Origin of the sequence: Streptomyces xanthochromogenes (assembly GCF_014650455.1) — a bacterium.
Lineage (GTDB): Bacteria > Actinomycetota > Actinomycetes > Streptomycetales > Streptomycetaceae > Streptomyces > Streptomyces xanthochromogenes.
On the sequence record NZ_BMUZ01000001.1, the window covers coordinates 1 to 57671 of the forward strand.

Here is a 57671-nt window from a genome sequence, read left to right on the forward strand (position 1 = left end):
GCGTTCACCGACGCCGAACGCGCCTGCCACGACAAAATCACCGCCCTCGTCAACGGCAGCAAACTGACCGTCGACGACGGCACCCACAAACCCGGCATGTACGGATTCTCCGCCGACGCCCTCCAGCACGCCGAAGAAACCCCCTGGGGCGGCCACGCCCAACGCGAATACACCGGCCTGCGCTGGCTGTGGGAACAGACCAAATCATTCGTCTGGGACGGATTCATCGTCGACGGGATCTGGGGCACCGTCAAAGGCCTCGGCACCCTCGTCGGCACCGACGGCTGGGACAAAGCCGGCCAGGCCTGGACCGGCCTCGCCAAACTCGCCACCGGCCTCGCCATCACCGCCACCCCCCTCGGCGGCATGTTCTGGACCGTCCCCGACAAACAACTCCCCTCCTGGCTCCGCGACTCCCGCACCGCCATGAAAGAAACCGGCAAAGCACTCGTCGCCTGGGACGAATGGGGCAAAAACCCCGCCCGCGCCGCCGGCGGCGTCACCTTCAACGTCCTCACCACCGTCTTCACCGGCGGCGCCGGCAGCGCCGCCAAGGGCGGAGCCGTCGCCAAGGTCCTCTCCGTCACCGGCAAGGTCGCCAAAGTCGTCGACCCCATGACCTACATCGCCAAAGCCGGAAAATTCGGCGTCATCAAAGTCGGCGACCTCTTCGGCAACCTCAAAAACATCACCAACGGCCGCTACGCCGACGTCCTCGCCCACGGCGGCACCTTCAACATCGACGGCACCTACGCCAAAAACGCCGACCTCCCCGTCGTCAAAGGCAACTACATCGAATGGCCCGGCGGCAGCCGCCTCAACCTCGACGACGGCACCGTCATCAAACCCGACGGCACCACCTCCGCAGCCAAAGTCGAACTCAGCGCCGACGACATCGCCCACCTCAAAAACACCCTCCCCCACATCGACACACCCACCCCCGCAGCCATCAAGGAACCGGCGCTGGTCGGTGCAGGAGACCGCGCGGGCCACGTCGGGGACCACCCGGCGACCCCGGGCACCCACACCCCCGGCGGCACCGCCGGCCACACTCCCGGCGGCACCGCGCACGACCTCGGTCCCAAGGCCGCCCACGAGACCCCGGGCGGTCCGCACAACTCCGGATCGACCCCGGGCACCAACGTGCCGACCCCGCACAGCGACCTCCCCACGGGCGGTCACGGCGGCGGCACGCACCCGGGTGGGACCGGGCCCGCCGGTGGCACCGGGGGCGGCGGCGATGCCGGGGGGACCCCCGGCGGCGGTCACCACCTTCCGGAGGGGCCGGGCGAGCCGCGGGGCAATCTGCCCGACGGTTCCTGGGAGGGCCCGCAGGGACTGCACCTGGACCCGCACGCCAACGCGGCGGCCGACCAGTTCATGCACCGGGCCGAGGGTGCCGAGCCGGGCATCACCGACGCGGTGCGGTCCGCGGCCGATCGTGTGGACCACGGCAAGCTCAACGGTCTGGAGTACCGCCTGAAGGGCGAGGACTCCCTCAAGCGCAAGATCGCGACGGCACTGCTCGACGACCCGATGCTGCGTCCCGAGGACGCCCTCGCGAACGTGAAGGACTCGCTGCGCTACACCGTCGAGCTGCCCGCCAAGGACTACGCGCACGGGGTGCAGCAGGCGGTCGACGACTTCCGCGGCCGCGGCTTCGAGAACGTCACGTTCAAGAACACCTGGGACAGCGCCGGCTACAAGGGCATCAACTCGACCTGGCGGGACCCGGTTTCGGGGCAGGTCTTCGAGGTGCAGTTCCACACCCCGGAGAGCTTCACGGCCAAGATGGACGGCCATGTGCTCTACGAGAAGGAGCGGCTGCCCGGCATCTCCCACGACGAGCTCGCGGCGATCCGGGCCGAGCAGAGCGATCTGTTCGGCAAGGTTCCGGTGCCGCACGGGGCCGGGGACCTGCACATCGATCTGGGGCACGAGCCGCACGGTTCGCCGCTGCCGGAGACCCCGCACGTGGATCACGGCCAGCACGGGAACGCCTCCGTGCACGGCAATGGACCGCCGGCCGAACTCACGCCGGCCGAGCGCGCGACGAGCGATTCGCATCTCCAGGCGCTGGAGAAGAAGTACGCCGACGATTTCGACGTACTGAAGCAGGACCCCGATCACAAGGGGAAGATCAAGCCGTCCGAGATGGACGAGGCGCGGATCGCACTCGACATGCGCGAGAGCGGGAAGGTGCCCTCCGACATTCAGCGGCCGCCGGGTGCGAATCAGGGAGACCTGTACTCGCCGGGCACCGGGGAGTTCTACGACATCAAGGGCGTACACTCCGACTGGCCTCCCCTCAATGACGTTCGCGACAAGTCCCTGCCTTTCAAGGGCGCGTACGATCCCGCGAACAACGGGAAATGGGTGAAAAAGCTGGAGGACCAGATCGTGAAGCGGAAGCGCGTGGTCATTTTGGACATGCGCAATGCCGATCAGGCCGCCATTGACGACGTCAGGGCAATTGTCGAGGACCATGGGTGGAGTGATCGGGTTGTCTGGTATCCGTGACGAAGGCGGGCGGCGGGTCGTCCGCGCCCTGCCGAAGGACGCGGAGGCGGCGGCCGCGCTCCGCGAGTGGGCCGGGCTGCCCGACGCGCTGCTCGGTGTGCCGGGGCTCGATCTGAGCGCCGCTGATCTGTCCGGCGCCGATCTCGGCGGCGGCATGCTGGCCGAGACCGTGCTCCGGGACGCCGTGCTCGTGGGCACCGATTTCTACCGGGCCCACCTGGAGGGCGCGGTGCTCGACGGCGCCGACCTGACGGGGGCCGGCCTGGTGAAGGCCGTCCTGGACGACGCGTCCCTGCGACGCACGAAGCTGGACGGCGCGGACCTGGGCAGCGCGGAGCTGTCGGACACCGATGCCCGGCAGGCCTCGCTGCGCGGCGCCGGGCTCCACGGCGCGGCGCTGCTCGGCACGCTGTTCCAGGGCGCGGACCTCACCGGGGCCTCGCTCAAGGAGACGTCGTTCGGCGCGGTGGTCGACGAACACACCGTCGTCCAGGGTCTGTCGGGCTCGGTGTACGGGCCGATGACCGTGGAGAGCGACGGCCGGCGCGACGAAGTCGGCGGCCGGGCGATGGAGTTGTGGCTGAACGGCCGGGGCGCCGATGTACGTGTGATCGACCCGGACGCCCGGGGCATCACGTACTACGCGAAGATCGGCGACGGCTATCCGCGCAGCAGCCCGCGCGGTGTGGTCCGGCGGCGCTTCCTCGACGGGGTCTCCTACGACGAGGCGTTCACCCGCAACCTCCGATGGGAGGCGACCGAGTACCTGCGGCTCTACGAACTGGGTCACAACGAGGTCGACCACGTGGAGATCACCGAGGCGGAGGCGGACGCCTTTGTCGCGGCCGTCACCGCGAAGCTCGGCGAACAGCCGTGACGGCCGTCGACGCCGGTGCGGTCCGCGCCGGCGTCGCCGCCGGGACGAATGAGCAGCAGCCGAAGGAGATCGTTCGCGCATGACCGCCGCGCAGGACTACGACAGCCAATTGCTGGAGTCGGTTTCGGTACGCCGTCGGCGGCTTCGCGATGCCTTGTTGTTCGGCGGGCAGCGCGGGCGGCGGTCGGTCGACGAGCGGCTCGGGAAACTGTTCGCCGGAATTGTGATTGCGGCGGTGCTCTGCGCGGGCTGCGTGGGCTGGTCGTTCATTTCCCACAAACTCATCGGCAAGAGTCCGTACGGGACTTCGGTCCAGCCGACGTCAATGCCCTCTTCGTCGGCCTCTTCGCCCGCTTCTTCATCCACTTCTTCGCCCGCCGTGAAGTCTTCGGCCCGATGATAGGTTCGCGCACGTGATAGCTACGGGATCGGTGAGCCGTACGGCGTTGAGCCGGGTCACTCTGGTCGGTGAACAGCGTCGGGTCGATCTCGTTCTGCCGTCCGACGAACCCATTGGGCTGTTGTTGCCCGAAATCATGCGGTTGCTCGGGGACGCTCCGGGGAGCCGGCCGATGCTGCGGCATCTGACGACGGCCGACGGATCGGTGCTCACGCAGGACTCGTCGCTGGCCTCGGCGGGCGTGCCCGACGGTGCGGTGCTGCGGCTCGTGCGGGTCGAGGACGCGCCTTCGGCACCCGTCGTGCACGACGTCACCGACGAGGCGGCGGACGATCTCGACGTACGCGCCTGGCGCTGGCGGCCGTCCTCCCGGCGCGCGGTCGCGGGTCTCGCCACCGTCGGCTGGGCACTCGCCGCCGGGGCGCTCGCGCGCGAGGAGTTCGCGCTGTCCGCGGTCGGTACGGTGCTGCTCGCCGTGGCCGGGGTCTGCGCCGTCGCCGGGGCGGTGCTCGGCCGGATCGGGCAGCGCGGTCCCGCGACCACCCTGATCGTCACGGCCGGGGCACTCGGTGTGCACGGGGCGTGGACGCTGGCCGACGCCTACGGCTGGCCGGGCGGGGCCCGGCTCGGCACGGTCGGCGCCGCACTCGCGGTGGCCCTGCTGCTGCTCGGCCTCTTCTCGCCGCTCGGCCGCGGCGGGCTCATCGGGGCCGGGGCGGTCGTCGGGGGCGGAATCTGCTGGGAAGCCGTGATCGCGCTGCAGTCCGGCGCCGGTACCGCGGTCGGGCAGGCGCGGGCCGGGGCGATCGTGGTGGTCGTGGCGGCGCTGGTGCTCGGGGTGCTGCCGCGTCTCGCGCTGATGGCGTCCGGGCTCTCCGGCCTGGACGACCGGCGCTCCGGCGGGGCGTCCGTCAGCCGCTACCAGGTGTCCACCGCACTCGCGGCCACCCACCGCGGGCTCGCCCTCGCGACGGTCGTCGTGGCCGGCTGCGCGGCGTTCGCCGGGACGCTGGTGCTGCGCACGCCGACCGTGTGGACGGTGCCGCTCGCGTCGGTCCTCGCCGTGGTGCTCGCCCTGCGCGCGCGGGCCTATCCGCTGGTCCCGGAGGTCGTCGGCCTGTTCGCGGCGGCGGCCGCGGTGGCCGGGCGGCTGGTCTGGGTGTGGTGGGAGCGCAACGGCACGGCCGGTCCGCTGGCCCTGCTCGTGGTGCTCGCGCTGGCCCCCGTCGCGGTGCTCGTGATCCAGCCCCCGGACCACGTACGGGTCCGGCTGCGGCGGTTCGGCGACGCGCTGGAATCGGTCGGCGTGATCGCACTGTTCCCGCTGGTGCTCGGGGTGTTCGGCGTGTACGGGCGACTGCTCGGCACGTTCGCGTAGGTACGCGTGAGTATGCGTAGAGGTCGGGATATGGCTGTGGGCGGCGAGGACTGGCAGCGCGATGTGCTGCGCGAGCTGGGCGGGAACGGCTCGGCGTCGGCCGCGCCCCCGGGCGCGGACCCGGGCGACGGCGCCGCGTCCGCGGGAGACCCCGTCCCACGGCCGGACGCGGGAGGCCCCCCGGCGCCCGACGCGCGGCCGTACCCGGGCGCCGCGGAAGGCACCTTCCGGATACGCCGGGCCGAGCCCGCCCGCGGCTCCGACCCCCGCGAGCCGGGAACTCCGCTGCCCCCGGCGGGTGTTGACGCCTCGGGGACGGACGGGGGCGGCCCCGGCCGCACCCCGCCCTCGCGACGGCCCGGCGCCTCCGGGCACCGCCCCGCGAACCCGCAGCCAGGTCCGGCCGTCCGGCGCCCCCAGTCCGCGGAGTCCGGCGCCGCCGGGCCCTACGCGCAGCCCCCGCACCTCGACGCGGCCGGGGCCCTCGACGCCATCGCGGCCGCGCGGGCCGCGGCCCAGCGCGACTCCGGCGCTCCGGACGAGGGGTCCGGTGCCCGGCCGGCCCGTTCGCCCGAGCCGGCGCCTCCGGCCGACTCGCGCCCCGCGACCCTTCCCCAACTCCGCGTCCCCGGCGGGCGCGACGCCGCCGTGCCGATGCCCACCCCCGAGTCCGTGCCCACCGTCGACCCCCGGCTCGCCGTGGCGCTCGGGAAGCCCGTGCACGGGGACTCGGTGACCAAGCGGGCCGGGCGGTCGGTGCGCAAGCTCGGCGCCTCCGCCGCGCAGGACGTCGCCGAGGAGACGCGGATCGGACGGGAGCTGCAGCAGCCCGTCACGACCGGGCGGCTCATCGCGGTCACCTCCATCCGGGGCGGGGTCGGCAAGACCACCGTCGCCGCGCTGCTCGCCCGCAGCTTCAACCACTACCGGCACGATCCCGTGCTCGCCCTGGAGGCGGACGGCGCGCTCGGCACCCTGCCGGTGCGGCTCGGCGCCGAGTCGGTGCGCTGGTCCTGCGCCGACCTCGCGCGGATCCTCACCCCGGCCATGCAGCTGACCGACGTCACCGGGTACCTCGTGCCGATCGCGGACGGCGGCTGGCTGCTGCCCGCGAGCCAGGGCCGTCTCGGCGCACCCCTGAGCATGCGCACGTACCGGACGGTGACGCTCGCGCTGCGGCGCTACTTCGCGGTGAGCGTGGTCGACTGCGAGACGCTGCCCGGCGAGGTGGCGCGTACCGCGATGGACACCGCGCACGCCCGGGTCGTGGTCGCCCCGATGACCGCGGAGGGCGTCGGCGGCACCCGTCTCGTCCTCGACTGGCTGGCGCAGCTCCCGCACTCGGCGCTCGCCACCACCGTGGTGGCGCTCACCGCCAACTCGCCCGATACGACACTGGACTTGAAGACCGCCACCGCGCATCTGCGGGAGGCGGGCGTCAGCGTGCTCCCGGTTCCTTACGACCGGCATCTGGCCCAGGGAGGCCCCATCCAGACCGCACTGCTCGGCCGGGCCACCCGGCGGGCCGCCGTCGCGCTGGCCGCCGAAGCGATGGAGCGGGCGGTGAGGGCGCGATGACGCTGCACCAGATCCACCGCCCCGCCCGCTCGACCCGGCCGACCGCCCCCGCCGCACCGCGCGCCGTCGAGCCGCCGCCGAACCTGCCCGAGGGCAAGACCGGCACGGCCGCGACCGCGCTGCTGCCCATGGCCGGAGTGATGAGTTCGGTCATCATGATGACGGTGATCCGCAACAGCCAGTTCGCGGGGCTCGGCGCCATCGTCCTGGTCGTGGCGCTGCTCGGCGCGGTCGCGCTGTTCCTGTCCCAGCGGGGCAAGGCGCAGCGCACCCGGCGCACCCAGCGCGAGCGGTATCTGGAGTACCTGGAGGAGCAGCGCGAGGAACTCGGCGCCGTGGAGCGGGAGTCGAGGCTGCGGGCCCGGCTCCTGAACCCGCCGCCCGAGGCCCTGTACGACGTGCTGCGGGACCTGGCGCGGCTGTGGGAGCGGCGACGGGGCGACGCGGACTTCCTGCGGGTGCGGGTGGGCACCGGCACCGTACCGACGCAGGACCTGTCGATCGGGCAGAACAGCGCCCAGGGCGTGCTCACTCCGCCGGACCCGTTCATGCTGAACGAGGCCCGGGCTCTGGTGGCGCGGTACTCCACGGCCACCGAGTCCCCTCTCACGGTGCCGCTCGACCGGGCGGCGGACGTGAGTGTGGTCGGCGACCGCGAGGGCGTACTGCGGGTGGCGCGGGCGCTGCTCGTGCAGGCGGCGGTCACGCACGCCCCCGACGATCTGGCGATCGCACTCGGCGTGCCGGGTGATCTGCTCGCCGACTGGGAGTGGGCGAAGTGGCTGCCGCACGTCCTGGACGCGCTGGAGAGCGACGGCCCGGTGGCCGCGCGCCGGATCGCGCCGAGCATGCCGCAGCTGGCCCGTCTGATGCGCTCGGACCTGCGCCGCCGCGCCTCGTACGCGGCGGAGGTGCGCCGGGGCCTGTCGGACCGGAACGCGCTGATGATGATCGACCGGCTGCTCGTGGTGAGCGACGAGTACGGCGCTCCGGCCGAGGAACTGCAAAGGCCCGACACGGCAGTCGGGCTCACCGACATGGGCGTGACGGTGCTGCACCTGCTGGAGCGGCAGGTGGACGAGCCGGATCACGTCAGCGTGCGGATCAGCGTGGACGGCGACAGCGTCACGGTCGAGGACCTGCGCGACCCGTCGAACCCGGCCCCGCCGGTGTCGTACGGCCTGTCCGACGAGGTGAGCCCGGCCGGCGCCGAGGGCCTCGCGCGGATGCTGGCGCCGCTGCGGCTGTCGGCGGAGTCGGTGGCCGACGGCACCCCGGTGACCGGGCCGGTGGACTTCCCGGCGCTGCTCGGCATCGACGACCCGGCGGACCTGGACATCGACCGGCTGTGGGCGCCGCGCGGCGAGCGGGCGTTCCTGCGGGTGCCGATCGGTCTCGACGACCGGCACCAGCCGGTGCTGCTCGACCTGAAGGAGTCGTCCGAGCTGGGCATGGGCCCGCACGGGCTGTGCGTGGGCGCGACCGGCTCCGGCAAGTCCGAACTCCTTCGCACCCTGGTGCTCGCCCTGGTCGCCGGGCACCCGCCGGAGGACCTGGCGCTGGTCCTGGTCGACTACAAGGGCGGCGCGACCTTCGCCCCGTTCGCCGAACTGCCGCACGTGGCCGGGGTGATCACCAACCTGGAGAACCAGGCCGGTCTCGTCGAGCGCGTGCACACCAGCCTGGCGGGCGAGGTGAAGCGGCGCCAGCAGGTCCTCAAGGACGCGGGCAACGTCGCCGACATCGGGCACTACGCCGCGCTGCGCGCCGAGCGGCCCGACCTCGAACCGCTGCCGCACCTCTTCGTGGTGATCGACGAGTTCGGTGAACTCCTCACCGCCAAGCCGGACTTCATCGACCTGTTCCTCTCGATCGGCCGGATCGGACGCTCCATCGGCGTCCATCTGCTCCTGTCCAGCCAGCGCATCGAGGGCGGCAAGCTCAAGGGCCTCGACACCTACCTCTCCTACCGGCTCGGCCTGCGGACGTTCTCGGCGGACGAGTCGCGCACGGTGCTCGACACCACGGACGCCTTCCACCTGCCGCCGCTGCCCGGCTTCGGGTATCTGAAGGTGGACACCTCCACGTACGAGCGCTTCAAGGCCGGGTACGTCTCGGGCGCCCACCGGGGCCCGGCCGTCCTGGAACAGCAGGACGACACCCCGCTCGCCTGGGCGTACGGGACCTTCAACTCCCCCGCGCAGGAGGCGAGTCCGGAGGAGTCCGAGCCGCGGATGCGCGAGCGGGAGACCGGGCCGACCGTCATGTCGGCGATGGTCGACCAGCTGCGCACGGCCGCCGCGCCGGTCCGCCGGATCTGGCTGCCGCCGCTGCCCGCGGCCATCAGCCTCGACGCGGCGGCGGGCCCGCTCCAGGTGTCCGAGCACGGTCTGCGGCTCAGCCACGCGCCGGGTCCGATGCGCGTGCCGCTCGGGGTGCTCGACGATCCGGGCCGGCAGTGGCAGGGCCCCTGGACCCTCGATCTGACGGTGGCCGGCGGGCACGTGGCCGTCATCGGCGGCCCGCAGTCCGGTAAGACGACCCTGCTCCGCACCCTCGCGCTCTCCCTCGCCCTGACCCACACTCCGGCCCAAGTCGCCCTGTACGGGCTCGACTTGGTGGGCGGCGGCCTCGCGGCGCTCGCGGGCCTTCCGCACGTCGGCGGGATCGCGGGGCGCGCGGACCACGAGCGGGCCGCGCGTACGGTCGCCGAGGTGCGGGCCATGCTGGCCGCCCGCGAGGAGCTGTTCCGCGAGCACGGCATCGACTCGGTGGACGAGCTGCGCAGCCTGCGCGCGCAGGGCCGGCTGCCCGAGCTCGGCTCGACCGACGTGGTGCTGCTCATCGACGGGTACGGGGCGCTGCGCGACGAGTTCGACGACCTGGACGACGCGGTGGCCGACCTGCTCAAGCGCGGCAGCGGCTACGGCATCCACATCGTGGCGGGCATGCTGCGCTGGAACGACGTACGGATCGCGACGCAGTCGATGTTCGGTACGCAGCTGGAGCTGCGGCTCAACGACCCGTCGGACTCGGCGATCGACCGCAAGCTGTCCGAGACGCTCGCCGTCGACACCCCGGGGCGGGTCCTCACCCACGGCAAGCTGTTCGCGCAGGCCGCGCTTCCGCGCACCGACTCGGTGGCCTCGGTCGCCGACCTCGGGCCCGCCTTGGAGGACGCGGCCCGCACCGTGCGGGCCACCTGGCACGGTGAACTCGCTTCTCCGGTACGGGTGTTGCCGACTCGGCTGCCCGCCCAGCGACTGCCGTCGCCGGTCGCCGAGCCGAGGCGCATCCCCATCGCGGTCGACCAGGACGCACTGAATCCCGTACTCCTCGACCTGTTCGAGCACGACCAGCATCTGCTGATCCTGGGCGACAACGAGTGCGGCAAGACCAATCTCCTCAAGCTCATCGCCCAGCAGTTCACCGCCCGCTACAGCGACGAGGAGCTGGTCTTCGCCGTCTTCGACCCGCGCCGCGGCCTTCGCGGAGTGGTGCCCGAGCCGTACCGCGGCGGCTACGCGCACAACGCGAAGATCAGCGCGGGGCTCGCCTCGGGCATCGCCACCGAGCTGGAGAAGCGGCTGCCGGACGAGAGCGTGGACCACGACGCGCTGCCGGACGGGCCCGCGTTCGAGGGGCCGCGGATCGTCGTCCTGGTCGACGACTACGACATCCTCACCACGGCCGGGCAGCAGCCGCTCACACCGTTCCTGCCGTACATCTCCTCCGCGCAGGACATCGGCCTGCACTTCGTGGTGGCCCGCCGCGTCGCGGGTTCCTCGCGCGCGCTGTACGAACCGTTCCTGACCACCCTGCGCGAGACGGGCACGGCCGCTCTCGTGATGACGGGCGACCGCACCGAGGGCCAGCTGTTCCCCGGTCTGTACGCGTCCGCGCAGCCGCCGGGCCGCGGCTATCTGGTGCGCCGCGGCCGCCGCCACCAGCTCGTCCAGACCGCCCTCGCCCACCAGGAAGAAGCCGAACTTTCGTGACCAAGGACGTCATCGCCCTCACCCCGAAGATGCCGGACACCTGGGCGCTGCTCGCCGGGCTCTACGCGGGCGGGCCCGGGCTCACCGTCGACACCGGCAACGACGGGGCGGTGGTACAGCTCTGCGCGGCGGACGGGCGCCCGCTGGTGTCCCTGGAAGCGCCGCTGCTCGTCCAGGTGCCCGGCGAGGCAGAGCGGCTCCTGGGGGGTCAAGTCCCGGTCCCCGAGGGCGCGTTCTGGTGGACGGAGGCACGGGCCTCCACGGCGGCGCCCGAGGCGGAACGGCTCGCCGGTTCGGTCGCGGGGCGGCTCACCACGCTGCTCGGCGGCATCGCGTGGCCGCCCGGCGCGGCGAGCACCGACGTGGTGCCGGTCGAGCAGGACGCGGAGGTCACGGCGCGGCCCGCGGCGGGCGGGGCGCACCCCACGGTGGACGTCCTGACCGAGTCGACCGCGGTGGTCATGTGCGACCGGCCGCTCATCCCGCTGAGCGCCTGGCTCTCGCACATCCTGCGCGCGGCCGTCGAGAGCCGCCGGGCGCTGCAGATCGTGACCCCGCCGGGGGTCCGGCTCAGCCTTCCGCTGCGCACGGCCCTGACGGGCGCGCCCAACCGCTGGGTGGTGAAGGACCCCGACTGCGGTTACTACGACGGGCTTTCCGGCGCGGTGCTGCGCTGGCAGGACGGTACGTTCGCGCCGGCCCTCGACGCGGAGGGCCGCGCGGTGGTGGCGGAGGCGTTCAGCACGTCCTCGCCCACCTCGGAGCGGCAGCTGATCGTCGCGTTCCGCACGGTGCACAACGCGGACGAGAACCTGGTGATCGGCCGCGCCCTGGAGGCCGCCTGGCAGGCGCTGACCGGCGCGGCTCCGGCGGGCTGGGGTACCGCCGAGCCCATCAACCTCCCTTGGTCCGCACGGCAGTTGACCGGCCTCGCCCGGGACCGCGCGCCCGAGCCGACGCATCTGCTCGCGGTGGGAGATCCGGCACGGCCCGCGCTCGCGGGGCTGCGGGTGACCCGGGTCGAGCGGGGTGTCGCCGTGGACGCCACGCTCACCCTCGGGTACGGGGCGTCCGAGGCACCCCCGCTGGACGCCATCGAGGCGCTGGCGGAGACCCTGGCCGACCGGCACGACCTCGCCCATCTGCTGGTCTCCCTGCGCCGTGGGCGCCGCGACCTGGCGGTGCCGGGCCACTTCGAGGCGCCGCCGATCCCGGTGTCGTACACGCTGGGTGCGGCGGGGGTGAGCGCGGCGGGCCCGGCGCACGCCTCACGCCCTCCCGTGGCCCTGCGGCCCACTCCCCTCGGCCCTGCGCTGCACTACGTGCTGGGGGACGGTACGGATGCGGGTGCCTGGGCGGTGCTCGAACGCGTGATGGCCCACATCGAGGCCGGCTCGGCCCCGGCCCCCTGACCTCTGCGGCGCGGTCCTCTGCTTCGGCCCCCTGGTCCTGCTGGTGTGGCCTGCCCCCAGGGGCGCGGGGGCTCGCGCTTCCGCATGTGGTTCGTCGACCGCGGCCCGCCGGGGGCCGTTCGCGCAGTTCCCCGCGCCCCTGTAGGCGGACCAGCACCGAACCCGTCCCGCATCCCGCATCCCGCACTCCAGCCTGCCCAGCCCCGGCCCCCCAGGGGCGCGAGGAACTGCGCGACCAACCCAGCACGGCCCGCGGACGAACATCCCCCTGCGGGGGATCACGCTTCCGCTTGCAGTCCGTCAACCGCGGCCCGCCGGGGGCCGTTCGCGCAGTTCCCCGCGCCCCTGTGGGCGGGCCGGCACCGAACCCGTCGCGCCCCCGCGGCGAAGCCGCGCCAAGACACAGCCCCGCGCCTCTGCAGGCGGACCCGCACCGGACCCGGCCCGCGGCGGAGCCGCGTAAAGACAGGGGGGCTCACTCGCGATGGCGGAGCAGCAGCATCGCCGCGTCGTCGTGCAAGGGCCCCTCCGTGTGGAGGATGAGGTCACGCCGCAGGGCCTCCAGCGCGGCCTCGGGGTCGGGGTCCTTCAGCAGTGGCGTGCGGGCTCCCAGGGGGTAGAAGGAGCCCTCGCGGTCGCGGGCCTCGGTGACGCCGTCGGTGTACAGGAGGAGCTGGTCGCCGGGGGCGAAGGCGACCTGGAAGGGCTGGGGGCCGTCGTCCGGGCCGAGGCCCAGGCCGAGCGGGAGCGCGTACTCGGCGGGTTCGGGGAAGGACACCGCCCCGTCGGCCCGTACCAACAGGGGCGGCGGATGCCCGTAGTTGAGGAACACGGCCCCGTTCGCGGGGTCGAGTTCCGCGATGATCGCGGTGACGAACTTCTCGCCCTGCAGGGTCCGCCCGGCCGCCCGCGCGATGCGCGCGCCCACGCCCTTGAGGTCGGGCTCGTCGTGCGCGGCCTCGCGGAACGCGCCGAGCACCACCGCCGCCGTCTCCACCGATTCGAGCCCCTTGCCCTGCACGTCCCCGATGATCACGCGCACCCCGCCGGGCGCCGCGACCACCTCGTACAGGTCCCCGCCGATCCTCGCCTCCGCGACCGCCGAGGTGTACGAGACGGCCGCGCGCAGATGCCCGGCGCTGCGCGGCACCGGGCGCAGCAGCACCCGTTGGGCGACCTCGGCGATGGAGCGCATGCCGGCGAGTTCGGCCTCGCGGCGCTGGCGCATCACGCTGCCGACGGCGGCCACCGCCGTGACGCCCGCGACGGCGGCGAGCGAAGCGAAGCCGCGGCGCTCCTCGAAGAGCTCGCTGTAGATGCCGAGCCCGACCCCGGCGACCAGCGCGATCAGGCCGACGACGACCGTGCGCCGCCAGCCGCCGACCAGGCCCGCGAAGGCGGGTCCGAGCGCGACGAGCGGCAGCAGTCCGACCGTGGGGCCCGCGATCACGTTGGCCACGACGACCAGCGCCATCACGGCATACGGCAGCAGCGGGAGCAGCACGGGGTCGGGACTCGACCTCGCTTCGGAACGGGTGCGGCCCTCGCCGGTTCTTCGCACCATGGCCGCACCCCTTTCACACCCTTGGGCAACCATTTCGCCACCCCGGGCCCGCCGCAACCCTTCCGTTACCGAATCGAGGCCGCGCGCCGGTGTGGAGCGGTCAGGCGCTGGCCCGCTTCCTGGGGGTCGTCTTCTTCGCAGCCGTCTTCTTCGCGGTCGTGGCCGTGGACTTCTTGGCGCCGGTGGACTTGGGGCTCGCCGCGGCCGACTTCTTGGCCGCGGTCTTGGCGGTGCCGGTCTTCGAGGCGGTGCTCTTCTTGCCCTGCGCGGCCTTCGTTCCGGTGGTCTTCTTCGCCGCGGCCGTCGACTTCGCGGCCGTCTTCGACGCCGTCTTCTTCGCGGGCGCCGACTTGCGGCCGCCGGACTTGCGCGAGCTGAGCTCGGTGACCTCGGCGACGTCCCCGTCCGCCGCCACGCCCGACTCCCCGCCCTCACCGCGCGAGGCCTTCGCGGCCTTCACGCTGTTCTCCAGCGCCGCCATCAGGTCGATGACCTTGCCTCCCTTGGCGGCGGGGGCCTCCGGGGCCGGGGCGACCGCGCCGTCCGCCTTCGCGGCGATGAGCTCCTCGACGGCGGTGCGGTAGTCGTCGTGGAGGGTCGCCATGTCCACCTCGCCGAGGGTGTCCATCAGGGCGTCCGCCAGATCGAGTTCGGCCTCGCGGACGCTCACGTCGGCCTCGGGGGCGGCTTCGTCGGAGGCGCGGATCTCGTCCGGCCAGAGCAGTCCGTGCATCGCGATCACGTCGTCGACCACCCGCAGCATGCCGAGCCGCTCCCGCCCGCGCAGCGCGAACTTGGCGATGGCCACCTTCTTGCTGCGCTTGAGGGCCTCGCGCAGCAGGGTGTACGGCTTGGCGGCGGGGACCCCGTTGGCGGAGAGGTAGTACGCGGCGTCCATCTGGAGCGGGTCGATCGTGTCGGCCGCCACGAACGCGACGATCTCGATCGTCTTGGCGGTGGGCAGCGGCAGCGAGGCCAGATCGGCGTCGGTGATCGGGATCATCGAGCCGTCGGCGTCCTCGTACGCCTTGCCGATCTCGTCCTGGCTCAGCTCTTCGCCGTCCAGCTCGCACACCTTGCGGTAGCGGACCCGGCCGCCGTCCGCGGTGTGGATCTGGCGGAACGAGATCGAGTGGTTCTCGGTGGCGTTCACGACCTTGATCGGAATGCTGACCAGGCCGAACGAGATCGCACCGTTCCAGATGGATCGCACGGTTTCTCCTCTTCGTCCCCGAGGAGTGCGTTTGCTGTGGTTCGTGGGACTCTCATCGTATGACGCCGATCACGGAGGTGGAGGGGCGGCGGATCGCCCTCTCGAATCTGGACAAGGTGCTCTATCCGGCCACCGGCACCACCAAGGGCGAGCTGCTGCACTACTGCGCCTCGGTCTCGGGCCCGCTCCTGGCCCATCTGGAGAACCGGCCGGTGTCGTTCCTGCGTTTCCCGGACGGTCCCGCGGGCCAGCGCTTCTTCACCAAGAATCCTCCGCCTGGCACCCCCGCCTGGGTGAAGACGGCCGAAGTGCCGCGCTCCGAGGACAAGGCGGCCCGCCAGGTGGTGGTGTCGGACCTCGCGACCCTGATGTGGGCGGCGAACCTGGTGGTCGAGTTCCACACCCCGCAGTGGCGGGCCGACGCCCCGGCGCTCGCCGACCGTCTCGTGCTCGACCTCGACCCGGGCGAGCCCGCGAGCGTCGTCGAATGCTGCGAGGTGGCCGGGTGGCTGCGCGACCGGCTCGCCGCGGACGGTCTGGAGGCGTACGCCAAGACCTCGGGCTCCAAGGGGCTGCACCTGCTCTCGGCCCTGGAACCGACCCCCTCCGATCAGGTCTCGGCGTACGCGAAGACGCTGGCCAAGGAGGCCGAGGCGGCCCTGCCGGGCCTGGTCACGCACAAGATGGCGAAGGCGCTGCGGCCCGGCAGGGTGTTCGTGGACTTCAGCCAGAACGCCGCCGCGAAGACCACGGCGACGCCCTACACCGTGCGCGCCAAGGAGCGTCCGACGGTGTCGGCGCCGGTGTCCTGGGCGGAGGTGGAGTCCTGTGCGGCCCCGGACGATCTGGTGTTCCTGATCGGCGACATCGGGCCCCGCCTGGACCGGGACGGCGATCTGCTGGCCCCGCTCCTCGATCCCGACGAGGCGGGCCGGCTGCCATGAGCGCGGACCGGGACCCGGGCCCGGCGGGAGTCGCCCTGCGACCCCCGGTCGACGTCATGCGCCCACGGCCCGCCGACGAGATCCCCACGCCCGGCAGCACGCCCGGGGGCCTGCAGTACTCGCTCAAGCTCGACGGATTCCGCGCCCTCGCCTTCGTCCTCGACGGCGGGAAGGTCTTCCTGCAGTCCCGCTCGCGGCGGGACCTCTCCCGGGAGTTCCCGGAGATCGCCGCGTATCTGCGCGGCCAGCTGCCGCCGGGCGTCGTGCTGGACGGCGAGCTGTGCGCCTATCGCGAGGGGCGGCTGAGCTTCACCGATCTGCTGCGCTCGCACGGCGACCGCGAGCGGGCGGGCGTCCCGGTGTCGTACATCGCGTTCGACATCCTCGCCGTTCCCGGCCGGGACGTACGGGCGCTGCCCCTGCGGGACCGCTGGGAGCTGCTGGGAACGGCGCTGCGGGACGTCGGCCCGCCCGTCCAGCGGGTGCTCGCCACACGGGACGAGGACACGGCACACGACTGGTTCCGCGACCTGCGGGCCGTGGGCGTCGAGGGCATCGTGGCCAAGGCCCTGGACTCGCCCTACCGGGCCGGAGGCACCCGGGCCTGGCGCAAGATCCGGCATTCCGACACCCGCGACGGCGCGCTCCTCGGCGTCTTCGGCCCGCCGCCGCGCCCCCGGGCGCTGCTCGTCCGGCTCCCCGACGAACGCACCGTACAGACCTCGCCCCGCCTGACCCCGCTGCAGGCCCGGCAGGTGGGCGAGCTGGTCCACGACCGCCTGGGCGCGCAGGAGGACCATCCCGACTTCGGACCCGTACGCATGCTCAAGGAGCCTCTCCTCGTGGAGCTGCGCGAGGCGGCCGGACGCCAGGAGGGCGCCCGTTTCGTCCGCGTGCGGTCGGAGGGGTGAGCGGCGGGTCAGCGCGGGCGGCGGGCGTTGAGCCGGGCGGCCCGGCCGGTGAGGTGGGCGCGTTCGGCGAGGTTCGGCGCCCGGTGGGCCGCCTCGGCGTACAGCCGTGCCGCGGTCGCCAGGTCGCCGGCGCGCTCGTGGAGGTAGGCGGCCACCGCGGTGTGGCGGGGCAGCGCGGGGTCCAGGGGCGCGAGCGCCGCGAGGCCCGCACGCGGCCCGTCGGCCTCGCCGACGGCGACCGCCCGGTTGAGCCGGACGACGGGGCTGTCGGTCAGGCGCACGAGCTCGTCGTACCACTCGACGATCTGCACCCAGTCGGTCTCGTCGGCGGTGAGCGCGTCGGCGTGCAGCGCCGCGACGGCGGCCTGCGCCTGGTACTCCCCCAACCGGTCCCGGGCGAGCGCCAGTTGGAGCACGTGCACCCCCTCGGCGATCGCCCGGGTGTCCCACTTCGTGCGGTCCTGCTCGGCGAGCGGCACCAGGCTGCCGTCGGGCGCGGTCCGGGCGGCGCGGCGGGCGTGGTGGAGCAGCATGAGCGCGAGCAGCCCCGCGACCTCGGGGTGGTCGATCGCGGCCGCGAGCTGCCGGGTGAGGCGGATGGCCTCGGCGGCCAGATCGACATCGCCGGAGTAGCCCTCGTTGAAGACCAGGTAGAGGACGCGCAGCACGGTGGCCACATCGCCGGCCCGGTCGAGACGCACCCCGGAGACCGTGCGCTTGGCCCGGCTGATGCGCTGCGCCATGGTGGCCTCGGGCACCAGATACGCCTGGGCGATCTGACGCGTCGTCAAGCCGCCGACCGCGCGCAGGGTGAGCGCGACGGCCGACGACGGCGTGAGGGACGGGTGCGCGCACAGGAAGTAGAGCTGGAGCGTGTCGTCCGTCGCGGACGCGGGCCCGGGCGCCGGCTCCACCTCGACGCGGTCCTCGCGCCGGCGCCGGGCGGCGTCCGACCGGGTGGCGTCGAGGAAGCGGCGCCAGGCGACGGTGATCAGCCATCCCTTCGGGTCGCGCGGCCGCTCGCCCGGCCAGACCCGGACCGCCTCGACCAGGGCGTCCTGCACCGCGTCCTCGGCCGCCGCGAAGTCCGCCCCGCGGCGCACGAGGGCGGCGAGCACGCCCGGCGTGAGGCTTCTCAGCAGGGCCTCGTCCACGGGGAAGCTCACTCCGTGACGGTGGGGTGCGCACCCAGGAACGGGCGCAGCTCCAGCCACTCGTGGATCGGCCTGCCACCGGCCCCGGGGGCGGCCGACAGCTCCCCGGCCAGCTCCACGGCACGCTCGTAGCTGTCGACGTCGATCACCATCCAGCCCGCGATGACGTCCTTGGTCTCGGCGAACGGCCCGTCGGTGACCGGCGGTCGGCCCTCGCCGTCGTAGCGGACAAACGTCCCCTCGGGCGCGAGGGCCTGGCTGTCGACGAACTCGCCGGTCTTCTCCAGGCGGGCCGCGAACTCGTTCATGTACCGCACGTGGGCCGAGATCTCCTCCGGCGTCCACTCGGCCATCGGCACGTCGTTCACCGAAGCCGGGGCGCCGCGGTAGTGCTTCAGGAGCAGGTACTTGGCCATGGTGGTTCTCCTCGGTACGGGTGCGGCCCATTCTGGCCGCGTTCGCTCCGGGGACGGAGCCGGCCACGGGTTCTCGACATCGCCGTCCGAAGTTTTTCCGGCTCCGGTGCGCTTTCCGGCTCCGGTGCGCGGCCGACGCGAGCCCGGCCCCGGTTTCCCGGCGCTCACACCCGCAGCCAGGTCCTGCGGTCCCGTGCCGTCCAGTAGAGGGACTCCACGTCGGCGGGCTTGAGCACGCCTCCCGCACGGGCGAGCTCCGGCAGGTCGCCGTCCGTCAGGACGCTGACGTCGGGGGCCGCACCCGGGGCGCCCTCGACCCGTTCCGCATCGACCAGGAGCAGCACCGCCCGCACCGCCGCCGCCAGGGCGAGCGAGGCGCGTTCGGCCTGGTGGCGGGCGTCGCGCAGGAGCGGCAGCGGGGTGGCCCTGCCCACGGTGACCAGCGGGTCGGCGATCCGCACCCGGTGCCGCCGGGTGTCGAGGGACCGCACGGCGAACACGCCCGCGGGCCCGAGGAGCAGGTGGTCGATCACGGCCGCGCCGGGCAGCGGCACCGAGTGCAGGACCCGCCAGCCCGCACCTTCGAGCCGCTCCAGCACGGCCCCGGCCCGCTGTTGTGCGGCGAGTTCCCGGCGGCGCGGGTCGGTCCACAGGCGGTGGGTGCCGGGATGCCGTTCGAGGTCGCCGAGCAGCGCCTCGCCGGGCCGGTTGGGCGCGAGGTCGTCGTCGGGGTGCAGGGAGAGCCGGACCAGGTCGGAGGGGGTCGGCACGGGCGGCGGCCCGACGGTCGGCGCCCCGACGACGTACGGGCGCAGCGCGGCGAGCACCTCGGCCCGGTGGTCGTCGAGCAGCAGCGAGACATGACCGCTGTCCCGGTCGTACCAGGCGACGGCACGCCCGTCCGGGAGGCTGACGTACAGTCGCGCCTGTCCGTTCCGGTGTACCGGTGTGACCCGTAGTCCTGCCATGCCCCATCACCCCACCACGGCCCATGGGAACAGCCCGACGGCCGTCGGGGCAATGACTCGTGTGGGCGTCATCACAACGCGATGGACGCAGGGCGGTCATGGCCACGACACTTACGCGCGACACGGAATCAGGAATTACGGGAGGGGAACCACTCAATGATCATTTTCGGCACCCGCGGCTATCTCTACCAGCTCGCGATGCTCACCCTGGTGTGCGGCCGCTGCGGCAATCCGTCCGCGCACGCGGTCCGCAAGTACGTCACGAAGTTCACGCTGTTCTTCGTGCCGCTGTTCCCGCTGTCGACGAAGTTCCGCACGCAGTGCACGTTCTGCGGCCTTGAGCAGCAGATCACGAAGGAGCAGGCCGAGGGTCTGCTCGCGCAGCCGGTCGCGCCGCAGCAGGCGTACGGGCAGCCGGCGCAGCCCGGCCAGATGCAGGGCCAGAACCCCTACCAGCAGTAGGCCGCCCGCGACCCGGGGTGGGTCGCCGATGCGGGCCCACACCGGCGCGAACGGGGTCGAGCCACCACCCGTAACCGCACCGCTCGGTGACCTACGGGGGGCTGTTACACGTGCTCCGCAAGGTCGCAATGGCGGCGCTTTAGCGTCGTATCCATGACCACGCCCACCCCGTCCCGCACCGCCCGCATCGCGGCCGCCTCCGCGCTCGCCCTCAGCATCGGCGGCGGCCTGCCGGCCTGCACCCCCGACCCGGTGGCCAAGGCCCCGGACGTACGGGTGCAGAACGCCGCCACCGCGCAGGCCAAGGCGGTCGTCGGCCCGCTGCGGGCCGCCGAGCCGACCCGGCTCGTGATCCCCTCCGCGAAGGTCGACGCGAGCCCGGTGCTGCGGCTCGGGGTGGACTCCGCCCAGGAGCTGGAGGTGCCTCCGGTCGACGAGGCCGAGCGGGCCGGCTGGTACACCGGCAGCGTCACGCCCGGTGAGAAGGGCGCTTCGGTGCTGGTCGCGCACTACGACACCGCGAACGGCCCGGCGCTGATGCGGAACGTGAAGAACATGAAGGTCGGGGACGCGATCGAGGTCGGCCGGGCGGACGGCTCGACCGCCGTCTTCAGGATCAGGGAGACCCAGCAGGTCGAGAAAAAGGACTTCCCCACGCATAAGGTTTATGGGAAGACCGATCGCCCCGAGCTCCGCCTCATCACCTGCGGCGGCCCCATCGTGGACGGTCACCGCTCGGCCAACATCATCTTCTATGCCGACCTGGTCAAGGCCGAATAAGGCACCGGGGCTCCGGCGAAGGCGCGGCGGAAGGTGAAATAGCCTGGGGTCCCGCACGACAGGGAGCACCTTGATCCGCCACCGCCGCACAGCCCTCCTGGCACCCCTGCTGACCGCAGTGGGTGCGTTGCTGCTGTCCGGCTGCGGCGGGGCGGGCCACCTGGAGAGTTCGGGGGCGACGCCGACGGCCATCGGGCCGATCCACCTGTGGCCGGACCTGCCGCCCGCGACCGCGACCCCCAACGACTACGGCCAGACCGACACCGAGCAGGTGCCCGGCATCAAGGTCCCCGGCGGCGACGTCCGCAAGCTGAACCCGGTCGCGGTGGTCCAGGCCGAGGTGAAGGCGCACCCCAACACCTACAGCGGCGCGGACGGGCTCTATGACGAAACGGTTCGCCAGCTGGGCGCCTGCAAGCAGAAGCCGGCCGGCTGTCCGGTGCTCAAGCCGTACTACCGGGACCTGACCGGGGACGGCAAGGGCGAGCTGATCCTGGGCATCCGGATGCCCGACCAGAACCTCGCGGTGCGCTGCTACATGCCGGCGAAGGACGGCGGTCTGATCCGCATCATGTCCACCGTCGACCAGATCATCAGCGTCGACCTGGCCGGCAGCGACGTGATCCTGCGGTCGGTGTCGGCGGGCATGCCCGGCTACGAGTACCGCACCGCGTGGTCCTGGGACGACCACCAGCAGGCGATGCTCCCCACCCGGGACGAGATCGTGCGCACCAAGCCGGGCGGCAAGCACCCCGCACCCACCGGCGGCGGCCCGCTCGCGCCGTCGCCGAAGAAGAAGCCGCCGACGGCGAGCCCGTCGGCCACCCCCACGGCGGACGCACCATGAAACTGCCCCGGAAGGCCCGGCTGCGCCTGCCCGCCTGGACCGCGACCCTCACCTGGAAGGCCGCGGTGTTCATCACCGTGATGTGCTGCGCCCTCGCCTCACTGCTCGGCGTCCTGGTGCACGTGTCGGTCACCCGGCAGACCGTGGGCGAGGCCCGCCACAAGGCGCTCGACCGGCTGACCGACGTCACCCGGATGTACGAGGCGGGCGAGCAACTGCCGCCCGGCGCCGCTCTCGACCCGCCCGAGCTGCCCGCCTCGCTGCACGCGCTCGCCGTATCCGGCAAACGCGGCACCCTGGTCGACGACGACCACGGACGGCCCACCATGTGGGCGGCGGGCCCCGCCGACGGCAAGGCGCTCGCCGCCGAGATCGACTACACCCAGAGCGCCCGCACCATCAACGGGCTCGACAAGGCCATCCTCGGCTCGTCCATCCTCGCCATCGGCGCGACCCTGCTCGTCGGCGTCTTCGCGGTCACCCGGATCACCCGGCGGCTGCACCAGACGGCGACGGTCGCCCGCCGGATCGAGGCGGGCGACCTGGACGCCCGGGTCAACGACCCCCGCACCAGCGATCCCTCGCGCCCCCAGGACGAGGTGGCCACGGTGGCCGGCGCCCTGGACACGATGGCCGGCACGCTCCAGGGCAAGCTGCTCAGCGAACAGCGCTTCACCGCGGACGTGGCGCACGAGCTGCGCACCCCGCTGACCGGTCTGCACGCGGCGGCCGAGCTGCTGCCCGAGGGGCGTCCGGCCGAGCTGGTGCGGGACCGGGTGCAGGCGATGCGTTCGCTGACCGAGGACCTCCTGGAGATATCCCGGCTCGACGCCGGGAGCGAGCGGGTCGACCTCGACCTCCAGGAGCTGGCGCCCGTGGTGGAACGGCTCGTGCGCGCCTCCGTCGCGTCGGGGACCGCCGAGGCGGACACCACCGTGACGGTGGTGCGGGACGCCTGCGTCGAGACCGACAAGCGGCGTCTGGAGCGGGTCCTCGGCAATCTGCTCGCCAACGCCCACAAGCACGGCAAGGCCCCCGTGGAGCTGACCGTGCACGGCCCGGTCGTCACCGTTCGCGACCACGGCACCGGCTATCCGGACTACCTCCTCGACCACGGGCCGCAGCGCTTCCGCACGGACGCCGGCAGCAAGGGCCACGGCCTCGGCCTGACCATCGCGGTGGGCCAGGCCGCCGTGATCGGCGCGGAGCTGAGCTTCCGCAACGCCCCGGACGGCGGCGCGGTGGCACGGCTCGAACTCCCCGAGTACGTCAGCTTCGAGGTGCCCGGCACCGACGACGTCGCGCACGGGGCGTGACGCCTCGTCACGCTTTGCGAGGCGGCAGGAGCGAATTTAGTGTGAGGCAGGCGAACTGAGGGTCGTTCACCCGCGGCCCCGCCCCGTTCCAGGAGGCACCATGTCCCTGCGTTCCCCTCTTGCCGCACTCGGCCTCTGCGTGGCCACCGGAGCCGTGGCCGTCCTCGCCACGGCGTCGCCCGCCGCCGCCGAGGAGTCCGCGCACAACGAGTACAAGGGCCGCGTCACCGCCAAGTCCGGGCTGATCCTGCGCGACCGGCCGACCCGCAGCAGCCGGATCGTCGGCAAGGCGCCGTACGGCTCCATCGTGCACATCTTCTGCAAGACCGGCGGCGACCGGGTGAACGGGAACGACCGCTGGTACCTGCTCACCGACGGCACCTGGGCGTGGGGTTCGGCCTACTACATCGACAACATCGGGGCCGTACCGCGCTGGTGCTGAACCGTCACGTCACCCCGACCCGGCGCACGCGAACCGGACGCGGGCGGGCGGCTCCGCCGAGCCCCCGTCACCCGGACGGGCCAGGCGGGCCGCGCCACCTAGGCCGCCCGCCCGCTCGGCGCCCCATGACATACACGGACATAAGGCCTCGGCTTGCTACGTTGCGTGCCATGACCGCACCGTCGGCGGCGGACGCCTCCCCGCCCGAGCTGGGCCTCCCCAAGCGGCGGGGCGTCGAACTCTCGCTGCTCATCGGTGCCGTCCTCGTCGTGGTGCTCGGCTATGTGAACGTCGGGCTCGCCCGCACCGGCACGATCCCGCACGACGCCACGCGGTACGGGGCCGGGCTCGGCCTGCTCGCCCTGCTCAGCCACCTCGTGGTCCGCTTCCGCGCGCCCTACGCCGACCCGCTGCTGCTGCCGATCGCGATGCTGCTCAACGGGCTCGGCCTGGTGCTGATCTACCGGCTCGACCTGGCGACCCCGGGCAGCCGGGCGGCGCCGGCCCAGCTGGTGTGGTCGACGCTCGGGGTCGGCCTGTTCCTCGTCGTCGTCCTGGTGCTGCGCGACCACCGCGTCCTGCAGCGGTACGCCTACCTCTCGATGGCCGCCGCCCTGGTCCTCATGCTCGTCCCGATCCTGTTCCCCCCGATCAACGGCGCCAAGATCTGGATCAGGGCCGCCGGATACTCCTTCCAGCCGGCCGAGCTCGCCAAGATCCTGCTCGCCCTCTTCTTCGCCGCCTACCTGGCCGCCAACCGCAACGCGCTCGCGTACACCGGCCGCCGGATCTGGCGGCTCCAACTGCCCACCGGCCGGGTGCTCGGGCCGATCGTGGCGATCTGGCTGCTGAGCGTCGGCGTCCTGGTCCTCGAACGCGACCTCGGTACCTCGCTGCTGTTCTTCGGCCTGTTCGTGGTGATGCTGTACGTGGCGACCGGGCGCACCGGATGGATCGCGGTGGGCCTGCTGCTCGCCTCGGCCGGGGCGGCGGCGGTCGCCCTGTTCGAGCCGCACGTGCACGCCCGGGTCACCGACTGGCTCAACCCGTACGCCACCATCGAGGCCGGCCTCGGCCCGAGCCAGCTCGCCCAGTCCCTGTTCGCCTTCGCGGCCGGCGGCACGCTCGGCGCCGGGCTCGGGCTCGGCCACTCCGTCCTGATCGGGTTCGCCGCGAAGTCCGACTTCATCCTGGCCACCGCGGGCGAGGAGCTCGGCCTGTCCGGACTGACCGCGATCTTCCTGCTCTACGCCCTGCTCGTGGCCCGGGGCTACCGGGCCGGGCTCTGCCTACAGAGCCCGTTCGGGCGGCTCCTCGCCATCGGGCTCGCCTCGATCCTGGCGCTCCAGGTGTTCGTCATCGCGGGCGGTGTGACGGGCCTGATCCCGCTCACCGGCATGGCGATGCCGTTCATGGCACAGGGCGGCTCGTCCGTGGTCACCAACTGGATCATCGTGGCGCTGCTGATCAGGATCAGCGACTCCGCCCGCCGCCCGCTCCCCGCGGTCGAGCCGGGTGTCATCGCACGGCCCGAGCCGGTGGAGGGAACAGCCAGGTGATCCGGTACATCCGGCGGGCCGCCGCCTTCTGTCTGGTGCTGCTCGTGGCACTGCTGGTGAACGCGGCCCGCGTCCAGGTCTTCGAGGCCGACGCGCTCGACAACAACCCCGCCAACCGCCGCCTGGCGATCGCCCGTTACCACCAGCCGCGCGGCGCCATCGTGGTCGGCAAGGAGAGCGTCACCGGGTCGCGGGACAGCGGCCAGCAGCTGCGGTACGAGCGGACGTACAAGAACGGGCCGCTGTACGCGCCGGTCACCGGCTACGCCTCGCAGACGTACGGCACGACGTTCGTCGAGAACGCTGAGGACGGCGTCCTGTCCGGCACCTCCTCGCTCCTTTCGGTCTTCCCGCTGTGGAACGACGTGACGCGCGGCCGGCACTCCGGCGGGCGGGCGGTCACCACCATCAAGGCGTCCATGCAGCGGGCCGCGTACGACGGACTGGGCGGCAAGAAGGGCGCGGTCGCGGCGATCGAACCCGCGACGGGCAAGATCCTGGCGCTGGTCAGCAGCCCGTCCTACGAGCCCGGGGTGCTCTCGGGCACGGGCAGGGCGGTGGCGGGCGCCTGGGCGCGGCTCACCTCGGACCCGAACCAGCCCATGCTCAACCGCGCGATCCGGGGGACCTACCCGCCCGGTTCCGCCTTCAAGATCGTGACGGCCGCGGCCGCGCTCGACGCGGGGGCGGTCACGGACGTCGACGCCGCGACCGACACCCCCGATCCCTATGTCCTGCCCAACACCAGCACCACGCTGCCCAACGAGGCGAGCGGCTGCGGCAACGCCTCGCTCGCGTACGCGGTCAACGTCTCCTGCAACACCGTGATGGCACAGCTCGGGGTGAAGGTGGGGCTGCGCGGAATGCTGGACGCGGTACGGAAGTTCGGCTTCAACGACACGAAGCTGCGCATCCCCTCCGGCGTGGCCAAGTCGAACTTCGACACCCGGATGAGCCCCGATCAGCTGGCCCTGTCCTCCATCGGCCAGTTCGACACGACGGCGACCCCGCTCCAGATGGCGATGGTCTCGGCGGCGGTCGCCAACGGCGGAGACCTCAAGTACCCCTATCTGGTGGACCGTACGACGACCTCGCGCGGCTCGACGGTGTCCACGACCGTGCCGCGGACCTACCAGCGCGCGATGAACCCGGCGACCGCGATGCGGCTGCAGCAGATGATGGTGGACGTGGTGCGCACCGGCACCGGCACCAGCGCCGCGATCCCGGGGGCGACGGTCGGCGGCAAGACCGGAACCGCGCAGAACGGCATCGGCAACATCGGCAGCCCGTACGCCTGGTTCATCTCCTGGGCCCAGGCCGACGGCGCGGTCCGACCGGCCGTGGCGGTCGCGGTCGTCGTCGAGGACGCGTCGGCCAAGCGCGGCGACATCAGCGGCGGTGGCGACGCGGCCCCGATCGCGAAGGCGGTGATGGAGGCGGCGCTGGCGGACAAGCCATGACATCTCGCTCCGCGAAATGAGCTGATGAGTACGGGAGTTGGCCGCTTAGGGTACGCCCATGACAGATGCGGACGAGCGTTACGAGCTGGCTCAGGTCAACATAGCCCGGCTCAAATACCCTTTGGAATCAGTTGAGTTGACGGACTTCGTGACCGCACTCGATCCGGTGAACGCGGTCGCGGACGCCGCCGACGGCTTCGTGTGGCGCCTTCAGAGCGACAGCGGGAACGCGACGGACGTCCCCGTGTTCGGCGACATCTCGATGATCGTGAACATGTCGGTGTGGCGGGACGAGGCGTCGCTGAAGGCGTTCATGTACGCGGGCAGGCACCGGGAGCTGCTGGCCCGCCGCTTCGAGTGGTTCGAGCGGATCGAAGAGGCGCTGGTGGCGCTGTGGTGGGTGCCGGCGGGACACCGCCCGACGGTGGAGGAGGCCGAGAAGCGCGTCCTGCACCTCCGCGACCACGGCCCGACCCCCCACGCCTTCACCCTGCGGTCCGGCTTCCCGGCGGGTCCGGGGCTGTGACGGTCAGCGGCGGCGGTCCAGTGCGGTCAGATCGATCTCGACGGGGAAGGGGAGGTCGACCTTGAGTTCCTTGCGGAAGGTCCCGATCGGGCTGTAGGCCCGGGTCGCCGGGTCCAGCTCGAAGACGTACACCACGGGCTGACCGTCGGACAGCTCGACCCGCCAGAAGTGCTGGACGCCCGCCCGGGCGTACTTGCGGGGCTTGACCTCGCGGTCCCGGTCCACCGATTCGACGGACACCACCTCGACGGCCAGCAGGACGTCCTCCGGCTTGAACCAGGTCTGCTGAAGACCGGTGTCCGCGTCGACGGGTACGACGAGGACATCGGGCTCGGGCCGGTTGCGCGAGTCCAGCTTCACGGTCATCTCTCCGATGGCCTCCAAGTGCTCCGGCGCCTGCCGCGTCAGCTCGCTCACCAGGAAGTGAATGGTGCGCGAGTGAAACCGGGTCTGCGGACTCATGAAGACGAGGCTCCCGTCGATCAGCTCCGTGTGCGGAGGGAGATTCGGAAGCCGGTCCAGGTCGTCCGCCGTCCAGCCGCCCACCGGCGGGCGGGGCCACTGGTACTCGCCATCCAGCTTGTACTCGCGTGCGGCGCTCATGATTGCTCCCATGCGACGGAGTCTGTCTCGCCTCCTCAGCCTACCCAGCGGCAATCCGGGAGCGCCGCGCGAAAGAGTGCATGCCGGTCGCGCCATTGACGGCCGAGGCGGCGCGACCGGCACCGGGTGGTGTCAGGACGAGGCGCCCGCCTCGATCGCCCCCTCCACCTCCGCGACCCGCGCCGCCTCCTCGGCGGCGAAGCGCTCCTTGTCCAGCTGTTCGGCGATCTCCTCGTCCTGGGCCATCAGGAGGTCGAGGTTGGAGTCGCCGAGGTCGAAGACGCCCATGTCGACGTACGCCTTCTGGAGGCGCTCGCCCCACAGGCCGATGTCCTTCACGCAGGGGACGATGCGGCTGAAGAGGAGCTTGCGGAACAGGTGGAGGAACTCGCTCTCCTCGCTGAGCTGTTCGGCCTCCTTCTTCGGGATGCCGAAGTTCTCCAGGACCTCCACCCCGCGCAGCCGGTCGCGCATCAGGTAGCAGCCCTCGATGACGAACTCCTCGCGCTCCTTGAGCTCCGCGTCGGACAGCTGGCGGTAGTAGTCGCGCAGCGCCATGCGGCCGAAGGCCACGTGGCGGGCCTCGTCCTGCATGACGTACGCCAGGATCTGCTTGGGCAGGGGCTTGTCGGTGGTGTCCCGGATCATGCCGAAGGCCGCGAGCGCCAGGCCCTCGATCAGGACCTGCATGCCGAGGTAGGGCATGTCCCAGCGGGAGTCGCGCAGGGTGTCGCCGAGCAGCGCCTGGAGGTTGTCGTTGACCGGGTAGAGCATGCCGAGCTTCTCGTGCAGGAAGCGGCCGTAGATCTCGGCGTGCCGGGCCTCGTCCATGGTCTGGGTCGCCGAGTAGAACTTGGCGTCCAAGTCGGGCACGGACTCCACGATGCGGGCGGCGCACACCATCGCCCCCTGCTCGCCGTGCAGGAACTGGCTGAACTGCCAGGACGTGTAGTGCAGTCGCAGCTCGCCCTTGTCCCGGTCGGTCATCTTGGCCCAGTGCGGGGTGCCGTACAGGGTCATCGCCTCGTCGGGGGTGCCGAGGGGGTCGTACGGGTCGACCTCCAGGTCCCAGTCGATGCGCGTGGCGCCGTCCCACTGCTTGTCCTTGCCCTTCTGGTAGAGGGCGAGCAGACGGTCGCGCCCGTCGTCGTACTCCCAGCTGAAGCGGGCGGCGCCGGAGGCCGGCACCTGCCAGAGCGGTTCCTGCGGGGCCTTCACATAGAGGTCGTGCGTCGACACGTGCGGCTCCTTCGCCTCGCGGACGGCATCGTCCAGCGGCTCAACTTCTGCACACTGCTGTGCAGTTGGCAGGTTCACACGGTGGTAGACGCGGGGTCAACAAGTCGCGCACAAGGGATTGACGCGCTTGCTGACAAGCAGTCTCATAAGGAGTGACCGTAGGTAACCCAGCCACGAGGTGCCGCAAGCCATGACTACCGTGACCGAACGCGATGCGCTCCGCGACGCACTCGGCCTGCTCAGGGACCGTGAGCAGGTGGCCGAGCGGCTGCTCGAATCCTCCGCAAAGCACTCCTTCGACCCGGACAAGGAGCTGGACTGGGACGCCCCCGCCGAGGACGGGAAGTGGTTCTGGCCACCGGAGTTGCTTTCTCTGTACGACACCCCGCTCTGGCGGAAGATGTCCGAGGAACAGCGCATGGACCTGGCCCGCCACGAGGCCGCCTCGCTCGCCTCGCTCGGCATCTGGTTCGAGATCATCCTGATGCAGCTGCTCGTCCGGCACATCTACGACAAGTCGCTCACCAGCAGCCACGTCCGGTACGCGCTCACCGAGATCGCCGACGAGTGCCGCCACTCGATGATGTTCGCCCGCATGATCAAGAAGGGCGGGGCGCCGACGTACCGGGTGCCGAGGATCTACCACAACCTCGCCCGCGTCCTGAAGACCGTCTCCACCACCCCGGGCTCCTTCGCGGCCACCCTGCTCGGCGAGGAGATTTTGGACTGGATGCAGCGCCTGACCTTCCCGGACGAGCGCGTCCAGACCATCGTGCGCGGGGTGACCCGCATCCACGTGGTCGAGGAGGCCCGCCATGTCCGGTACGCCCGCGAGGAGTTGAGGCGCCAGATGGTCTCCGCGCCGCGCTGGGAGCGGGAGTTGACCCGGGTCAGCTGCGGCGAGGCGGCCCGCGTCTTCGCCACCTGCTTCGTCAATCCGCAGGTGTACGAGAACGTGGGCCTGGACCGCCGCGAGGCCGTGGCCCAGGTGAAGGCCAGCGGCCACCGCCGCGAGGTCATGCAGAGCGGCGCCGGCCGCCTCACGGAATTCCTGGACGACATTGGCGTCCTGAACGGGGTCAGCCGACGGCTGTGGAAGAGCTCGGGACTCCTGGCGTAAAGCCCGATCGCGGGGATTACGCTGCCCGTATGACGTCTCCCGCCGCCACCCCCGCGTACCGCAGGCTCAGCGTCGAGGAGCGCCGCACCCAGCTCCTCGGCGCGGCCCTGACGCTCTTCGCGCACCGGGCGCCGGAGGACGTGTCGCTCGACGACGTGGCCGAGGCAGCCGGGGTCTCGCGGCCCCTGGTCTACCGCTACTTCCCGGGCGGCAAGCAGCAGTTGTACGAGGCCGCGCTGCGCTCGTCGGCCGACGAGCTGGAGTTGTGCTTCGCCGAGGCGCAGACCGGGCCGCTCACCCAGCGGCTCACCCGGGCACTCGACCGCTACCTCGCCTTCGTCGACGAGCACGACGCCGGGTTCTCGGCGCTGCTCCAGGGCGGCAGCATGGCCGAGACGTCCCGGACGACGGCGATCGTCGACGAGGTGCGGCGGGCCGCGGCCGAGCAGATCCTGGTCCACCTGGAGGTTGCCGAGCCGGGCCCGCGGCTGCGGATGATGGTGCGCACCTGGATCGCGGCGGTCGAGGCGGCCTCGCTGATCTGGCTGGACGAGGACAAACAGCCCCCGCTGCCCGAGCTGCGGGACTGGCTGGTGGACCATCTGGTCGCGCTGCTCACCGTCACCGCGGCCACCGACGCGCAGACCTCCGCGGCGGTGCGCGGCGCGCTGTCCCACGAGTCCCCCGAGGGCGCGGCCGGGGTGCTGGCCCGCCGGGTGATACCCGTCGTGAGCGAGGCGGCCCACCTGCTGTGAGACTTGGGGGGTGCGAAGCGAGAACACCCTCTTTGTGGGCGGCCCCCTCGACGGGCGCGTCCTGCCGGTACTGACCGGCCCGACCGGCAAGCCACCGCAGTGGTACGAGGTGCCCGTGCCCGACGCGGAGGGCGGCCCGGCGACGGTGCACGCCTACCGTCTGGAGCCGGCCTCCCACACCAAGCGGCTCGGCCTTCCGCGCGGCTGGAAGTACACCTATGTGCCCGAGGGCCGCGAGCCGCGCCGCTGGCCGTGGACCAAGAAGGGTCCCGACGCAAGCCCCCGCACCGGGCAGCCGCCGCACGAGTGAGCCGAATCCCCCGTTCACTTCTCCCACCAGGATTGTCGCGCGAGCGCGTGCCACGATCCGGTGGGGCCGGACCGACCGGTTCCGGACCGGAGGTGAGCACATGTCAGCTCGTGTGCGCTCGGCGTGCGCGGTGGCCGTCGCCGCGGCCCTGGCGACGGCGGCGGTGGGTCCGCTCGCCGCCGCGGCTCCCCAGCCGCCCGGCGAGTCGTCGGCCGCGCTGCCCGGCGGGCCCCCCGAGGCATCGGCCCCCGCCCTCCTGAACCAGCTCCAGACGCTGTACCGGCAGACGGAGGAGGCGACCGAGGCGTACAAGACCACCGATGTCGAGCTGAAGCGCCGCGAGGGCGAGGACAAGAAGCTGACCGCCTCGCTGACCCAGGCCCGTACCGCGCTCGCGCGAAGCCGTGGCGACGCCGGACGTCTGGCCCGCGAGCAGTACCAGGGCCGCAGCGACCTCTCCACATACCTGCGCCTGTTGCTGGCCAGCGACCCGCAGAGCGCACTCGACCAGCGCCATGTCCTGGACCGCGCGGCCGGCGAACGGAAGGCCGCGCTCGACCGGCTGGCCGGCGGCGAGCGGCGGGCCGCCGAGCTCGCCCGGGCCTCGCGCCGGGCCCTCGACGAGCAGCAGGCCCTCGCCAAACAGCAGCAACAGGCCAAGGAGGACGTCGAGTTGCGCCTCAAGGAGGTCGAGAAGCTGCTCTCCGGCCTCTCCCCCGACCAGCTGGCCGAGCTCACCCGCCTGGAACAGCAGGGCACGGAGCGGGCCCAGCAGAGCCTGCTCGCCTCGGGCGCCCTGAGCGCGACCCGGGCCCCCTCCCCGGAGGGCGACCGGGCACTCACCTACGCCGTCGACCAGATCGGCAAGCCGTACGTGTGGGGCGCGGAGGGACCGGAGTCCTACGACTGCTCGGGGCTCACCTCACAGGCATGGGCCCACGCGGGCCGCTCGATCCCGCGCACCAGCCAGGAGCAGTGGGCCGAGCTCCCGCGCGTCCCGCTGAACTCGCTGCGCCCCGGCGACCTGGTGATCTACTTCCCCAAGGCCACCCATGTGGCGATGTACCTGGGCGACGGCCTGGTGGTGCAGGCGCCGCGCCCCGGCACCCGCGTCAAGGTCTCCCCCATCGCCGCGAACCCGCTGCTCGGCGCGGTCCGCCCGGACCCGACGGCGGGCTCGCTCTCCTCGTACCGCCCCCCGAGGCTGCCCGAGGGCGCCTCGGAGGGGACGGACACGGGGTACTCGACCGATGCCGAGCCCGCCAACTAGGCCTGAAGGAGTGCCACTTCGGCGAGGTAGGCGGCGGTCTTCTCGGGCTCGGAAACCCGCCGCCGCCCCTGCAAGTCTCCTGCCAGTGGCAGAGGCCGTAGGCGTTGTCAGTGCTCGGGCCTACGATCCTCTTATGCGAAAAGGAGTGATCACGCGAGAGTCTGTGCTCAAAGTCCTGGCGGAGCACGACGATTTGGGGCGTGATGCCTTCCTGGCGAAGTACGGCTTCGGGGAAGCGCGGTCTTACGTCTTGGTGCACAAGGGGCAGGAGTACGACTCCAAGGCCATTGCCGGGGTGGCCCACAAGTGGGATCAGGGGCGAGCTCTCGCTCGGGACGAGTTCAGCGGCGGCAAGGATCACGCCGCGGCGTGGCTCAAGCGAGTGGGCTTCCAGGTCAAGGCCATCAAGAACCCGGACTGGGCACGCGACGAGATCATCCTCGCCTGTCAGCTGGTGATGGCGAACAGCTGGAAGGGGCTGGACGCCGGCGACGCCCGGGTCGTGGAGCTGTCCGGTCTGCTTCAGTTGCTTCCCATCCACGCCGAGGCGGACCGTAACGAAAAGTTCCGCAACCCCAACGGCGTCGCTCGTAAGACGTTCGACATCGCTACTCGGCACCCGGAGTACCAGGGGAAGCCCACCAACGGCGGCGCACTAGATGTCGCGGTGCTGCACGAGTTCCTTGCCCGGCCGCAGGAGATGGCCGAGGCCGCGAGGTTGATCCGGCAAGGCATCGAGACCGGTAGCTTGCAGTCCTTCGCTCCGACTGAGGAAGAGGAGTTCGGCGACGACTTCAGCGCGCCGGAGGGGCGGCTACTCATGCGCTGGCACAGGGCGCGCGAACGGGACAAGGGCTTGCGCAAGAAGAAGATCACTTCCGTTCTCCAGCGTGGCGGACAGCTCGCTTGCGAGGCTTGCGGCTTCAACTTCGAGAACGTCTACGGGGACCGCGGGGCCGGGTACATCGAGTGCCATCACGTCCTTCCGCTCCACGTAGCCGGGGAAAGCCGCACCAAGCTCAGCGATCTCGCCCTCATCTGCGCCAACTGTCACCGCATGATCCACCGGCAGGCGCCATGGCCGACCCCCGAGGAGCTGCGTGCCTCGATTGAGCAGAAGCATGCAAACGACAGGCGCGCTGCCGCGGCTTTGTCACGACCGCGCAGGCCGACTGACGAGCAGATGCCGAACCCGTGAGCTGACATCCACTCCTGACATCAACGTCGTTGCACCACGGCAGACCTAGAGATCCTTGGACGGCAACCGCGGCCGAGTCCACCAGGGCGCTTAGGCAGCCCCGGCCGAACCCCTCAAGCGGGTGTCGGACCTACCGCCGGTGGCGGACGTACCAAGCCACGCCCAACACAACAATGATGGCAACCACGAAGGCCCACAGTGTCGTTACTGTGCTGCGCGAGGTGTAAATCAGAGCAAGCATGCTCAGACGGCTACCCGGCGCGGGCAGCCGTAGCCCATGCGCTTGCTCAAGCGGCCTGCTTCCACGGCTCCTCCTGCGATATGCAGTGAGGGTCTGACTGCGTGACAACCGCGACGCACACCCGCGAACTATCGTGGACGTCAGCGGACCATCAGCGCAGGTGACAGGCGCGGCAGTCCAAGGGCAGAGAGCGTCCCCAGTTGCTTCGGGCGCCGCTACAGAGAAGGGCCCTCCATGCGACCGCGAGCGAGTTCTGGGCCGTCTGTGGGCCGTCCTAAGGCGGCCCACAGCGACCGATGACAGCCATCAACGACGGCTGGACCGCTGGTCAGAAGCGAGTCAGGCTCCCGCGACCGAAGCCAGGTAGGCGGCGGTCTTCTCGGGCTCGTAGAAGAAGTTCTCGAAGTCGGCCGGGTCGTTGAAGCCGTTGGCGAAGCGGTCGGCGGCCGGCTGGAGCTCGCCGGCCGCGCCGATCAGGTTCAGGACGTGCTCCGGCGGCACCCCCAGCATGGCGTTGGTCCACTTCGTCACGTGCTGGGCGGTGTCCCAGTACCGGTCGAAGGCCGACCGCATCCACGCCTCGTCGAACTCCTTCTCGCCGTGCTCGACGATCGAGGAGAGGTACGAAGCGGCGCACTTGGAGGCCGAGTTGGAGCCCTGGCCGGTGATCGGGTCGTTCGCCACGACCACGTCGCCGACGCCGAGCACCAGGCCGCCGCCGGGCAGTCGGCCGACGGGGTTGCGCACGGTCGGGGCGTAGCGGCCGGCCAACGTGCCGCCCGCGTCGGTCAGTTCGACCTTGGTGGCCCGGGCGTACTCCCAGGGCAGGAACTTCTCCATCAGCTCCAGCGTGAGCGCGAGGTGGTCGTTCGGGTCCTTCACGCCGTGGAAGACGTCCAACGGGCCGCCGGGCACTCCCTCCCAGAACAGGATGTCGGCGCGGCCGGAGACGGTCAGGGTCGGCATGACGAACAGCTCGCCCACGCCGGGCACCAGATTGCAGCGCACCGCGTCGAACTCGGGGTGCTCGGGGCGCGGGCCGAGGCCGTGCACGTACGACACCGCGAGCGCGCGCTGCGGCTCGGTGTGCGGGGAGCGCGAGGCGTCGCGGCCGAACATCGAGACGAGCTCGCCCTTGCCCGCGGAGACCAGCACCAGGTCGTAGGTGCGCGCGAAGAAGTCGAGGTCGGAGACAGCCGCCCCGTGGATGACGAGCTGACCGCCGCGCTGCGCGAAGGTCTCCATCCAGCCGGCCATCTTGACCCGCTGGTCCACGGACTGCGCATAGCCGTCCAGCTTGCCCACCCAGTCGATGGCTCGGGAGGAGTCGGGCGCCGCGACCGAGACGCCCACGCCCTCGATCCGCGGGGCCTGGGACTCCCAGAAGTTCAGCGACAGGTCGCGCTCGTGCTGGAGCGCGGTGTGGAACATGCACTGCGTCGACATGACCCGGCCGGACCGGATCTCGTCCGCCGTGCGGTTCGACATCAGGGTGACCTCGTACCCCTGCGCCTGCAGTCCGAGGGCCAGCTGAAGACCGGACTGGCCGGCTCCGACTATGAGTATTCTCCGCATGCGGGACCGTTCTCCGTTGTGTGCGTTGCGTGCCGTGGGGGGCGGCGTCTATTCGGGGCAGGCTTCCAGGGCGTGGGCCACCAGCCCGAGCAGGGAGTCGATGACCGAGAGCCGGTCACGCGCGTCCATGATCACCACCGGGATGTGCGGCGGCACGGTGAGCGCCTCGCGCACGTCCTCGGCATCGAAGGACTCGGTGCCCTCGAAGTGGTTGACGGCCACGATGTACGGAATGCCGCAGCTCTCGAAGTAGTCGAGCGCGGGGAAGCAGTCCGTCAGACGCCGGGTGTCGGCGAGCACGATCGCGCCGATCGCCCCGCGCACGATGTCGTCCCACATGAACCAGAACCGCTGCTGCCCGGGCGTGCCGAACACGTACAGGACGAGGTCGTCGTCGAGCGTGATGCGGCCGAAGTCCATGGCGACCGTCGTGGTCAGTTTCTCCGGCGTCGCCGACAGGTCGTCGGTCGCCTCGCTGGCCCGGGTCATCACCGCCTCGGTCTGCAGCGGGGTGATCTCGGAGACCGCCGACACGAAGGTGGTCTTGCCCACGCCGAAGCCGCCCGCGACCACGACCTTGGTCGCGATGGGGGCCCGGCTGCGGTCCTGCTGCCAGGGCAGCAACTCCTCGTCGGGGACGAGGAGTTCAGAGACGGCGGAGTCCACTGAGCACCCTTTCGAGCAGTGCGCGGTTGGGCCGGCCCGAGCCGTGCCCGGTCCCGTACACACGGATTCTTCCCTGGTCGGCCAGGTCGCTGAGCAGCACCCGGACCACACCGAGGGGCATCTTGAGGAGGGCGGAGATCTCGGCGACGGTGCGCATCGCGCGGCAGATCTCCACGATGGCCAGCATCTCCGGCATGACCCGTTGGCTGCGCCCGCCGAGCTCCTTGCGCTCGGGCGGCGCCTCGATGGCCGCGACGAACGTCTCGACGAACAGCACGTGGCCGAACCGGGTGCGGCCTCCGGTCAGCGAGTAGGGGCGGACCCGGGCGGGCTTCCTGTCCGCGCCGCGTATCGGGAGCCGCGCGGATTTCTCGGCGGGCGGGTTCACTGGACGGCCTCCATCGACTGGCGCAGCGCGCTGCGGACTTCGGGGGTCAGAACGTGTCCTGCACGGCCCACGAAGAGCGCCATGTGGTAGGCGACGACGCTCATGTCGCAGTCCGGGGTGGCGTGCACGCCGAGCAGCGAGCCGTCGCTGATGGACATGACGAAGACGCTGCCCTCCTCCATCGCGACCATCGTCTGCTTGACGCCGCCGCCCTCCATGAGGCGGGCGGCCCCGATGGTGAGGCTGCCGATGCCGGAGACGATGGTGGCGAGGTCGGCGCTGGAGCCGCGCGGGCCCTGCCGGGCGACGGTGACCTGGCGCTGCTCGGGGTCGGACGAGAGCAGCAGCAGTCCGTCGGAGGAGACGACCGCGACGGAGTGGATCCCGGGCACCTCCTCGACGAGGTTGCCCAGCAGCCACTGGAGATTGCGGGCCTCGGTGCTCGCTCCGATGGTGCCGGTGCCGGACGCCGCGCTGCCGGGCCTGCCGATACCGGTGGTGCCGGTCGCACTCATCTGCGTACCTCCTCGACTGTCTCCCCCGTGTCCGTGTCTGCCTGCTGATCGGTCTCTTCGAGTTCCGCCGCCACATCGCGCCGGCCCTCGGTCGCGCCCTTCTGGAATCCGCCGAGCCTGCGGCGCAGTGCCTCCGCGGCGTCGGTGCCTCCCTTGCGCTCCTGTACCCCGCCTGTCCCGGCCTGCACGACCTTCGGGGTCCGCTTGGGAAGGCCCTTGTCGGTCAGGCGCTGAGCGGGCTCGCCCTCGGGAACCGGGTCGGGCTCGGCCTCCGGGTCGGGCACGGACGCGGGTGCGGGGGCGGACGCGGGTAGGGGCGCGGGGGCGGCCGTCGGCGCGGGTGCGGGTGCGGACTCCGGCGCGTCCCCCGGCCCGGGTGCGGACTCCGGCGCGGGCCGCGGTGCGGCGTGCTCGGGTCCGAGGGCTTCGGTCCGGGGCTCGGGCAGCCGCATCTCGAAGGTCGGCTGGTCCAGAGGGAGTTCGCCGTCCGCGACGGGCTCCGCGGGCTCCACAGGCCTCGTCGGCGGCGCGGGCTCGGGGGCGGCGGGCCTCATGACCTCGCCCGAGCGTTCCGTGCGCTCCGGCAGCACATTGGAATTGGCCTCGGCGAGGACGCCCGGCAGCGTGAAGCGCGGGGCCTCGCCGGCCGACGGCACCAGATGCGGGGCCGCCACCGGCGGGGTGGTCGGCAGGATCGCCCCGGGCAGCACCACGACCGCCGCGACGCCGCCCTGCTTCTGCTCGCGCAGCTCGATGCGTACGCCGTGCCGGTGCGCGAGCAGCGCCGAGACGTGCAGGCCGAGGCCGCCCGCCTCGGTGCCGGGCTCGCCGGGTTCGTACGAGGCGGGGTCGGCGAGGCGGCGGTTCAGCTCGGCGCGGCGCTCGGGGGGCACGCCGATGCCCTCGTCCTGGACCGAGAGCATGATCTCGCCGCTCTCCAACTCCCAGCCGGAGAGCTGCACTTGGGCCTCGGGGGGCGAGAAGGAGGTGGCGTTCTCCAGGAGCTCGGCGACCAGGTGGCTCAGATCGTCGGCGGCGAAGCCGGCGACCTGGGCGTGCGGCGGCAGGGCCTGGATGACGACCCGCTCGTACCGCTCGATCTCGCTGACGGCGGCCCGCATCACATCGACCAGCGGGACCGGGCCCGGGTGGTTGTGGTGGTGCTCGGTACCCGCGAGGACCAGGAGGTTCTCGCCGTGGCGCCGGATGACGGTGGCCAGGTGGTCGAGCTTGAACAGGACGCCGAGCTGGTCCGGGTCCTGCTCGCGCTCCTCCAGGCCTTCGATGACGGTCAGCTGACGCTCGATCAGACCGAGACTGCGCAGCCCCAGGTTGACGAAGGCGTGCTTGACCGTGCCCTCGGCGCGCTCCAGCTGGGCCGTCAACTCACGTACCTGAAGGCGCAATTCATCCTTCTCGGCGGCCAGACGGGCGAGCCGGCGGCGCTGCTTGCCGAGGTCCTGGTCGAGTTCGGCGACCCGGGAGTGCTGCTCGACGAACTTGGTGTGCAGCTCGTTGAGGGACCGTACGACCTGGGCGAACTCGTCGTTGCGGCCGGTGAAGCGCACCGGCTCCTCGGTCTCGGGCGCCTCGGCGAGCCGGGCCGACCCGCGCCGCAGCACGGCGAGCGGGCGGGTCAGGCTGCGGGCGGTGGCGGCCGAGACGCCGATGGCGAGCAGCAGCAGCGCGCCGATGAGACCGATCCGGATCTCCAGTGCGCTGACGTCGTCGTCGCGCAGCTGCTCGAACTGCTTGACCTGCGCGGTGGCGAGGGCGGCTTCGGCGCCGCGCATGCGGTCGATCCGCGCGGAGAGGGCCGCGCCCACCGCGTCGGGGTCGGACCTGCGCTCGGAGGCGCTGAGCTGGGGCTGGTCGGTGAGCCGGGTGAGGAAGCCGTCGGCGGCCTCCACCTCGGGCCCGGTGACGGTGCTGGTGAAGCGGTCACGGGCGTCCGCGGCGGCGGCCTGGTCGAAGTCGGCGAGCGCGGACTGCTCGCGCACGCGGGCCTGCTGGGCGGCGCCGCTCAGGGCGTCCCGCCTGCGGGCCGCGTCCCCGTCGTTCTCCTTCGACACGTACTTGCCGCTGACGGGGTCGAACACCCGGGAGGTCGAGCCCGCCGGCACCGAGAGCGCGCCGAGCAGCAGCCCCCGGGTGGCCGAGGCCTGTTCCACCGCCCGCCCGAGCGCACCCGGCGCCCGGGTGGCCTCGGCGGCGCGCGGGGGTGTCCGGTCGGCGAGCTCGTCGGCGACGGAGAGCAGCGTGGCGATCACGTCGGAGTACGACTTCTGCGCCTCAAGGGCCGTGCCCTTGCCGGTGAGCGCGGTGCGGCGCAGGGCCGGCACGGTGGCGAGGTCGCGCGTGAGGCCCGCGGGGGCGGTGGCACGGAGTTCGTCGATCTGCCGGTCGACGCGCGCGGCGGGCTCCTTGAGGGCCGCGTCCTTGCCGCTGGGCCGGCCGGCGGCGACGTAGCTCGTGACGCCGTCGCGCTCGTCACCGAGGGCGTGGGCGAGGCTGATCGCCTGCTGGTCCAACTGGGCCAGGGTGACCAGGTGCTGGGAGTCCTTGAGGTCCGCGGAGGCCGCGAACAGGGTGGGCGCACCGGCTCCGAGCACGGTGAGGGAGACAACGGCGACGGAGACGACCAGGCGGCTCCGCACCCGAACGGTGCGTTGTGCGCGTGTGCCGTCGTTGCCCCGAGGCCGCTTGTTCTGCACCGGTGCTCTCAATCTTCACTCGTGTTTGCCAGTCCACCAAGGAAGCCAAGGTGACGACTGGTCATGACGAGTAGTCACTGCTCGGCCACCTGAACGAGTGAACATCACTTCGGAGTTGACCATCAACTTCCCCGGAACGCCCGGCCCCGCTCTGCCGCGACGCCGGTTGGAACTTCCGCACGGCCTTTGGCAGGATGCCCGCCCACAGCTCGGCGGAGTGGCGGATTCCTCCCGGGATTATGCGGTTCGGCCCCCGTCCGGGGCCAACTGACGGGGTGTCCGGCGGCTCTGCCGGTGCCATGGAGGCGCCGTGGAGGGCTCGTGCAGACTGGCCGGCATGCGCATTCAGCTGACCACCGTGCCCGGAGACCCCGCCCGCCCCAACGAGGACTGGGCGGCCACCGCACTGCCCGCTTCGGGCCTGGGCGGGCTGCTCGTGGTCCTGGACGGGGTGACGCCACTGCCGGGCAACGGCGACTGCGTGCACGACGTGCCCTGGTTCACCGCGCGGCTCGGCGGCGCGCTGACCGAACTGTCGGCTTCACGGCGGGATATGACGCTGACGGAGATCCTGGCGGAATCCATTCGGCGCACCGCGGACACCCACCGCGACACGTGTGACCTTTCTCACCCGCGCACGCCTCAGGCAACCGTGGTGCTCGCGCGGTGGGACGCGGCGGACCTGGAGTACCTGGTCCTGTCGGACTCGGCGCTGCTCGTCGAGTCGGCCGACGGCTCGGTGCGGGCGGTCCTGGACGACCGGCTCGACCGGGTGCCGCGGGCCTCGCTGGTCAGCGACGCGGTCGCGGACGCGACGGTCCGCAACAAGGAGGGCGGTTTCTTTACGGCGGCCGCGGACCCGTCGGTGGCCGCCCGCGCGGTGACCGGCCGCGAGCCCCTCGCCTCCGTGCGGTCGGTGCTCGCCCTGACGGACGGGGCGACCCGCTGGGTCGAGAAGTTCCGCGAGGGCTCGTGGGCGGACTGCGTGGCGCTGGTCCGCAAGGCGGGGCCGGACGGACTGGTCGAGCGGGTGCGGGAGTTGGAGAGGGGGGACGTGGAGCGGGTGTTCCTGGGGCGGAGCAAGCGGCACGACGATGCGACGGTGGTGGCGGTGGGGTTCTAGTCCCCCACCCCGCGGCGGCCCCTGGGGGCTTGCCCGCGCCCGGCCCCGGCCCTAGCTCTCCGCCGCCGCGTTCAGCTGGTGCAACAGGCGGGCCAGTTCGGAGATCTCCAGGCGGTCCCAGTTGGCCAGGCGGCGGACGTAACTCTCGCGGCGGGCGTCACGGACCCGGCCGAACCGTGCCGTGCCCTCGGGGGTGATGCGGACGAGGGAGGCGCGGCCGTCCGCCGGGTCCGGCTCCCGGGCGACCAGGCCGAGGTCCTCCAGGGCGTGCAGCTGGCGGCTCATCGTCGCCTTGCCGACGCCGAAGTACCCGGCGAGCTCGGTGGCCCGCTGCGGGCCGGCCTCGTCGAGGCGCACCAGCAGGCCGTACGCCGCCGGTTCGAGATCGGGGTGCACCTCGCGGGCCATCTCGCCGGACGAGGCCCTGGCCCGCCGCAGGAAGACGGCCAGCTCGCGTTCGAGCGCGAGGAACTCCTGGTCCGGACCGTGCACATCGGCTCCCATGCCGTAGGTGTGTCGTGACGGCACAGTATTTCCCAGTGGGCTGTGTGCCCGGCATCCCGGATGGCGCCGGGAGCGGTCCCGGCTGAAAGTTTCCGCCAGGCCACGCCGTTCCCGCAGCGTGTCGTCACCACCACAGGTCTGAACCAACGGCATAGCCTGAAGGCCCTTTCCCGCCACCGGTCTACGTGCGTAGCGTCATCCCTGGCATCCCTGACATGTCCACAGCGAGACGTCGCCGTCATGTCGACCAGGACGTCATCTCCCCACCCCCACACAGCCTTTCGGAGGCACGCAATGCCCGTGCACAGATCCGGAACGGCCCGCCGCGGTCCCCTCGCCGCGGCCGGGATCCTCCTCTCCTCCCTCGCCCTCGTCCTCGGCTTCACCAGTACGTCGAGCGCCGCCGACATCCCCGCGCGCGGCTCCGCGACCCTGGGCATGGGCGTCGCCGAGCACGACGGGGTGGGCGGGCTGCCCCGTGACGTCCGCGCCGTTCAGGCCGCGCAGACAGAGGGTGTCGACACCAGCAGCCACAACGGCAACGTCGCCTGGCCCACCCTGTGGAACAGCGGCGTGAAGTGGGCCTACGTCAAGGCCACCGAGGGCACGTACTACACCAACCCCAACTTCGCCCAGCAGTACAACGGCTCGTACGACGTCGGCATGATCCGCGGCGCCTACCACTTCGCGACCCCGGACACGACGGGCGGCGCCGCCCAGGCCGACTACTTCGTGGACCACGGCGGCGGCTGGTCGCGCGACGGCAGGACCCTGCCGGGCGCGCTCGACATCGAGTGGAACCCGTACGGCGCGGCCTGCTACGGCAAGTCGGCGGCCGGCATGGTCAGCTGGATCGGCGACTTCCTCGACCAGTACCGGGCCCGTACCGGCCGGGACGCAGTCATCTACACCGCGACCAGCTGGTGGACCCAGTGCACCGGCAACTCGGCCGCATTCGGCGCGAGCAACCCGCTCTGGATCGCCCGATACAACACCGACCCCGGCACCCTGCCGGCCGGCTGGGGCTACCAGACGATGTGGCAGTACACCTCTTCCGGCCCCACGGTCGGCGACCACTCCCGGTTCAACGGGGCGTACGACCGCCTCCAGGCGCTCGCCAACGGCTGACGACACCCGCGCGCACCCGAAGGGCCCCCGGCACTGCGTGGCCGGGGGCCCTTTGCGCACCCGTACGGAGCACCCGTCGCACACGTGACCCCGTCCCGCGCGCCGCATGAGTAAGGATGGGAGGCATGCGCAGGTTGGGAGCGGTGTGCCGGGTGGTTGCCCTGATCACGGTCGTCACGGTCGGCGGCGCGGGCTGCGGCTGGTCCGCGGCGTCCTCGCCGCAGTCCGAGCGGACGCCGGGCGAGGCCGCGGCCCCGCCGCCGGGCACCCAGAGCAGCGCGGTACCGGCCGGGAGGGTCTCCTCGGTCGGCGTCCTCGTGAACGGCGACGACCACTCCTGCACCGCGAGCGTGGTCGCCAGCCCGCACGGCAACGTCGTCGCCACCGCCGCGCACTGCGCGACCGGGCTTCCGCTGGACACCCTGGAGTTCGCGCCGGGCTTCTCCGGGGCGGCCACGGGCACGTTCCCGTACGGGAAGTGGAAGGTGCGGGCGGTGCAGGTCGACGACCGGTGGACCGAGGACCACGAGGACGCTGCGGACTACGCCTTCCTCACGGTGGAGCCGGACACGAAGGGCCGCAACGTGCAGAGCGTGGTCGGCGCCTCGACGCCCGAGTGGGGCGCGGGCCCCGACCAGCGCGCCACCGTCGTCGGCTATCCGGACCCGGACCACAACCCCGACAACCGACCGGTCATGTGCACCACCGACGTACGCCAGGACCCCGACGAGCCCGCCATGATGCGGATGGAGTGCGGCGGGTTCTGGGTCGGGACCAGCGGCAGCCCCTGGCTCATCGACTACCGGGGGCCCGACCGGCTCGGCCGGATCATCGGCGTCCTGAGCGGCGGCGACACGGACGTGGAGTCGACGGCGGCCCTGTTCGACGCGAAGGCCCGCTCGGTGTACGAGCGGGCCACCCGGGCATAGCCCGGGGCCGGGGCGGTAACCCCCGGCCCCGGTGTCTCACGCGGCCGCGGCGACCGCGACCTCCGCCGGGGCGAGGGCGATCTCCAGGACCTGGCGGACGTCCGTGACGGGGTGGACCTCCAGCTTGGCCAGGACCTCGGCCGGGACGTCGTCCAGGTCCGCCTCGTTCCGCTTGGGGATCACCACGGTCGTGATCCCGGCCCGGTGCGCGGCGAGCAGCTTCTGCTTGAGGCCGCCGATCGGCAGCACCCGGCCGGTCAGCGACACCTCACCCGTCATCGCCACGTCGGTGCGGACCTGCCGTCCCGAGAGCAGCGAGGACAGCGCGGTCACCAGCGTGATGCCGGCGCTCGGACCGTCCTTGGGGACCGCGCCCGCCGGGAAGTGGACGTGCACGCCCCGGTCCTTCAGGTCCCCGACGGGAAGCTCCAGCTCGGCCCCGTGCGAGCGCAGGAAGCTCAGCGCGATCTGCGCCGACTCCTTCATCACGTCGCCGAGCTGGCCCGTGAGGGTCAGACCGGCGGCACCCGTCTCCGGGTCCGCGAGGGAGGCCTCCACGAACAGGACGTCGCCGCCCGCCCCGGTGACCGCGAGGCCGGTGGCCACGCCGGGCACCGCGGTGCGCCGCTCGGCCGGGTCCTGGGCGGACTCGGGCACGTGGTGCGGGCGCCCGATCAGCTTGCGCAGATCGTCGGGGGCGATGGTGAACGGCAGCTCCTGGTCGCCCAGTTCGTGCTGGGCCGCGACCTTGCGCAGCAGCCGGGCGATCGCGCGCTCCAGGTTCCGCACGCCCGCCTCGCGGGTGTACTCCCCCGCGAGCTTGCGCAGGGACGCGTCCTCCAGGACGACCTCACCGGCCTCCAGACCGGCCCGCTCCAGCTGGCGCGGCAGCAGGTGGTCGCGCGCGATGACGACCTTCTCGTCCTCGGTGTAGCCGTCGAGGCGGACCAGCTCCATGCGGTCGAGCAGGGCCTCGGGGATGGCTTCGAGGACGTTGGCCGTGGCGAGGAACACCACGTCGCTCAGGTCGAGCTCGACCTCCAGGTAGTGGTCGCGGAACGTGTGGTTCTGCGCCGGGTCGAGCACTTCGAGCAGGGCCGCGGCCGGGTCGCCCCGGAAGTCGGAGCCCACCTTGTCGATCTCGTCGAGCAGGACGACCGGGTTCATCGACCCGGCCTCCTTGATGGCCCGGACGATCCGGCCGGGCAGGGCGCCGACGTAGGTGCGGCGGTGGCCGCGGATCTCGGCCTCGTCGCGTACGCCGCCGAGCGCGACCCGGACGAACTTGCGGCCCATGGCGTGCGCGACGGACTCGCCGAGCGAGGTCTTGCCGACGCCGGGCGGGCCCACGAGCGCGAGCACGGCGCCGCCGCGGCGGCCGCCCACGACCCCGAGCCCCCGGTCGGCGCGGCGCTTGCGCACCGCGAGGTACTCGGTGATGCGCTCCTTCACGTCCTTGAGCCCGGAGTGCTCGGCGTCGAGGATCTCCCGGGCGCCCCGGATGTCGTAGACGTCCTCGGTGCTCTCGTTCCAGGGCAGTTCGAGGACGGTGTCGAGCCAGGTGCGGATCCAGGAGCCCTCGGGCGACTGGTCGCTGGACCGCTCCAGCTTGTCGACCTCCTTGAGGGCGGCCTCGCGGACCTTCTCGGGCAGGTCGGCGGCCTCGACGCGGGCGCGGTAGTCGTCGCTCTCGTCCTCGTCGCCGCCCTCGCCGTTGAGCTCGCGCAGTTCCTTGCGCACGGCGTCCAGCTGGCGGCGCAGCAGGAACTCGCGCTGCTGCTTGTCCACGCCTTCCTGGACGTCCTTGGCGATGGACTCGGCGACGTCCTGCTCGGCGAGGTGCTCGCGGAGCAGCTCGGTGGCGAGCTTGAGGCGGGCCACCGGGTCGGCCGTCTCCAGGAGCTCGACCTTCTGGGCCGTGGTGAGGAACGGCGAGTAGCCGGAGTTGTCGGCGAGCGCGGAAACGCCCTCGATCTGCTGGACGCGGTCCACGACCTGCCAGGCCCCGCGCTTCTTCAGCCAGTCGGTGGCGAGTGCCTTGTACTCCTTGACCAGTTCGGTCACCTGGCCCGGCAGGGGCTCGGGAAGGGTCTCCTCGACCCGGGTGCCCTCCACCCACAGGGCCGCGCCGGGCCCGGTGGTGCCGGCGCCGATGCGCACGCGGTGGCGGCCCCGGATGAGGGCGCCGGGGTCGCCGTCGGACAGTCGGCCGACCTGCTCGACGGTCCCGAGCACACCGGTCCCGGCGTACGTCCCGTCGATCCGCGGCACGAGCAGCACCTGCGGCTTCTCCGCATCGGACCGGGCGGCGGCCTGTGCCGCCTCGACGGCGGCCCGCACCTCGGTGTCGGACAGGTCCAGCGGAACGACCATGCCGGGCAGCACGACCTCGTCGTCGAGCGGCAGCACGGGCAGGGCGGTCGGTGTGTACGCCGTGGACTCGGTAGCCATGATCTCCCCTTCGGCAGTCAAGTTGAGCTATGCCGACTCAATGCATGTGAGTCGAGGAATGTTCCCCGAGCCGTGTTCGCTCTGAGCGATCACTCGGCACCACCCCCGTGACCTGGGTCGCGGGACAAACGCATGCCTCCCCTTGTAAGGTTCCGTCAGCCACTTCACCTATTACCACCGGGGGCGGACATGACATCGACGGCGATGGCGGCAGCGACGAAGGACCCGGCCCGGACGGCCGCCCTGGTACGGGCCTGGATCGACGGCTGGGTCGTGTCGCGCGGAACCTCCGACCCGATGGACCGCCCCTGGGGCTGGACCATCGACGCCGGACAGGCCCACCACGTGTCCCGGCACGTACTGCCCGACCCCGCCGAGACCGACGTCCGCGCGCTCGTAGCCGCCACGAGCGCGCCCGGCACCTGGCTGAAGCTCTTCGCGGACGACGACACCGTCCGGCCCTGGCTCGGCGCGGGCTGGGAGTTCGACAAGCCCGGCTACCTGATGACGGTCCCGCTCACCGCCGAACGTCCCGAGGTGCCGGCCGGCTACACCCTCACGTCGTGGACTCGGGGCGGTGTGACCCGCGTCCTCGTCCGCACCGACGAGGGCCACTTCGCGGCCCGCGGCCAGATCGCGCCGACCGGTCCGACCGCCGTCGCCGACCAGATCGAGACCTCCGGCGACCACCGGCGCCGGGGTCTTGGCAGCCTGGTGATGCGGACCCTGCAGAACACCGCCCACGAGGCGGGCGCCGGCACCGGAATCCTGGTCGGCACCCCCGAGGGCCGCGCCCTCTACACCGCCCTGGGCTGGGAGACCCGCTCCCCCATGGCGAGCCTGGTCCGCAAGCCGTCGGTGGGCTGACCGCCGCCGGAAAACCCGGGGCGGGCGCCCGGCCCGCTCACCTACATTCGGCCGCATGAGGCTCACCCGCGCCCAGAGCGCCGCGCTCGCCCATGTCCGCACCACCGCACGGTCGGCCGCCTCCCGGGCCGGAAGCCGGCTCGGCGACACGGATGCCCGGGCGCTCACCTCCCACGTCATGGAGCGGGCGCGGATCACCCTCAACTTCCACCCCGACCGGCCGCGCCCCACCGACGGGCGCACGGTCGCCGAGGCGCTCGCGGTGGACGCGGTCTACCGGAGCCAGTACGAGACGGGCCTGTCCAACGGCGGTCGTACGGCCTTCCCCGGCGGTGCCCGGGACGAGTGGGAGCGGGACCTGTTCGGCGGCGCGTACCACGCCGAGGGCGTGCGGCCCGAGGAGCGGCCCAAGTACGGGGCGCTCAACCTGCTCGGCCACGCGGACGGCGCCGCGCCCCGCTTCGGCGCCTGCCATGTGCGGCTGCGCGCCGAGGTGAACCGGCGGGCCACCTTCTGCCACGGTGACAGCCACCTCGGGCCGAAGGACGTGGGGACCGCCGACGCCTTCTGGTGCGTCCTGGCGGCACTCGCGGAAGACGGGACCGACGTGCTCGGGGTGCCTTCCGGGGCGCACGGGCGGGTCCTCGACGGCTATGTCGAGGCCCAGGTGCACGGCCCGGTCGTCCTCACCCGGGACGCGGAGGCGATCGTGCTCGACCCGTCGTTCCGGGGCACCGCGACCGCCCGGCTGCTGGCGTCGACCGGGGTGCCGATCGAGTGGCACGCCGGGTTCGTGCTCGCGCCGCACGAGGTGGACGCCGAGTTCCGCGGGCCCGCGATGCCTGCGCTGGCCGCGCGCGTCTGCCGCGCCTACGCGGCCGACGGCCTGCTGCGCGCCGAGACGCTGGGCCATGCCGCCGCGTCCGTCGTACGGGAGCCGCGGGCCTGGGCCGAGTTCGGCAGCGGGGACGAGGTGCTCCAGTACGTCAAGCAGCTGTGGCACGTGCTGGCCCGGTTCGGGCGACCGGACGACCGGGCCGGTGAGTGGGCGCACGAGCACGCCGGGGTCAGCCCGACGGCGTGAGCCGCACCCGCCGTACCGCCGGCCAGCAGGCGATGCCCACCAGGAGGGCCACCGGATGGCCCCAGGCCGCCAACGGTTCGGCCATCTCCAGGAGGTCCTGGAGCAGCAGGGCGCCGACGACGGCCAGGGCGGCCCAGCGCAGGAGCGGGGCGAGCAGCCCCGCGAGGGCGCCGACCGTGGCCATCAGGCCGAAGCTGATGCCGTAGTCCAGGCGGTGCAGCGAGCTCGCGGGAAGGTGGCCCGCCAGGACCGAGACCGCCACCGGAAGCTCGGTGGCCAGGGTCGCCACGACATGGCCGAGCAGGAAGACACCGGCCGTGCGCCAGCCGCCGATCCGCCGCTCAAGGGCGGCCAGCACGAAGAGGAACACCATCGCGTACGGAGAGGCGATGCCGCCGGCTATCCACAGCGCGCTCGCGAAGATCGCCAGGACCGGTGCCGTGGACAGGTGCGCCACATCGGTGCTCGACCCGCGCAGCAGCGCGCTCACCGTGTGCGGATCGCCGTACTCGCTGTAGAGCGAGGTCGCCAGGAGCAGCACCGCGTAGCCGACGGCGAACGGGATCGTGGCGGGCGAGGGGAGCAGCCTCAGCGTCCGGGCGAGTCCGCCGCGCGTTCCGGCGCCCGGCGACCGCAGCGGCTCCGGACCGGTGGCCGCCACAGCGGCATCGGAAGGGGACGGCTCCGCGGGCTCGGGCCAGGGCCGCTGGGGCGGGATCGCGTCCAGCGCGGGACCGGCGGCGGTGACGACGGCGGGCAGCGGTGGAGACGACGCGGCCGACTGCCGGGTTTCGAGCGGGTGCACCGGGAGAGGCCCCTTCCCCGGGACACCGTGTACGCGCCCCGAATCAAGCCACGCCCGCGATCCCCGGCCGTGTTCCGTTCTCGCTTACCTGCCTTACAACGGCTCACCTTCCGTGATCGTCTCCGGGCCCGTCTATGGCGTGCGCCACATCGGACAACCTTTGACACATCCTGAGCGTCCGGGGCGCGCCACGCCAGCCGTACGGGACCTTCAACTCGCGTGCGCGGCGCGGTCGGACACGGCATCCTCACGGGCATGGACGACATCGCCACCCTCGACCGGCGGCAGGGACCGCACGGAGAAGTCGTGCTGCGGCAGCGCGGCGCGCATTTCGAGATCATCGCCAACGGGTGCTTCCTCATGGACACGTCCGACGGCCGCTCGGAACGCCTGCTCGTCGATGCGGCGTACGACACACTTTTGCCAGGCACCCCAGACCCTTCGGTTCTCATCGGCGGGCTCGGAGTCGGCTTCTCCCTCGCACATGCGGCGCAGGACCCCCGCTGGGGCCACATCACCGTGCTGGAGCGGGAGGAGGCCATCATCGACTGGCACCGCACGGGCCCGCTCGGCGCCGTTTCCGGCCCGGCTCTGTCCGATTCGCGTACCCGGATCATCCAGGCGGATCTGGTCGATTACGTACGGACCGCCCAGGACACCTTCGACGCGCTCTGCCTCGACATCGACAACGGGCCCGACTGGACGGTCACCGAGGGCAACGACGGACTGTACTCACCGGCCGGACTCGCCGACTGCGCACGGCGGTTGAGACCCGGCGGAGTGCTTGCCGTGTGGTCCGCACAGCCGTCCCACGCCTTCGAGCAGGCGCTCCGGAATGCCGGATTCACTGGGGTACATACCAAAGAGATCCGAGTTGCCCGGGGCGTCCCTGACGTGGTCCATCTCGGTGTTCGCCCTGCGTAGCCGAGATACGGAAAGTGCCTCTAGTCTCTGAGCGACACAGGGGATCACCCCACGGATCCCCGGGCGAGCACAGTCAGGGCGGGGCAACCGATGGAGCAGACACACACCGGCCACAACGGCGTCGCGGCGACACCCGGCGCCCAGCGCAGGGTGCTGGTCGTCGAGGACGACACGACGATCGTCGACGCCATCGCGGCCCGTCTGCGGGCCGAGGGCTTTCAGGTCCAGACGTCCCTCGACGGCCCCGCGGCCGTCGACACGGCCGAGGCCTGGCAACCGGACCTCATGGTCCTCGACATCATGCTGCCGGGCTTCGACGGCCTGGAGGTCTGCCGCCGGGTCCAGGCCCGCCGGCCCGTGCCGGTCCTCATGCTGACGGCCCGCGACGACGAGACCGACATGCTGGTCGGGCTCGGCGTCGGCGCGGACGACTACATGACCAAGCCGTTCTCGATGCGCGAGCTCGCGGCCCGGGTGCACGTCCTGCTGCGCCGGGTGGAGCGTGCCGCGCTGGCCGCCACCACACCGCGCACGGGCATACTCCGGCTCGGCGAGCTGGAGATCGACCACGCGCAGCGCCGGGTACGGGTGCGCGGCGAGGACGTCCACCTCACGCCGACCGAGTTCGACCTGCTGAGCTGCCTGGCGAACACGCCGCGCGCCGTCCTGTCGCGCGAGCAGTTGCTCGCCGAGGTCTGGGACTGGGCCGACGCCTCCGGCACCCGGACCGTGGACAGCCACATCAAGGCGCTGCGCCGCAAGATCGGCGCCGAGCGGATCCGCACGGTCCACGGCGTGGGTTACGCGCTGGAGACCCCGGCGCCATGAGCCGGGCCGGAGACCGGGCCCGGCAGCTGCGCGGCAGCGGCGAGCGGCCCGGCTGGGACGAGCCCGCCAGACGCGGCGGATGGGCCAGGGCCCGGCGCGGACTGCGCGGCCGGATAGCGGCCGGGCTGCGGTCGGTGTCGATATCGATCAAGACCAAGCTCGGCACGCTCGTCGTGGTCTCCGTGTTCATCACCACAGGGCTGCTCATGGTGGCCCTGCAGACCCGCACCGAGCTCCGCTTCATCACCGTCTTCTCGGTGATAGCGACCCTGCTGATCACCCAGTTCGTCGCGCACGGGCTCACGGCCCCGCTGGACGAGATGAACACGGTCGCCCGTGCCATCTCGCACGGCGACTACACGCGCCGGGTGCGCGGCGCCGACCGGCGCGACGAGCTGGGCGACCTCGCCGGCACCATCAACCGCATGGCCGACGACCTGGAGGCCGTGGACCGGCACCGCAAGGAACTCGTGGCGAATGTCTCCCACGAGCTGCGCACGCCCATCGCGGCGCTGCGCGCGGTCCTGGAGAACGTGGTGGACGGGGTCTCCGCCGCCGACCCGGAGACGATGCGCACGGCCCTCAAGCAGACCGAGCGCCTGGGCCGCCTGGTCGAGACCCTTCTCGACCTGTCCCGCCTGGACAACGGCGTGGTGACGCTGCGCGCCCACCGCTTCGAGGTGTGGCCGTATCTGTCGGGCGTCCTCAAGGAGGCCAATCTGGCCGCCGCCCAGCGCAAGCTGTCCTCCGGCTCGGGCAACCACCAGCGCACCGACGTCCATCTGCACCTGGACGTGTCACCGCCCGAGCTGACCGCGCACGCGGACGCGGAGCGACTGCACCAGGTCGTGGCGAATCTCATCGACAACGCCGTCAAGCACTCCCCGCCGCACGGCCGCGTGACGGTCCGGGCCCGGCGCGGCCCCCAGCCCGAGTCGCTCGACCTGGAGGTCCTGGACGAGGGGCCCGGAATACCGCAGTCGGAGTGGCACCGGGTCTTCGAACGGTTCAACCGCGGCACCGCGACCGCCCCGCACGGCCCCGGCAGCGACGGCGGCACGGGGCTCGGCCTCGCCATCGCGCGCTGGGCGGTGGATCTTCACGGTGGCCGGATCGGCGTGGCCGAATCGACGCGCGGATGCCGGATCCAGGTCACCCTCCCGGGCATTCCCCGCCAGCAAAGTTGACGTAAAGTTCGAACCGGAAGCAGCCGTTCTGCGTGGTCATCAGCGGAAGCGGTCGTTCAGGGTGCGGGCCAGGGGGCCGTAGCCGCACTGTCGCGTACCCGGAGCGGCCCGCACAGGAGCGGAACCACGCTTGTTTCCCGCCATTTCACGCCCCGAAACCAGGGTTCCGGTGTGACTTACGCGACTGTGGCAAGCCCGGCCTGCACGTCCACGCCGGCAAGGCGTAGCCTTTATTTCCGCTGTCCATCACCTTGTGAAGCGGAAGAGGGCGGTTACCGCCGTGTCGTCTCAGTCCCCCAGTAATTCGAGCGTCTCGACCGACCAAGACGGGCAGGGCAAGAACCCTGCGGCCGGCTTTGGTGCCAATGAGTGGCTTGTCGACGAGATCTATCAGCAGTACCTCCAGGACCCCAATTCGGTCGACCGTGCCTGGTGGGACTTCTTCGCCGACTACAAGCCGGGTGCCACCGGCACGGCGGACAACCCTGTTCAGGGTGCTCCCACCGCGGCCCCGGTGGCCCCGGCAGCCGCGCCTGCCGCTGCTGCTCCGGCCGCTCCCGCGGCTCCGGCCCAGGCCGCCCCGGCACCCGCGGCGCCGGCCACCCCGGCCGCCGCACCGGCGCCGGTGAAGGCCGCGGCTCCGGCCGCCGCCCCGGCTCCCGCTCCGGCGAAGCCCGCGGCCGCCGCCGCGCCCGCCAAGCCCGCCGCCGCTCCGGCGACCGAGGCCCCGGCCGGTCCCGAGTACGTGACGCTGCGCGGTCCCTCCGCCGCGGTCGCCAAGAACATGAACGCCTCCCTTGAGGTGCCCACGGCCACGTCCGTGCGCGCCGTCCCGGTGAAGCTGCTGTTCGACAACCGCATCGTCATCAACAACCACCTCAAGCGCGCCCGGGGCGGGAAGGTCTCCTTCACCCACCTCATCGGGTACGCGATGGTGCAGGCCATCAAGGCCATGCCGTCGATGAACCACTCGTTCGTCGAGAAGGACGGCAAGCCGACCCTGGTCAAGCCGGACCACGTGAACTTCGGTCTGGCCATCGACCTGGTGAAGCCCAACGGCGACCGCCAGCTCGTCGTCGCCGGCATCAAGAAGGCCGAGACGCTCAACTTCTTCGAGTTCTGGCAGGCCTACGAGGACATCGTCCGCCGGGCCCGGAACAACAAGCTGACGATGGACGACTTCACCGGCGTCACCGTCTCGCTGACCAACCCCGGCGGCCTCGGCACCGTGCACTCCGTGCCGCGTCTGATGCCCGGCCAGTCGGTCATCATGGGCGTCGGCTCGATGGACTACCCGGCCGAGTTCCAGGGCACCTCGCAGGACACCCTGAACAAGCTGGGCATCTCGAAGGTGATGACCCTCACCTCGACGTACGACCACCGGGTCATCCAGGGCGCGGCCTCCGGCGAGTTCCTGCGGATCGTCGCCAACCTGCTGCTCGGCGACAGCGAGTTCTACGACGACATCTTCGAGGCGCTGCGCATCCCCTACGAGCCGGTCCGCTGGCTCAAGGACATCGACGCCTCGCACGACGACGACGTCACGAAGGCCGCCCGCGTCTTCGAGCTGATCCACTCCTACCGGGTCCGCGGCCACGTCATGGCCGACACCGACCCGCTGGAGTACCGCCAGCGCAAGCACCCCGACCTGGACATCACCGAGCACGGCCTCACCCTGTGGGACCTGGAGCGGGAGTTCGCGGTCGGCGGCTTCGCCGGCAAGTCCCTGATGAAGCTGCGCGACGTCCTCGGCGTCCTGCGCGACTCGTACTGCCGCACCACCGGCATCGAGTTCATGCACATCCAGGACCCCAAGCAGCGCAAGTGGATCCAGGACCGCGTCGAGCGCTCGCACTCCAAGCCGGAGCGCGAGGAGCAGTTGCGCATCCTGCGCCGCCTGAACGCGGCCGAGGCGTTCGAGACGTTCCTGCAGACCAAGTACGTCGGCCAGAAGCGCTTCTCGCTTGAGGGCGGCGAGTCGGTCATCCCGCTGCTCGACGCCGTCATCGACAGCGCCGCCGAGTCGCGCCTGGACGAGGTCGTCATCGGCATGGCCCACCGCGGCCGGCTGAACGTCCTGGCCAACATCGTCGGCAAGTCGTACGCGCAGATCTTCCGCGAGTTCGAGGGCAACCTCGACCCGAAGTCGATGCACGGCTCCGGCGACGTGAAGTACCACCTGGGCGCCTCCGGCACCTTCACCGGCCTGGACGGCGAGCAGATCAAGGTCTCGCTCGTCGCGAACCCCTCGCACCTGGAGGCGGTCGACCCGGTCCTGGAGGGTGTCGCCCGCGCCAAGCAGGACGTCATCAACAAGGGCGGCACGGACTTCACGGTCCTGCCCGTCGCCCTGCACGGTGACGCGGCCTTCGCCGGCCAGGGTGTCGTCGCCGAGACCCTGAACATGTCGCAGCTGCGCGGCTACCGCACCGGCGGCACGGTCCACATCGTCATCAACAACCAGGTCGGCTTCACCGCCGCCCCGGAGTCGTCGCGCTCCTCCATGTACGCCACCGACGTGGCCCGCATGATCGAGGCGCCGATCATCCACGTGAACGGCGACGACCCGGAGGCCGTGGTCCGCGTCGCGCGGCTCGCCTTCGAGTTCCGCCAGACGTTCAACAAGGACGTCGTGATCGACCTCATCTGCTACCGCCGTCGCGGTCACAACGAGGGCGACAACCCGCAGTTCACCAACCCGCAGATGTACAACCTGATCGACAAGAAGCGCTCGGTGCGCAAGCTCTACACCGAGTCGCTCATCGGTCGCGGCGACATCACCCTGGAAGAGGCCGAGCAGGCCCTGCAGGACTTCCAGGGGCAGCTGGAGAAGGTGTTCGCGGAGGTCCGCGAGGCCACCTCGGCGCCGGGCGAGATCCACTCGACCGACGCGCAGGCCCAGTTCCCGGTCGCGGTGTCGACGGCGGTCTCCCAGGAGGTCGTCAAGCGCATCGCCGAGTCGCAGGTGAACATCCCCGACCGGATCACCGTGCACCCGCGTCTGATGCCGCAGATGCTGCGCCGCGCCGCCTCCGTCGAGGACGGCACGATCGACTGGGGCATGGGCGAGACCCTGGCCATCGGCTCGCTGCTCATCGAGGGCGTCCCGGTCCGGCTCTCCGGCCAGGACACCCGCCGCGGCACCTTCGGCCAGCGCCACGCGGTCCTGGTCGACCAGGTCACGGGCGAGGACTACACCCCGCTCATGTACCTGTCCGAGGACCAGGCGCGTTACAACGTCTACGACTCGCTGCTCTCCGAGTACGCGGCGATGGGCTTCGAGTACGGCTACTCGTTGGCCCGTCCCGAGTCCCTGGTGATGTGGGAGGCGCAGTTCGGCGACTTCGTCAACGGCGCCCAGACGGTCGTGGACGAGTTCATCTCCTCGGCCGAGCAGAAGTGGGGCCAGACCTCCGGCGTCACGCTGCTCCTGCCGCACGGCTACGAGGGCCAGGGCCCGGACCACTCGTCCGCCCGCCCGGAGCGCTTCCTCCAGATGTGCGCGCAGAACAACATGACGGTCGCCATGCCGACGCTGCCGTCGAACTACTTCCACCTGCTGCGCTGGCAGGTCCACAACCCGCACCACAAGCCGCTCATCGTCTTCACCCCGAAGTCGATGCTGCGTCTGAAGGCGGCGGCGTCGAAGGCCGAGGAGTTCACCAACGGCGGTTTCCGCCCGGTGATCGGCGACGAGCACGTGGACGCCAACGCGGTCCGCAAGGTCGTCTTCTGCGCGGGCAAGGTCTACTACGACCTGGCCGCCGAGCGCGACAAGCGCGGCGCGACGGACACCGCGATCATCCGCATCGAGCGCCTGTACCCGCTGCCGGGTGCCGAGCTCCAGGCGGAGATCGCCAAGTTCCCGAACGCCGAGAAGTACCTGTGGGCCCAGGAGGAGCCGGCGAACCAGGGTGCCTGGCCGTTCATCGCGCTCAACCTGATCGACCACCTGGACCTGGCCGTCGGCGCGGACGTGCCGCACGGCGAGCGCCTGCGCCGCATCTCGCGGCCGCACGGCTCGTCCCCGGCGGTGGGCTCGAAGAAGCGCCACGAGCAGGAGCAGGAGCAGCTGGTGAACGAGGTCTTCGAGGCCTAGCACCGGCGGGTCGGCGACCGGTCACGACCGGTCGCCGACGGCTGTACGCACGCCGAAGGGCCCGGCATCCCGTGGAATCGGGATGCCGGGCCCTTCGGTATGGACAGGCGTGCTCAGCGCGCGCCGTCGTGATCGTCGGGGGCGCCGGGGTCGTCGCGGGCCACGGGAGCGTGAGGATCGGGACCGGGGCCGTCGTGCCCAGCGGGACCGCCAGGGTCTGCGGGGCTTGCAGGGCTTGTGGGGCCTACGGGACCGTCACCGTCCGGTGCCACGGCGTCCTCATGGGTGGGCCCGGCACCCCCGCTCGGGGACGGGGACACCCGTATGACCACGCTGCCGCTGGCCAGGTCTATCGGGCCACGGCCGGGATCGGAGTCGCCGACCTCGTCGAGGGTGATCTCCTGACGCCGGCGCTCCTCTTCCGTGTGCCGCCGCCCGGGCGCGAAAATCTCGCCGAGCCCACCGAACATCCGAAGCCACCTCCGTCAGCCGTCCCGTACTCGCACAACGCTGTGCGGGCCCTGTCAGATCCCGATCATGACGACCGGATCCGCCGGCCGCGTCCCGGGATGGCCCCGCGGAAACGCTCGGGCACGGTGACCTCGCGGTACCCCGGACCCGCCGGGCGAATCGGGATACCGGGCCGCTCACATGGTCGGCACGGCGAGGCCGGTAGCCAACTCGGGGTGCTGACGCCGGAGTTCGTCGACGAGCCGCCGGAGCGGCGACGCGGCGCTCACATTGGCGGCGGCGGCGCGGACCGGCAGCATGACGGTCTCCCCGGACCGCAGGGTCAGCCGCACGCCCCGCATTTCCATCTGCTTGGCAGCCCCGAAGGTCCGTATGGTCGTACGGTCCCTGACCACGGTGGCCTCGGCCACGTCCGACAGGGCCACGGTGCCGGACGGCGGCAAACCGTTCTTCACGCCGGACCGCGGCGTCCGCCACGAGATGGCGTCGGCGTCGATTCGCACCCACACCTGGGAGGGCAACGCGAGGAACCGTACGACCAGAGCCAGCGCGGCCACTCCGATCACGGCCTGGAGGACGGCGGACGAAAGGCTGACGGCGATGGCGAACAGCACACCACCCGCGAAAACGGACGCGCTCACCGCTTGGCGCGTCGTGAATACCTGAACCTTCACCGAATCTCCCCCCAGAACACAAATCGATCGGAAGCTATCAGCGACGCTCCGATGATCGACCCATGGGGATCCCAAGCGGACGCAAAGGGCGTTCAACGGGGGCGGCGGGCGCCGGATACGCTGAAGGGCGAACATCCGGTACGGCGTCCCAGGAGCAAGTTGTGTACTTCACCGACCGCGGCATCGAGGAGCTGGAGAAGCGGCGCGGCGAGGAGGAGGTCACCTTCGAGTGGCTCGCCGAGCAGCTGCGCACCTTCGTCGATCTGAACCCGGACTTCGAGGTCCCGGTGGAGCGGCTCGCCACCTGGCTGGCCCGGCTCGACGACGAGGACGAGGACGAGTAGTCCGGGCGTCCCGTCCAGCCGTCCCCGGCGGAACGGCCCCACGCGTCCTGCGTATCGGGATGCCGGTCGCGATACCGGCCGCGCTACCGGTCTGGCGCCCGGCCCGGATCAGGCGCCCGGCCGGGCCCGCATCCGGTCGTACGCGAGGCCGAGGGCGCCGTGGGCGAGCAGGACCGCGCCCGCCGTCGTCCAGCCGCCGCTTCGGCGGACGAGGCCCCAGGCCGTGAGCGGGAGACCCGCGGCCAGCTGGACCGCGCCGACCAGGCGGGCCTTGGGGCCCCGCACCCAGGGGCCGAGCGGCCCCTCCTCGACCGCGTCGAGTTCGGCGCGTATGGCATCGCGCCAGCCGGACCATTCGATCGCCTCGGCACCGTGCGCCGCGGCCACCGAACGCAGCCGGTCCGTCGGTTCCCCGGGGCCGAGTCCGGCCGGCAGCACGACGCCCGTGCGGGCCAGGATCGCGATCAGGCCGAGGAGGCGGGCCCGGGCGTCGGCGGCGGAATCGGGGCGGGTCAGGCCGTCGAGCGCCTCCATGTCGTGTACGGGATCGAGCCCCAGCCGGGCCGCGAACGTACGCATCGCCTCGCCCTCGCCGAGCGGTGTGCCGTCGGACAGCCAGACGTATCCGACCGTCCGGCGGAAGCCCGAGGCCAGGGTGTAGCCGGCCCGGGTGTCGTCCCACCACAGCGCGATCACCGGCCGGCCCGCCGCGACGGTGAGCGCGCCCGCCCAGCCCGCCAGCACCTCGTCGACCGGGCCCGCGCCGGTCAGCCAGGGTTTGGCCGCGGGGACGAGCACGCTCCAGCCGTCCCCCGCCGGCGCCAGCAGCATGCGCTCGCGCAGCAGATGGGCGACCGGTCGGACCACCGGAGGCTCGGCACGGCAGAGGAGCAGGGCACCGGGGGCGGCGGCATCGGCGACGGGCATGATCTCT

General features: G+C 72.0%; 49 protein-coding genes and 1 pseudogene. 32 read left to right on the forward strand and 18 right to left on the reverse strand.

Annotation, left to right across the window (positions count from 1 at the left end; translation table 11 throughout):
* The 7 genes and pseudogenes from IE267_RS00005 to IE267_RS00035 form a co-directional block, all read left to right on the forward strand.
* Window positions 1–2520, forward strand: a pseudogene (locus tag IE267_RS00005) (hypothetical protein); the annotation flags it as partial.
* The gene (locus IE267_RS00010; RefSeq protein WP_229860536.1) at window positions 2504–3397 is read left to right on the forward strand and encodes a pentapeptide repeat-containing protein; all 894 of its coding nucleotides are present in this window, start codon (window positions 2504–2506) and stop codon (window positions 3395–3397) included. The pseudogene IE267_RS00005 and the gene IE267_RS00010, both read left to right, overlap by 17 nt.
* Before the next feature lie 79 nt (window positions 3398–3476).
* Entirely contained in the window at window positions 3477–3797 is a 321-nt protein-coding gene (locus IE267_RS00015; RefSeq protein ID WP_161244429.1) for a hypothetical protein, read from the forward strand.
* Between the two features lie 13 nt (window positions 3798–3810).
* Window positions 3811–5175 carry a type VII secretion integral membrane protein EccD gene (gene eccD / locus IE267_RS00020; RefSeq protein ID WP_189761802.1) on the forward strand — a complete coding sequence of 455 codons (1365 nt, stop codon included), beginning with the start codon at window positions 3811–3813 and terminating at the stop codon, window positions 5173–5175.
* A 30-nt stretch (window positions 5176–5205) separates the two neighbouring features.
* On the forward strand, window positions 5206–6753 hold the full coding sequence (locus IE267_RS39345) for a hypothetical protein (protein ID WP_229860537.1): 1548 nt from the start codon (window positions 5206–5208) through the stop codon (window positions 6751–6753).
* Window positions 6750–10751: a type VII secretion protein EccCa gene (eccCa, locus tag IE267_RS00030; protein WP_189761803.1), complete on the forward strand. Its 4002-nt coding sequence runs from the start codon at window positions 6750–6752 to the stop codon at window positions 10749–10751. The genes IE267_RS39345 and eccCa overlap by 4 nt, the downstream gene beginning before the upstream one ends.
* A complete protein-coding gene (locus IE267_RS00035) occupies window positions 10748–12163 on the forward strand; it encodes a DUF6177 family protein (RefSeq protein ID WP_189761804.1) in 1416 nt (471 codons plus the stop codon). Before eccCa ends, IE267_RS00035 begins: the two co-directional genes overlap by 4 nt.
* A gap of 475 nt (window positions 12164–12638) precedes the next feature.
* Here the strand turns inward: IE267_RS00035 and IE267_RS00040 are convergent, their stop codons facing one another.
* The gene (locus IE267_RS00040; protein ID WP_167156939.1) at window positions 12639–13727 is read right to left on the reverse strand and encodes a PP2C family protein-serine/threonine phosphatase; all 1089 of its coding nucleotides are present in this window, start codon (window positions 13725–13727) and stop codon (window positions 12639–12641) included.
* Between the two features lie 100 nt (window positions 13728–13827).
* Window positions 13828–14940: a non-homologous end joining protein Ku gene (gene ku / locus IE267_RS00045; RefSeq protein WP_167156941.1), complete on the reverse strand. Its 1113-nt coding sequence runs from the start codon at window positions 14938–14940 to the stop codon at window positions 13828–13830.
* 59 nt (window positions 14941–14999) lie between these two features.
* Between ku and ligD the strand changes: the two genes are divergently transcribed.
* Both ligD and IE267_RS00055 read left to right on the forward strand, forming a co-directional pair.
* The gene (gene ligD, locus IE267_RS00050; protein WP_167156943.1) at window positions 15000–15884 is read left to right on the forward strand and encodes a non-homologous end-joining DNA ligase; all 885 of its coding nucleotides are present in this window, start codon (window positions 15000–15002) and stop codon (window positions 15882–15884) included.
* Window positions 15881–16795 (forward strand): ATP-dependent DNA ligase, encoded by a 915-nt coding sequence (locus tag IE267_RS00055; RefSeq protein ID WP_189761805.1) that lies wholly within the window; start codon window positions 15881–15883, stop codon window positions 16793–16795. The genes ligD and IE267_RS00055 overlap by 4 nt, the downstream gene beginning before the upstream one ends.
* A gap of 8 nt (window positions 16796–16803) precedes the next feature.
* Here the strand turns inward: IE267_RS00055 and IE267_RS00060 are convergent, their stop codons facing one another.
* From IE267_RS00060 to IE267_RS00070, 3 genes are all read right to left on the reverse strand, one after another.
* Window positions 16804–17949 carry an RNA polymerase sigma factor gene (locus IE267_RS00060; RefSeq protein WP_189762128.1) on the reverse strand — a complete coding sequence of 382 codons (1146 nt, stop codon included), beginning with the start codon at window positions 17947–17949 and terminating at the stop codon, window positions 16804–16806.
* Between the two features lie 8 nt (window positions 17950–17957).
* A complete protein-coding gene (locus tag IE267_RS00065) occupies window positions 17958–18365 on the reverse strand; it encodes a YciI family protein (RefSeq protein ID WP_167156947.1) in 408 nt (135 codons plus the stop codon).
* A 164-nt stretch (window positions 18366–18529) separates the two neighbouring features.
* Window positions 18530–19333, reverse strand: a complete 804-nt coding sequence (locus IE267_RS00070) for a nuclease-related domain-containing protein (RefSeq protein WP_189761806.1) — start codon at window positions 19331–19333, stop codon at window positions 18530–18532.
* Window positions 19334–19489: 156 nt separating this feature from the next.
* Here IE267_RS00070 and IE267_RS00075 point away from each other — a divergent pair, with 156 nt between their 5' ends.
* From IE267_RS00075 to IE267_RS00110, 8 genes are all read left to right on the forward strand, one after another.
* Complete coding sequence (locus tag IE267_RS00075; protein WP_161252794.1) at window positions 19490–19795, forward strand: zinc ribbon domain-containing protein; 306 nt, start codon at window positions 19490–19492, stop codon at window positions 19793–19795.
* Between the two features lie 153 nt (window positions 19796–19948).
* On the forward strand, window positions 19949–20575 hold the full coding sequence (locus tag IE267_RS00080; RefSeq protein WP_189761807.1) for a class F sortase: 627 nt from the start codon (window positions 19949–19951) through the stop codon (window positions 20573–20575).
* Between the two features lie 70 nt (window positions 20576–20645).
* Window positions 20646–21422 carry a hypothetical protein gene (locus tag IE267_RS00085; RefSeq protein ID WP_189761808.1) on the forward strand — a complete coding sequence of 259 codons (777 nt, stop codon included), beginning with the start codon at window positions 20646–20648 and terminating at the stop codon, window positions 21420–21422.
* Window positions 21419–22738: an ATP-binding protein gene (locus IE267_RS00090; protein WP_189761809.1), complete on the forward strand. Its 1320-nt coding sequence runs from the start codon at window positions 21419–21421 to the stop codon at window positions 22736–22738. Before IE267_RS00085 ends, IE267_RS00090 begins: the two co-directional genes overlap by 4 nt.
* A gap of 100 nt (window positions 22739–22838) precedes the next feature.
* Window positions 22839–23180 (forward strand): SH3 domain-containing protein, encoded by a 342-nt coding sequence (locus tag IE267_RS00095; protein ID WP_161252786.1) that lies wholly within the window; start codon window positions 22839–22841, stop codon window positions 23178–23180.
* 170 nt (window positions 23181–23350) lie between these two features.
* On the forward strand, window positions 23351–24739 hold the full coding sequence (locus tag IE267_RS00100; RefSeq protein WP_167156956.1) for an FtsW/RodA/SpoVE family cell cycle protein: 1389 nt from the start codon (window positions 23351–23353) through the stop codon (window positions 24737–24739).
* Window positions 24736–26199, forward strand: a complete 1464-nt coding sequence (locus IE267_RS00105) for a penicillin-binding transpeptidase domain-containing protein (protein ID WP_167156958.1) — start codon at window positions 24736–24738, stop codon at window positions 26197–26199. Before IE267_RS00100 ends, IE267_RS00105 begins: the two co-directional genes overlap by 4 nt.
* Before the next feature lie 58 nt (window positions 26200–26257).
* Window positions 26258–26725 carry a DUF3291 domain-containing protein gene (locus IE267_RS00110; RefSeq protein WP_189761810.1) on the forward strand — a complete coding sequence of 156 codons (468 nt, stop codon included), beginning with the start codon at window positions 26258–26260 and terminating at the stop codon, window positions 26723–26725.
* Between the two features lie 3 nt (window positions 26726–26728).
* Here IE267_RS00110 and IE267_RS00115 read toward each other — a convergent pair whose 3' ends face one another.
* Window positions 26729–27328 (reverse strand): Uma2 family endonuclease, encoded by a 600-nt coding sequence (locus tag IE267_RS00115; RefSeq protein ID WP_189761811.1) that lies wholly within the window; start codon window positions 27326–27328, stop codon window positions 26729–26731.
* 132 nt (window positions 27329–27460) lie between these two features.
* Window positions 27461–28567, reverse strand: coding sequence for a ferritin-like domain-containing protein (locus IE267_RS00120; RefSeq protein WP_189761812.1), 1107 nt, complete (start codon window positions 28565–28567; stop codon window positions 27461–27463).
* Between the two features lie 190 nt (window positions 28568–28757).
* Here IE267_RS00120 and IE267_RS00125 point away from each other — a divergent pair, with 190 nt between their 5' ends.
* From IE267_RS00125 to IE267_RS00145, 5 genes are all read left to right on the forward strand, one after another.
* Window positions 28758–29687 carry an AurF N-oxygenase family protein gene (locus IE267_RS00125; RefSeq protein WP_167156964.1) on the forward strand — a complete coding sequence of 310 codons (930 nt, stop codon included), beginning with the start codon at window positions 28758–28760 and terminating at the stop codon, window positions 29685–29687.
* A 29-nt stretch (window positions 29688–29716) separates the two neighbouring features.
* Window positions 29717–30442 carry a TetR/AcrR family transcriptional regulator gene (locus IE267_RS00130; protein WP_189761813.1) on the forward strand — a complete coding sequence of 242 codons (726 nt, stop codon included), beginning with the start codon at window positions 29717–29719 and terminating at the stop codon, window positions 30440–30442.
* A gap of 10 nt (window positions 30443–30452) precedes the next feature.
* The gene (locus IE267_RS00135; RefSeq protein WP_167156968.1) at window positions 30453–30752 is read left to right on the forward strand and encodes a DUF8847 domain-containing protein; all 300 of its coding nucleotides are present in this window, start codon (window positions 30453–30455) and stop codon (window positions 30750–30752) included.
* Window positions 30753–30852: 100 nt separating this feature from the next.
* Entirely contained in the window at window positions 30853–32022 is a 1170-nt protein-coding gene (locus tag IE267_RS00140; RefSeq protein ID WP_167156970.1) for a C40 family peptidase, read from the forward strand.
* 133 nt (window positions 32023–32155) lie between these two features.
* Complete coding sequence (locus IE267_RS00145) at window positions 32156–33220, forward strand: HNH endonuclease (protein ID WP_189761814.1); 1065 nt, start codon at window positions 32156–32158, stop codon at window positions 33218–33220.
* A 580-nt stretch (window positions 33221–33800) separates the two neighbouring features.
* Here the strand turns inward: IE267_RS00145 and IE267_RS00150 are convergent.
* From IE267_RS00150 to IE267_RS00170, 5 genes are read right to left on the reverse strand one after another with little or no spacing between them, the layout of a single operon-like run.
* A complete protein-coding gene (locus IE267_RS00150; protein WP_189761815.1) occupies window positions 33801–35036 on the reverse strand; it encodes a styrene monooxygenase/indole monooxygenase family protein in 1236 nt (411 codons plus the stop codon).
* A gap of 48 nt (window positions 35037–35084) precedes the next feature.
* Window positions 35085–35702, reverse strand: a complete 618-nt coding sequence (locus tag IE267_RS00155) for a GTP-binding protein (RefSeq protein WP_189761816.1) — start codon at window positions 35700–35702, stop codon at window positions 35085–35087.
* Window positions 35683–36090: a DUF742 domain-containing protein gene (locus IE267_RS00160; protein ID WP_189761817.1), complete on the reverse strand. Its 408-nt coding sequence runs from the start codon at window positions 36088–36090 to the stop codon at window positions 35683–35685. The genes IE267_RS00155 and IE267_RS00160 overlap by 20 nt, the downstream gene beginning before the upstream one ends.
* Entirely contained in the window at window positions 36087–36605 is a 519-nt protein-coding gene (locus tag IE267_RS00165; protein WP_161255203.1) for a roadblock/LC7 domain-containing protein, read from the reverse strand. Before IE267_RS00165 ends, IE267_RS00160 begins: the two co-directional genes overlap by 4 nt.
* Window positions 36602–39319 (reverse strand): sensor histidine kinase, encoded by a 2718-nt coding sequence (locus tag IE267_RS00170; RefSeq protein WP_373304435.1) that lies wholly within the window; start codon window positions 39317–39319, stop codon window positions 36602–36604. The genes IE267_RS00165 and IE267_RS00170 overlap by 4 nt, the downstream gene beginning before the upstream one ends.
* A 337-nt stretch (window positions 39320–39656) precedes the next feature.
* Between IE267_RS00170 and IE267_RS00175 the strand changes: the two genes are divergently transcribed.
* The gene (locus IE267_RS00175) at window positions 39657–40442 is read left to right on the forward strand and encodes a hypothetical protein (RefSeq protein WP_167156979.1); all 786 of its coding nucleotides are present in this window, start codon (window positions 39657–39659) and stop codon (window positions 40440–40442) included.
* A 51-nt stretch (window positions 40443–40493) separates the two neighbouring features.
* Here IE267_RS00175 and IE267_RS00180 read toward each other — a convergent pair whose 3' ends face one another.
* Window positions 40494–40946, reverse strand: coding sequence for a MarR family winged helix-turn-helix transcriptional regulator (locus IE267_RS00180; protein ID WP_100579617.1), 453 nt, complete (start codon window positions 40944–40946; stop codon window positions 40494–40496).
* A 294-nt stretch (window positions 40947–41240) separates the two neighbouring features.
* Here IE267_RS00180 and IE267_RS00185 point away from each other — a divergent pair, with 294 nt between their 5' ends.
* Together IE267_RS00185 and IE267_RS00190 are read left to right on the forward strand one after the other, a co-directional pair.
* Window positions 41241–42074 carry a lysozyme gene (locus IE267_RS00185; protein WP_189761819.1) on the forward strand — a complete coding sequence of 278 codons (834 nt, stop codon included), beginning with the start codon at window positions 41241–41243 and terminating at the stop codon, window positions 42072–42074.
* Between the two features lie 125 nt (window positions 42075–42199).
* Complete coding sequence (locus IE267_RS00190) at window positions 42200–43003, forward strand: trypsin-like serine peptidase (protein ID WP_167156983.1); 804 nt, start codon at window positions 42200–42202, stop codon at window positions 43001–43003.
* Window positions 43004–43039: 36 nt separating this feature from the next.
* Here the strand turns inward: IE267_RS00190 and lon are convergent, their stop codons facing one another.
* Window positions 43040–45454 (reverse strand): endopeptidase La, encoded by a 2415-nt coding sequence (gene lon / locus IE267_RS00195; RefSeq protein WP_189761820.1) that lies wholly within the window; start codon window positions 45452–45454, stop codon window positions 43040–43042.
* 189 nt (window positions 45455–45643) lie between these two features.
* Between lon and IE267_RS00200 the strand changes: the two genes are divergently transcribed.
* The gene (locus IE267_RS00200) at window positions 45644–46321 is read left to right on the forward strand and encodes a GNAT family N-acetyltransferase (RefSeq protein ID WP_229860538.1); all 678 of its coding nucleotides are present in this window, start codon (window positions 45644–45646) and stop codon (window positions 46319–46321) included.
* A gap of 55 nt (window positions 46322–46376) precedes the next feature.
* Window positions 46377–47405, forward strand: coding sequence for a DUF3626 domain-containing protein (locus IE267_RS00205; protein WP_189761821.1), 1029 nt, complete (start codon window positions 46377–46379; stop codon window positions 47403–47405).
* Here the strand turns inward: IE267_RS00205 and IE267_RS00210 are convergent.
* Complete coding sequence (locus tag IE267_RS00210) at window positions 47389–48210, reverse strand: rhomboid-like protein (RefSeq protein ID WP_189761822.1); 822 nt, start codon at window positions 48208–48210, stop codon at window positions 47389–47391. The two genes, IE267_RS00205 and IE267_RS00210, sit on opposite strands and share 17 nt — an antisense overlap.
* 255 nt (window positions 48211–48465) lie before the next feature.
* Between IE267_RS00210 and IE267_RS00215 the strand changes: the two genes are divergently transcribed.
* From IE267_RS00215 to IE267_RS00230, 4 genes are all read left to right on the forward strand, one after another.
* Window positions 48466–49134, forward strand: a complete 669-nt coding sequence (locus IE267_RS00215) for a spermidine synthase family protein (protein WP_189761823.1) — start codon at window positions 48466–48468, stop codon at window positions 49132–49134.
* 90 nt (window positions 49135–49224) lie between these two features.
* The gene (locus IE267_RS00220) at window positions 49225–49962 is read left to right on the forward strand and encodes a response regulator transcription factor (RefSeq protein ID WP_189761824.1); all 738 of its coding nucleotides are present in this window, start codon (window positions 49225–49227) and stop codon (window positions 49960–49962) included.
* Window positions 49959–51149, forward strand: a complete 1191-nt coding sequence (locus IE267_RS00225; RefSeq protein WP_229860539.1) for a HAMP domain-containing sensor histidine kinase — start codon at window positions 49959–49961, stop codon at window positions 51147–51149. The genes IE267_RS00220 and IE267_RS00225 overlap by 4 nt, the downstream gene beginning before the upstream one ends.
* A 280-nt stretch (window positions 51150–51429) precedes the next feature.
* Complete coding sequence (locus IE267_RS00230) at window positions 51430–55248, forward strand: multifunctional oxoglutarate decarboxylase/oxoglutarate dehydrogenase thiamine pyrophosphate-binding subunit/dihydrolipoyllysine-residue succinyltransferase subunit (RefSeq protein ID WP_167156995.1); 3819 nt, start codon at window positions 51430–51432, stop codon at window positions 55246–55248.
* Between the two features lie 113 nt (window positions 55249–55361).
* On the opposite strand, the gene IE267_RS39350 is transcribed toward IE267_RS00230, so the two are convergent.
* Both IE267_RS39350 and IE267_RS00235 read right to left on the reverse strand, forming a co-directional pair.
* Window positions 55362–55718 carry a DUF6191 domain-containing protein gene (locus IE267_RS39350; protein ID WP_229860540.1) on the reverse strand — a complete coding sequence of 119 codons (357 nt, stop codon included), beginning with the start codon at window positions 55716–55718 and terminating at the stop codon, window positions 55362–55364.
* Between the two features lie 177 nt (window positions 55719–55895).
* Window positions 55896–56393: a hypothetical protein gene (locus IE267_RS00235; RefSeq protein ID WP_167156997.1), complete on the reverse strand. Its 498-nt coding sequence runs from the start codon at window positions 56391–56393 to the stop codon at window positions 55896–55898.
* Between the two features lie 161 nt (window positions 56394–56554).
* Here IE267_RS00235 and IE267_RS00240 point away from each other — a divergent pair, with 161 nt between their 5' ends.
* Entirely contained in the window at window positions 56555–56737 is a 183-nt protein-coding gene (locus tag IE267_RS00240; protein WP_003961784.1) for a DUF6104 family protein, read from the forward strand.
* 108 nt (window positions 56738–56845) lie between these two features.
* On the opposite strand, the gene IE267_RS00245 is transcribed toward IE267_RS00240, so the two are convergent.
* Window positions 56846–57664 carry a hypothetical protein gene (locus IE267_RS00245; RefSeq protein WP_189761825.1) on the reverse strand — a complete coding sequence of 273 codons (819 nt, stop codon included), beginning with the start codon at window positions 57662–57664 and terminating at the stop codon, window positions 56846–56848.
* Window positions 57665–57671 lie beyond the last annotated feature (7 nt).

Coding starts and splice junctions, on each gene's coding strand:
- IE267_RS00015 (WP_161244429.1), top strand. CDS start 3,477: ATGACCGCCGCGCAGGACTACGACAGCCAATTGCTGGAGTCGGTTTCG.
- IE267_RS00040 (WP_167156939.1), bottom strand. CDS start 13,727: ATGGTGCGAAGAACCGGCGAGGGCCGCACCCGTTCCGAAGCGAGGTCG.
- IE267_RS00205 (WP_189761821.1), top strand. CDS start 46,377: ATGAGGCTCACCCGCGCCCAGAGCGCCGCGCTCGCCCATGTCCGCACC.
- IE267_RS00245 (WP_189761825.1), bottom strand. CDS start 57,664: ATGCCCGTCGCCGATGCCGCCGCCCCCGGTGCCCTGCTCCTCTGCCGT.
- IE267_RS00145 (WP_189761814.1), top strand. CDS start 32,156: ATGCGAAAAGGAGTGATCACGCGAGAGTCTGTGCTCAAAGTCCTGGCG.
- eccCa (WP_189761803.1), top strand. CDS start 6,750: ATGACGCTGCACCAGATCCACCGCCCCGCCCGCTCGACCCGGCCGACC.
- IE267_RS00090 (WP_189761809.1), top strand. CDS start 21,419: ATGAAACTGCCCCGGAAGGCCCGGCTGCGCCTGCCCGCCTGGACCGCG.
- IE267_RS39350 (WP_229860540.1), bottom strand. CDS start 55,718: ATGTTCGGTGGGCTCGGCGAGATTTTCGCGCCCGGGCGGCGGCACACG.
- IE267_RS00065 (WP_167156947.1), bottom strand. CDS start 18,365: ATGGCCAAGTACCTGCTCCTGAAGCACTACCGCGGCGCCCCGGCTTCG.
- IE267_RS00115 (WP_189761811.1), bottom strand. CDS start 27,328: ATGAGCGCCGCACGCGAGTACAAGCTGGATGGCGAGTACCAGTGGCCC.
- IE267_RS00150 (WP_189761815.1), bottom strand. CDS start 35,036: ATGCGGAGAATACTCATAGTCGGAGCCGGCCAGTCCGGTCTTCAGCTG.
- IE267_RS00100 (WP_167156956.1), top strand. CDS start 23,351: ATGACCGCACCGTCGGCGGCGGACGCCTCCCCGCCCGAGCTGGGCCTC.
- IE267_RS00185 (WP_189761819.1), top strand. CDS start 41,241: ATGCCCGTGCACAGATCCGGAACGGCCCGCCGCGGTCCCCTCGCCGCG.
- IE267_RS00080 (WP_189761807.1), top strand. CDS start 19,949: ATGACCACGCCCACCCCGTCCCGCACCGCCCGCATCGCGGCCGCCTCC.
- IE267_RS00110 (WP_189761810.1), top strand. CDS start 26,258: ATGACAGATGCGGACGAGCGTTACGAGCTGGCTCAGGTCAACATAGCC.
- IE267_RS00095 (WP_161252786.1), top strand. CDS start 22,839: ATGTCCCTGCGTTCCCCTCTTGCCGCACTCGGCCTCTGCGTGGCCACC.
- IE267_RS00190 (WP_167156983.1), top strand. CDS start 42,200: ATGCGCAGGTTGGGAGCGGTGTGCCGGGTGGTTGCCCTGATCACGGTC.
- IE267_RS00125 (WP_167156964.1), top strand. CDS start 28,758: ATGACTACCGTGACCGAACGCGATGCGCTCCGCGACGCACTCGGCCTG.
- IE267_RS00140 (WP_167156970.1), top strand. CDS start 30,853: ATGTCAGCTCGTGTGCGCTCGGCGTGCGCGGTGGCCGTCGCCGCGGCC.
- IE267_RS00200 (WP_229860538.1), top strand. CDS start 45,644: ATGACATCGACGGCGATGGCGGCAGCGACGAAGGACCCGGCCCGGACG.
- IE267_RS00130 (WP_189761813.1), top strand. CDS start 29,717: ATGACGTCTCCCGCCGCCACCCCCGCGTACCGCAGGCTCAGCGTCGAG.
- IE267_RS00075 (WP_161252794.1), top strand. CDS start 19,490: ATGATCATTTTCGGCACCCGCGGCTATCTCTACCAGCTCGCGATGCTC.
- IE267_RS00175 (WP_167156979.1), top strand. CDS start 39,657: ATGCGCATTCAGCTGACCACCGTGCCCGGAGACCCCGCCCGCCCCAAC.
- IE267_RS00225 (WP_229860539.1), top strand. CDS start 49,959: ATGAGCCGGGCCGGAGACCGGGCCCGGCAGCTGCGCGGCAGCGGCGAG.
- ligD (WP_167156943.1), top strand. CDS start 15,000: ATGACGCCGATCACGGAGGTGGAGGGGCGGCGGATCGCCCTCTCGAAT.
- IE267_RS39345 (WP_229860537.1), top strand. CDS start 5,206: ATGGCTGTGGGCGGCGAGGACTGGCAGCGCGATGTGCTGCGCGAGCTG.
- IE267_RS00220 (WP_189761824.1), top strand. CDS start 49,225: ATGGAGCAGACACACACCGGCCACAACGGCGTCGCGGCGACACCCGGC.
- IE267_RS00070 (WP_189761806.1), bottom strand. CDS start 19,333: ATGGCAGGACTACGGGTCACACCGGTACACCGGAACGGACAGGCGCGA.
- IE267_RS00055 (WP_189761805.1), top strand. CDS start 15,881: ATGAGCGCGGACCGGGACCCGGGCCCGGCGGGAGTCGCCCTGCGACCC.
- IE267_RS00180 (WP_100579617.1), bottom strand. CDS start 40,946: ATGGGAGCCGATGTGCACGGTCCGGACCAGGAGTTCCTCGCGCTCGAA.
- IE267_RS00165 (WP_161255203.1), bottom strand. CDS start 36,605: ATGAGTGCGACCGGCACCACCGGTATCGGCAGGCCCGGCAGCGCGGCG.
- lon (WP_189761820.1), bottom strand. CDS start 45,454: ATGGCTACCGAGTCCACGGCGTACACACCGACCGCCCTGCCCGTGCTG.
- IE267_RS00215 (WP_189761823.1), top strand. CDS start 48,466: ATGGACGACATCGCCACCCTCGACCGGCGGCAGGGACCGCACGGAGAA.